Origin of the sequence: Schaedlerella arabinosiphila (genome assembly GCF_003885045.1) — a bacterium.
Classification (GTDB): Bacteria; Bacillota; Clostridia; order Lachnospirales; family Lachnospiraceae; genus Schaedlerella; species Schaedlerella arabinosiphila.
Genome location: NZ_RHJS01000002.1, coordinates 2881750 through 2939420 on the forward strand (window position 1 = coordinate 2881750; position 57671 = coordinate 2939420).

Annotated in this window: 52 protein-coding genes, 1 tRNA gene, 4 pseudogenes and 1 CRISPR repeat array (2 of these 58 only partly in view); of the genes and pseudogenes, 13 read left to right on the forward strand and 44 right to left on the reverse strand. The window is 48.5% G+C overall.

Annotated elements, in window-relative coordinates:
- The 8 genes and pseudogenes from EBB54_RS31910 to EBB54_RS31915 form a co-directional block, all read right to left on the reverse strand.
- Window positions 1-489: the 5' end (the start) of an NAD-dependent epimerase/dehydratase family protein gene (locus EBB54_RS31910; protein WP_125127857.1), read on the reverse strand. The gene continues 1686 nt to the left of window position 1, outside the view; the window shows 489 of its 2175 coding nt (coding positions 1-489); the start codon lies at window positions 487-489; the stop codon falls past the left edge of the window.
- Complete coding sequence (locus EBB54_RS13930; RefSeq protein ID WP_279229966.1) at window positions 489-1271, reverse strand: sugar transferase; 783 nt, start codon at window positions 1269-1271, stop codon at window positions 489-491. The genes EBB54_RS31910 and EBB54_RS13930 overlap by 1 nt, the downstream gene beginning before the upstream one ends.
- Before the next feature lie 48 nt (window positions 1272-1319).
- A complete protein-coding gene (locus tag EBB54_RS13935; protein ID WP_125127858.1) occupies window positions 1320-1568 on the reverse strand; it encodes a hypothetical protein in 249 nt (82 codons plus the stop codon).
- Window positions 1569-2493: 925 nt separating this feature from the next.
- Window positions 2494-2997, reverse strand: coding sequence for an antiterminator LoaP (loaP, locus tag EBB54_RS13940; protein WP_125127859.1), 504 nt, complete (start codon window positions 2995-2997; stop codon window positions 2494-2496).
- 1 nt (window position 2998) lies between these two features.
- Complete coding sequence (gene loaP / locus EBB54_RS13945) at window positions 2999-3505, reverse strand: antiterminator LoaP (RefSeq protein WP_125127860.1); 507 nt, start codon at window positions 3503-3505, stop codon at window positions 2999-3001.
- An 18-nt stretch (window positions 3506-3523) separates the two neighbouring features.
- Window positions 3524-3793 carry a hypothetical protein gene (locus tag EBB54_RS29920; protein WP_162307141.1) on the reverse strand — a complete coding sequence of 90 codons (270 nt, stop codon included), beginning with the start codon at window positions 3791-3793 and terminating at the stop codon, window positions 3524-3526.
- Window positions 3794-3944: 151 nt separating this feature from the next.
- The gene (locus EBB54_RS13950) at window positions 3945-5276 is read right to left on the reverse strand and encodes an ATP-binding protein (RefSeq protein WP_125130803.1); all 1332 of its coding nucleotides are present in this window, start codon (window positions 5274-5276) and stop codon (window positions 3945-3947) included.
- A gap of 270 nt (window positions 5277-5546) precedes the next feature.
- Window positions 5547-5903: pseudogene (locus EBB54_RS31915) on the reverse strand (IS4 family transposase); the annotation flags it as partial.
- A gap of 172 nt (window positions 5904-6075) precedes the next feature.
- On the opposite strand from EBB54_RS31915, the gene EBB54_RS13960 reads away from it, so the two are divergent.
- Genes EBB54_RS13960 through EBB54_RS13970 form a run of 3 tightly spaced genes read left to right on the forward strand, consistent with a single transcriptional unit; the run spans window position 6076 to window position 9960 of the window.
- Window positions 6076-7971, forward strand: a complete 1896-nt coding sequence (locus EBB54_RS13960; RefSeq protein WP_162307069.1) for a tyrosine-type recombinase/integrase — start codon at window positions 6076-6078, stop codon at window positions 7969-7971.
- On the forward strand, window positions 7964-8941 hold the full coding sequence (locus EBB54_RS13965) for a tyrosine-type recombinase/integrase (protein ID WP_125126327.1): 978 nt from the start codon (window positions 7964-7966) through the stop codon (window positions 8939-8941). Before EBB54_RS13960 ends, EBB54_RS13965 begins: the two co-directional genes overlap by 8 nt.
- Window positions 8938-9960, forward strand: coding sequence for a tyrosine-type recombinase/integrase (locus tag EBB54_RS13970; RefSeq protein WP_125126326.1), 1023 nt, complete (start codon window positions 8938-8940; stop codon window positions 9958-9960). Before EBB54_RS13965 ends, EBB54_RS13970 begins: the two co-directional genes overlap by 4 nt.
- Before the next feature lie 88 nt (window positions 9961-10048).
- On the opposite strand, the pseudogene EBB54_RS32235 reads toward EBB54_RS13970, so the two are convergent.
- Window positions 10049-11071: pseudogene (locus EBB54_RS32235) on the reverse strand (IS4 family transposase); the annotation flags it as partial.
- A gap of 263 nt (window positions 11072-11334) precedes the next feature.
- On the opposite strand from EBB54_RS32235, the gene EBB54_RS13980 reads away from it, so the two are divergent.
- Together EBB54_RS13980 and EBB54_RS13985 are read left to right on the forward strand one after the other, a co-directional pair.
- A complete protein-coding gene (locus EBB54_RS13980) occupies window positions 11335-12222 on the forward strand; it encodes a DUF4474 domain-containing protein (RefSeq protein WP_125127861.1) in 888 nt (295 codons plus the stop codon).
- Window positions 12222-13181: a metallophosphoesterase gene (locus tag EBB54_RS13985; protein WP_125127862.1), complete on the forward strand. Its 960-nt coding sequence runs from the start codon at window positions 12222-12224 to the stop codon at window positions 13179-13181. The genes EBB54_RS13980 and EBB54_RS13985 overlap by 1 nt, the downstream gene beginning before the upstream one ends.
- Window positions 13182-13245: 64 nt before the next feature.
- Here EBB54_RS13985 and EBB54_RS13990 read toward each other — a convergent pair whose 3' ends face one another.
- The 3 genes from EBB54_RS13990 to EBB54_RS14000 are packed head-to-tail and all read right to left on the reverse strand — an operon-like array spanning window position 13246 to window position 14681.
- Window positions 13246-13458, reverse strand: coding sequence for a hypothetical protein (locus tag EBB54_RS13990; RefSeq protein WP_125127863.1), 213 nt, complete (start codon window positions 13456-13458; stop codon window positions 13246-13248).
- Window positions 13445-13762, reverse strand: a complete 318-nt coding sequence (locus EBB54_RS13995; protein ID WP_205128755.1) for a nucleotidyltransferase domain-containing protein — start codon at window positions 13760-13762, stop codon at window positions 13445-13447. Before EBB54_RS13995 ends, EBB54_RS13990 begins: the two co-directional genes overlap by 14 nt.
- A gap of 31 nt (window positions 13763-13793) precedes the next feature.
- Window positions 13794-14681, reverse strand: coding sequence for a ribokinase (locus tag EBB54_RS14000; RefSeq protein WP_125127864.1), 888 nt, complete (start codon window positions 14679-14681; stop codon window positions 13794-13796).
- 449 nt (window positions 14682-15130) lie between these two features.
- On the opposite strand from EBB54_RS14000, the gene EBB54_RS14005 reads away from it, so the two are divergent.
- Window positions 15131-16456, forward strand: coding sequence for an IS4 family transposase (locus EBB54_RS14005; RefSeq protein WP_125127865.1), 1326 nt, complete (start codon window positions 15131-15133; stop codon window positions 16454-16456).
- A gap of 242 nt (window positions 16457-16698) precedes the next feature.
- Here the strand turns inward: EBB54_RS14005 and EBB54_RS14010 are convergent, their stop codons facing one another.
- The 3 genes from EBB54_RS14010 to argS all read right to left on the reverse strand — a co-directional run bounded on the left by EBB54_RS14010 (window position 16699) and on the right by argS (window position 20891).
- Complete coding sequence (locus EBB54_RS14010) at window positions 16699-17640, reverse strand: CPBP family intramembrane glutamic endopeptidase (RefSeq protein ID WP_125127866.1); 942 nt, start codon at window positions 17638-17640, stop codon at window positions 16699-16701.
- An 85-nt stretch (window positions 17641-17725) separates the two neighbouring features.
- On the reverse strand, window positions 17726-19114 hold the full coding sequence (locus tag EBB54_RS14015; RefSeq protein WP_125127867.1) for an alanyl-tRNA editing protein: 1389 nt from the start codon (window positions 19112-19114) through the stop codon (window positions 17726-17728).
- A gap of 10 nt (window positions 19115-19124) precedes the next feature.
- Entirely contained in the window at window positions 19125-20891 is a 1767-nt protein-coding gene (gene argS / locus EBB54_RS14020; RefSeq protein WP_125127868.1) for an arginine--tRNA ligase, read from the reverse strand.
- Window positions 20892-21178: 287 nt separating this feature from the next.
- Here argS and EBB54_RS14025 point away from each other — a divergent pair, with 287 nt between their 5' ends.
- Both EBB54_RS14025 and EBB54_RS14030 read left to right on the forward strand, forming a co-directional pair.
- Window positions 21179-22105 (forward strand): DUF5688 family protein, encoded by a 927-nt coding sequence (locus EBB54_RS14025; RefSeq protein ID WP_125127869.1) that lies wholly within the window; start codon window positions 21179-21181, stop codon window positions 22103-22105.
- 142 nt (window positions 22106-22247) lie between these two features.
- A tRNA-Arg gene (locus EBB54_RS14030) sits at window positions 22248-22319 on the forward strand.
- 214 nt (window positions 22320-22533) lie between these two features.
- Here EBB54_RS14030 and EBB54_RS14035 read toward each other — a convergent pair.
- The 14 genes from EBB54_RS14035 to EBB54_RS30180 form a co-directional block, all read right to left on the reverse strand.
- Window positions 22534-23427 carry a deoxyribonuclease IV gene (locus tag EBB54_RS14035; RefSeq protein WP_125130807.1) on the reverse strand — a complete coding sequence of 298 codons (894 nt, stop codon included), beginning with the start codon at window positions 23425-23427 and terminating at the stop codon, window positions 22534-22536.
- Between the two features lie 306 nt (window positions 23428-23733).
- Window positions 23734-24291 (reverse strand): elongation factor P, encoded by a 558-nt coding sequence (gene efp, locus EBB54_RS14040; RefSeq protein ID WP_004070349.1) that lies wholly within the window; start codon window positions 24289-24291, stop codon window positions 23734-23736.
- A 99-nt stretch (window positions 24292-24390) separates the two neighbouring features.
- Window positions 24391-24903 (reverse strand): YqeG family HAD IIIA-type phosphatase, encoded by a 513-nt coding sequence (locus tag EBB54_RS14045; RefSeq protein ID WP_125127870.1) that lies wholly within the window; start codon window positions 24901-24903, stop codon window positions 24391-24393.
- 113 nt (window positions 24904-25016) lie between these two features.
- A complete protein-coding gene (locus tag EBB54_RS14050; RefSeq protein WP_125127871.1) occupies window positions 25017-25784 on the reverse strand; it encodes a shikimate kinase in 768 nt (255 codons plus the stop codon).
- Window positions 25785-25791: 7 nt separating this feature from the next.
- Complete coding sequence (locus EBB54_RS14055; protein WP_125127872.1) at window positions 25792-26622, reverse strand: peptidoglycan recognition protein family protein; 831 nt, start codon at window positions 26620-26622, stop codon at window positions 25792-25794.
- Window positions 26623-26757: 135 nt separating this feature from the next.
- Window positions 26758-28212, reverse strand: a complete 1455-nt coding sequence (gene guaB / locus EBB54_RS14060; RefSeq protein ID WP_044989950.1) for an IMP dehydrogenase — start codon at window positions 28210-28212, stop codon at window positions 26758-26760.
- Between the two features lie 273 nt (window positions 28213-28485).
- Window positions 28486-30111 (reverse strand): chaperonin GroEL, encoded by a 1626-nt coding sequence (groL, locus tag EBB54_RS14065; RefSeq protein WP_004070354.1) that lies wholly within the window; start codon window positions 30109-30111, stop codon window positions 28486-28488.
- 26 nt (window positions 30112-30137) lie between these two features.
- The gene (locus tag EBB54_RS14070; protein WP_004070355.1) at window positions 30138-30425 is read right to left on the reverse strand and encodes a co-chaperone GroES; all 288 of its coding nucleotides are present in this window, start codon (window positions 30423-30425) and stop codon (window positions 30138-30140) included.
- Between the two features lie 118 nt (window positions 30426-30543).
- Window positions 30544-30861 (reverse strand): hypothetical protein, encoded by a 318-nt coding sequence (locus EBB54_RS14075; RefSeq protein ID WP_004070356.1) that lies wholly within the window; start codon window positions 30859-30861, stop codon window positions 30544-30546.
- A gap of 108 nt (window positions 30862-30969) precedes the next feature.
- Window positions 30970-31749, reverse strand: a complete 780-nt coding sequence (codY, locus tag EBB54_RS14080; protein WP_125127873.1) for a GTP-sensing pleiotropic transcriptional regulator CodY — start codon at window positions 31747-31749, stop codon at window positions 30970-30972.
- A gap of 291 nt (window positions 31750-32040) precedes the next feature.
- Window positions 32041-34116 (reverse strand): type I DNA topoisomerase, encoded by a 2076-nt coding sequence (topA, locus tag EBB54_RS14085; RefSeq protein ID WP_125127874.1) that lies wholly within the window; start codon window positions 34114-34116, stop codon window positions 32041-32043.
- Window positions 34117-34251: 135 nt separating this feature from the next.
- Window positions 34252-35331, reverse strand: a complete 1080-nt coding sequence (gene dprA, locus EBB54_RS14090; RefSeq protein ID WP_125127875.1) for a DNA-processing protein DprA — start codon at window positions 35329-35331, stop codon at window positions 34252-34254.
- Between the two features lies 1 nt (window position 35332).
- A complete protein-coding gene (locus EBB54_RS14095) occupies window positions 35333-36865 on the reverse strand; it encodes a YifB family Mg chelatase-like AAA ATPase (protein ID WP_125127876.1) in 1533 nt (510 codons plus the stop codon).
- Between the two features lie 60 nt (window positions 36866-36925).
- Complete coding sequence (locus EBB54_RS30180; protein ID WP_154677793.1) at window positions 36926-37099, reverse strand: hypothetical protein; 174 nt, start codon at window positions 37097-37099, stop codon at window positions 36926-36928.
- A gap of 102 nt (window positions 37100-37201) precedes the next feature.
- Here EBB54_RS30180 and sigK point away from each other — a divergent pair, with 102 nt between their 5' ends.
- Entirely contained in the window at window positions 37202-37825 is a 624-nt protein-coding gene (gene sigK / locus EBB54_RS14105) for an RNA polymerase sporulation sigma factor SigK (RefSeq protein ID WP_004070362.1), read from the forward strand.
- A 178-nt stretch (window positions 37826-38003) separates the two neighbouring features.
- On the opposite strand, the gene EBB54_RS14110 is transcribed toward sigK, so the two are convergent.
- The 4 genes from EBB54_RS14110 to EBB54_RS14125 form a co-directional block, all read right to left on the reverse strand.
- Complete coding sequence (locus EBB54_RS14110) at window positions 38004-38540, reverse strand: GNAT family N-acetyltransferase (protein WP_125127878.1); 537 nt, start codon at window positions 38538-38540, stop codon at window positions 38004-38006.
- 102 nt (window positions 38541-38642) lie between these two features.
- Window positions 38643-39551 carry an RpnC/YadD family protein gene (locus EBB54_RS14115; RefSeq protein WP_243127669.1) on the reverse strand — a complete coding sequence of 303 codons (909 nt, stop codon included), beginning with the start codon at window positions 39549-39551 and terminating at the stop codon, window positions 38643-38645.
- A 170-nt stretch (window positions 39552-39721) separates the two neighbouring features.
- Window positions 39722-40795 carry a CPBP family intramembrane glutamic endopeptidase gene (locus EBB54_RS14120; RefSeq protein ID WP_125127880.1) on the reverse strand — a complete coding sequence of 358 codons (1074 nt, stop codon included), beginning with the start codon at window positions 40793-40795 and terminating at the stop codon, window positions 39722-39724.
- Between the two features lie 184 nt (window positions 40796-40979).
- The gene (locus tag EBB54_RS14125; protein ID WP_125127881.1) at window positions 40980-42344 is read right to left on the reverse strand and encodes a sensor histidine kinase; all 1365 of its coding nucleotides are present in this window, start codon (window positions 42342-42344) and stop codon (window positions 40980-40982) included.
- Window positions 42345-42716: 372 nt separating this feature from the next.
- Between EBB54_RS14125 and EBB54_RS14130 the strand changes: the two genes are divergently transcribed.
- The gene (locus EBB54_RS14130; protein ID WP_125127882.1) at window positions 42717-44483 is read left to right on the forward strand and encodes an ABC transporter ATP-binding protein; all 1767 of its coding nucleotides are present in this window, start codon (window positions 42717-42719) and stop codon (window positions 44481-44483) included.
- Window positions 44484-44577: 94 nt separating this feature from the next.
- Here EBB54_RS14130 and EBB54_RS14135 read toward each other — a convergent pair whose 3' ends face one another.
- Window positions 44578-46593 (reverse strand): methyl-accepting chemotaxis protein, encoded by a 2016-nt coding sequence (locus EBB54_RS14135; RefSeq protein ID WP_125127883.1) that lies wholly within the window; start codon window positions 46591-46593, stop codon window positions 44578-44580.
- Window positions 46594-46977: 384 nt separating this feature from the next.
- Here EBB54_RS14135 and EBB54_RS14140 point away from each other — a divergent pair, with 384 nt between their 5' ends.
- On the forward strand, window positions 46978-48237 hold the full coding sequence (locus EBB54_RS14140; RefSeq protein ID WP_125127884.1) for a metallophosphoesterase: 1260 nt from the start codon (window positions 46978-46980) through the stop codon (window positions 48235-48237).
- 2 nt (window positions 48238-48239) lie between these two features.
- Here EBB54_RS14140 and EBB54_RS14145 read toward each other — a convergent pair whose 3' ends face one another.
- The 3 genes from EBB54_RS14145 to EBB54_RS14155 are packed head-to-tail and all read right to left on the reverse strand — an operon-like array spanning window position 48240 to window position 50473.
- A complete protein-coding gene (locus tag EBB54_RS14145) occupies window positions 48240-49259 on the reverse strand; it encodes a hypothetical protein (RefSeq protein WP_125127885.1) in 1020 nt (339 codons plus the stop codon).
- On the reverse strand, window positions 49249-49476 hold the full coding sequence (locus tag EBB54_RS14150; protein ID WP_016297193.1) for a helix-turn-helix domain-containing protein: 228 nt from the start codon (window positions 49474-49476) through the stop codon (window positions 49249-49251). The genes EBB54_RS14145 and EBB54_RS14150 overlap by 11 nt, the downstream gene beginning before the upstream one ends.
- Before the next feature lie 19 nt (window positions 49477-49495).
- A complete protein-coding gene (locus tag EBB54_RS14155) occupies window positions 49496-50473 on the reverse strand; it encodes a hypothetical protein (protein WP_125127886.1) in 978 nt (325 codons plus the stop codon).
- 166 nt (window positions 50474-50639) lie between these two features.
- Here EBB54_RS14155 and EBB54_RS14160 point away from each other — a divergent pair, with 166 nt between their 5' ends.
- Window positions 50640-51071 (forward strand): DUF4143 domain-containing protein, encoded by a 432-nt coding sequence (locus EBB54_RS14160; protein WP_243127670.1) that lies wholly within the window; start codon window positions 50640-50642, stop codon window positions 51069-51071.
- Between the two features lie 120 nt (window positions 51072-51191).
- Here EBB54_RS14160 and EBB54_RS14165 read toward each other — a convergent pair whose 3' ends face one another.
- On the reverse strand, window positions 51192-51464 hold the full coding sequence (locus EBB54_RS14165; protein WP_125127887.1) for a hypothetical protein: 273 nt from the start codon (window positions 51462-51464) through the stop codon (window positions 51192-51194).
- Between the two features lie 7 nt (window positions 51465-51471).
- On the opposite strand from EBB54_RS14165, the pseudogene EBB54_RS32625 reads away from it, so the two are divergent.
- Window positions 51472-51719 (forward strand): annotated as a pseudogene (locus EBB54_RS32625) (IS4 family transposase); the annotation flags it as partial.
- A gap of 381 nt (window positions 51720-52100) precedes the next feature.
- On the opposite strand, the pseudogene EBB54_RS32630 reads toward EBB54_RS32625, so the two are convergent.
- The 6 genes and pseudogenes from EBB54_RS32630 to cas8c form a co-directional block, all read right to left on the reverse strand.
- Window positions 52101-52340 (reverse strand): annotated as a pseudogene (locus tag EBB54_RS32630) (IS4 family transposase); the annotation flags it as partial.
- A gap of 209 nt (window positions 52341-52549) precedes the next feature.
- Window positions 52550-53974: a CRISPR direct-repeat array (repeat unit 32 nt; unit sequence ATTTCAATCCACACTCCCACGCAGGGAGTGAC).
- Between the two features lie 168 nt (window positions 53975-54142).
- On the reverse strand, window positions 54143-54433 hold the full coding sequence (cas2, locus tag EBB54_RS14180; RefSeq protein ID WP_125127888.1) for a CRISPR-associated endonuclease Cas2: 291 nt from the start codon (window positions 54431-54433) through the stop codon (window positions 54143-54145).
- A gap of 6 nt (window positions 54434-54439) precedes the next feature.
- Window positions 54440-55471, reverse strand: coding sequence for a type I-C CRISPR-associated endonuclease Cas1c (cas1c, locus tag EBB54_RS14185; protein ID WP_125127889.1), 1032 nt, complete (start codon window positions 55469-55471; stop codon window positions 54440-54442).
- Between the two features lies 1 nt (window position 55472).
- Complete coding sequence (gene cas4, locus EBB54_RS14190; protein ID WP_125127890.1) at window positions 55473-56129, reverse strand: CRISPR-associated protein Cas4; 657 nt, start codon at window positions 56127-56129, stop codon at window positions 55473-55475.
- 5 nt (window positions 56130-56134) lie between these two features.
- Window positions 56135-56986, reverse strand: coding sequence for a type I-C CRISPR-associated protein Cas7/Csd2 (gene cas7c / locus EBB54_RS14195; RefSeq protein ID WP_125127891.1), 852 nt, complete (start codon window positions 56984-56986; stop codon window positions 56135-56137).
- A protein-coding gene (gene cas8c / locus EBB54_RS14200) for a type I-C CRISPR-associated protein Cas8c/Csd1 (protein ID WP_125127892.1) crosses the window boundary here: on the reverse strand, window positions 56983-57671 show its 3' portion. It continues 1180 nt past the right edge of the window; only the last 689 of its 1869 coding nucleotides appear in the window; the start codon falls outside the window, past its right edge; the stop codon is at window positions 56983-56985. Before cas8c ends, cas7c begins: the two co-directional genes overlap by 4 nt.

Sequence of the window (57671 nt, forward strand, 5' to 3'; positions counted from 1 at the left end):
TCCTTTCCCGTAAATCATCGGAGGTCTGAGAACAGTTACAGTGAAGCTATTATCTGCCAATTCTCTGACGCCCTTATCAGCCTGCCATTTGCTGTCACCATAGAAATTCGTCGGCTTTGGTTCAGTATTAGCTGTTATTCTTTTTGTCTTTCCATAGGGGGCTGAATCACCGTATACAATTGCCGAAGACATATACACAAATTGTTTGACGCTATCAGCCTTTGCCTTCTTGGCGGTTTCAATCGCCAGGTCAGTATTGATGGCATAATATTTTGCTTTAACTTCTTCGCTTACATTTCCCACATCAGCGTGAGCAATGCCGGCAACGTGATAGACAACATCGTATGGCGAGAAATCCTTTTTTCTCCAGCTGCCATCTATCATATCTACTGTATCGATATCCAGTTCAGAGCAATAATGCTCTTTTACATAATTCTCGAATAAAACACCTATGTAACTGTTTGCTCCAGTGATGAGAACTCTCTTCACTACTTTTGCTCCTTCTTATGTATTTCACCGGTACCGCCTTCGACTATACCGTCATGCTTGATGACGGAAATAATGGTACCAATAAAGCACTTCACATCAAACAGAAAACTGATCTTCTTTACGTAGTCCCCGTCAAGTCTGGCTTTGTCCGGGATTTCCAGTTCATCTCTTCCGTTAATCTGTGCCCATCCGGTCAAACCAGGCTTTACATCGTTGGCATTGTACTTATCTCTCTCGGCAATCAGGACATCCTGATTCCATAGCGCCGGTCTTGGCCCGATAATCGACATATTTCCCACAAATATATCAAAAACCTGCGGAATCTCGTCGATGCTAGTCCTGCGCATGAAGGTTCCCACCTTGGTTATGTACTGATCCGGATTGTCCAGCATATGTGTCGGTACATCATGCGGGGTAGCCATCTTCATGGATCTGAATTTATGAAGCTTAAAGTACTTCTTATTCTTCCCTACCCGTTTCTGCGTAAATAGCACCGGTCCCGGATCATCCACTTTAATCGAAATCACAATGACTAGAAAAGCTGGCGATAACACAATAAGTCCTAATCCAGACAGGATTACATCTAATACTCGTTTTACACACTTCTCGTAAATGCCTGCTTTATACCGGCTTATCCCTACAGCTTCCAAATGCCCTCTGGCTCCATCGGCGTTCTCTTTGTCATTACTGTCCTCAATAAAGACTACCTTTTTGCCCTCCATCGGGTTTATATAATCGGATTTGATGCCGTATGCAATCTTACTCTTCTTTTCATGCGACATGTTCATAAATCTCCATTCTAATAATATATGCTCGGATATGAACGGTCTTTACACCCCATCAAACATATTCGGTTCTACTCGCTTCTCGCCTACCCAGTTTGTCTGTACATGAGTCCATTCCGAAAATATCAGAACCACGCTTCCATTCTCAATCTCCAACGAATCAATCAGGTAATGTTTGTCAAAGCTATACTTAGCAAGTTCAATACCAGAATTAAACTTCCATTCCGTCTCCCCGGATCTGCACACCAATGGTGCCATAATCTTTTCAACAAACTGCTCAACCTTATGAGTCATAATTTATGCATCCTACCTTTCTACGCTTATCGTTAACAGATATGCATAATAAATCTATATCCAAGCATCTCTTTCTTCATGAAGTCTTCGCCGGAGTCTCGGCAAAGATCCGTCCAACTGGATACTCAAAAGGAGGAATGAGCACAATCAAAGCATTTCAATCCACCCTCAGAGGCTTTTGATTCCGTTCAGACAGCCTTGCATACTTCATAAATAATTCCGCTTTGATTATCATCTTTTTAATTCATAAGTTTACACTTTTAAGAAAAACTGAATTCAGGAACCAAAAAAGCGCCTGAAAGCCTCTATTTTAAGAAGTATCAGTGCCGCTAGAGATAAGAATATGTCTATTGCACGTTTCACCAATTTCTCATAGATTGATGCTTGGCTGTATTCTATTGATGCTGCATTTTTGAAGTGTATATATTTTTTCAATACCCTATTTTTGATTTTTTCCAATTTTTACTATAACGAATTATCTAAGCAGAACAAAAATAATCTTCGTGATTTTCCAGCAGTTCATTTTTTCTTTTTCTATAGACCTTCAAAAAAAACAAAAAACCACTACCTTATGAGTGATTTTTTACTATTCTGAAATTCTCTTTCTCCTTTATTTTTTATATGTACTTAAAAATCAGCAGATATGTTTGTGATCTGTCTGAATAGTTTTTTTACAAAAAATAGGATGGCTTCGCCATCCCAGAATCATTTTTATACTCTGAATTTAAAATTTCTATGTCCATCACCTTCCTACATAGCGCGCGAAGCGTCAAATGCTTTTCGTGACTTCTTGTAAACAATTAAAGCAGGTATTTCTCCAGCAGACTTAACAAATTAACTATTAATCGTTCTCTATTTTCTGCAATATACCATCTATCTAATCCTACAATTTCAAATTGCATTGAGCCAAAAGATCTTTGTAACACTACCTTCTCTCCACAACCCCCATCCCCACCGTCACTTCCACTCTATGTCCCAACAGCGGTACTTCCAACACCACCAACCTCTTATGCCGCAAAATTTTCTTCACATTCCCCTCAAAATCCTTCAGCGGCCCGGAAGTAACTACCAGCTTATCCCCTTCGATATACCCTTCCGAATACTTCACCACATGCTCATCCCCGCCAAGCTTCCTAAGATACTCCTCCTCTTCCTTCTGGATCGGTGTCATTTCATCCCCCGTTCTCAGCACCTTAGACATAGCATATATTCTTTTTAGACGTTTATAAAAATCCTCGATCTTATCCGTCTCAATGAACACATATCCCGGAAACAGTCTGGATGTGATCAGTGTTCTCTCCCCACGGATCTTTGTCCACCGTTCCGCCAGCGGAACGAACACATCCTCGCCCTCATCCGCCACCCTGTCGCGGCACTGCTGGGCGATCTCCAGTTCCTTGCCGGTGTAGACCTGTATGACATACCACATATCAGCTCTTCTCCGTGATTTCCAGGCCCACGCCTACGAGTTTCTCTTTGTCATCCAGCCTCATACTGAGAAACCCCTTGCGCTTATGCCTGTCGATCTTCTTAATCCGGGATTCCATCCCGGTCAGAACCCCGGACCTGACTTTCAGGATTCCTTTTTCGATCACGCCGTAGGACATCCCGATCTCATCTTTCCCGTTGGTCAGCCTGTTCAGGAGCTCTTCCTCTTCCGGACGGATCGGACAGAAGCTGCTGCCGGTTCCGAGAAGCCTTGTAAATTCCGTCATCCGGTGAAGCGCTTCTGAAAGGGGTTTGGGGTTGTCTGTTACAAGAAACATATATCCCGGCAGGAGACGTTCCCGCTCCTCGTGCCACTGGCCCAGGTATTTTTTCTTTTTCACATAATACAGAATCTTACAGTCCTCGTAAGAATCATCCGGAAGCATTTTCTCCACCCGCTGACGCATGGGCTCTTCCTGGCCTGTTTTCGTCTGTATTACATACCACATTTGTACCAGCTCCTTTGTTCATAGCTGCTTTTTAGGGATTTGTGCAGCATTCACTGCCGTTTTTCCCCATTTTCTTTCACCCTTCCGGATTGCGCTCAGCGCCGGAAAAGCCATTAAATCCAGCCGTTCCGGTATTCCAGGGCTGGGGAAGAAACCATGGTTTATTCCCCAAAAGGTCTTGAAAAAATATTTTCGATGTGCTAATATAATTTTCGATGATTTGCGGAAAATCGTGTTTGATTTTTGCTGTTTTCCAGCAAATTGAAAGATTTTTTGACAAATTATCACAGATTTTTTTGATATTTAGACATGACAAATAATGGGGAAAAAACCATGGTTTTTTCCCCATTTACGATAAAAAAATGATATTCTGCGGGCTTTCCCGGCTTCTGGTAATTTTTACACCCTGATCATACATATTATTATTCGCACCGTTTCCTCACAAAAACATCGCCATATAAACCGGCATGCACACGATATCCCCATCTTTTCTCAGATCCTTCGTATACACCAGATACCTCTGCAGAATCCGATCAGAAAACTTCACGGTAAATGCATCCAGGGATGCATGTGTTTTATACCCTGACGATTTGACTTCAATCGGACAGATCTTATTCTTACGCGCCAGCAGAAAATCAATCTCATAATTATGCCTGGACTTCTCATTCAAAAAAGTATGATAAAACAGTTCATTTCCATTTGCAGCCAGCATCTGTGCCACGATATTTTCATACAGATATCCCAGATTTGACGACAGTTTATCATTCAGCAGCTTCTCATAGATCACATTTTCCGTAAAATCCTTATCCTTAAAGGCCAGCGTCGTAAACAGTCCCGTATCTGCCAGGAACAGCTTGAACTTCCTCAGATCCCGGCTGTTTGCCATCCCGGCGTTGGGGTCGCTTGTGTGATATGCGGCGAGGACTGTTTTGGAGTCTTTTAGTTTGGCAATCAGGCTCAGAATGCTGTCATCTGCCCTCTGGTGGTTCAGGACTCCGGAAATCTGGTAGCGTGAAGCATTCCGGTTCAGCTGTGCGGGAATTGCATCGAACAGCATGGAAATCTTCCCGGTAGGGTCTATTTTTCGAAAATCGTCCTCGTACAGATTTAAAATATCTCGTTTTACGGCATCTACCTTCCTCAGGTTATTTGTCCGGATATACGCATCTACGGCCTGTGGCATCCCTCCAACCAGCATATACAGGCGGAAATCCCGCATCAGCTTCCGGTTCATCTGATCCCCAATCGGCTTTTGATTTTGAAAAACAGTTTCCAAAAGCGGGATTGTCGTCTGATCCCCCAACGCCCACAGAAATTCTTCATAATCCATGGGATACATGCTCACCTTGTGCTCCTCGCTCGGGATCAGGATATCCTTTACATTCTGCCGGATGGAAATCAGCGATCCGGTTTCCACATAATCATACCTGTGATCCTTTACCAAAAATTTGATTGCCTGCCTCGCATGTGGGCAAAGCTGAACCTCGTCAAATATAATGAGGGATTTCCGTTCCTGAAGATCAACCCGGTACTGCAGCTGCAGCTGCAGAAAAATATAGTTCAAATCCGATATATCCTTAAATAAATCCTTCACGGTTTGCGAAGCAGACGCAAAATCAATCAGAATATAGCTTTCATATTCATTTTTTGCAAATTCCTCCACAACCGTGGATTTTCCAACCCGTCTGGCCCCTTCCACCAGCAATGCGGTTTGCCCGTCAGCTTCTTCCTTCCACTGCCTGATCCTCTCATAAATCTTCCTTTTGAACAACATTTTTCAATCCCACCCTTCCAGTTATTCAGGTATATTTCTTTATTCATTATTACAAAAATCGTCGTTTTTATTCTATATATTTCCACAAAAATCGTTATTTTTATTTTCCTTCTTCTCATCAAAATCGTTATTTTTATTTTCTCATTTTATCACAAAATCGTTACTTTTTGTATTATGAATTATAAACTCAAACTTCGCACATAGATTTTGCCTATGCACCTTGAAAATTCAATACCTGGCTGTTATTCAGTTGTCAAAAGTCTGCTGTTATGCTGCTTGAAGCTGCGCTTTCAGCAAAGCAGGTAATGTATTCATAAATGTATCAACGAGTTCGTCGATTTTATCGTCGGACAGCTCTGTATTGTTGTTAAGTATGGTTCGGAACATTTGAAGCAGCATTCGAAATGCCTGTATCCATGTGATGTCAGACATTTCATCAGAAAAATATAGAAAAAGTTCTCCCAGCGAACGGTTATCACGCCCTTCCCTGCTTTCCAAAGACAGCATCATATATCGTGTAAAAACAACCGCAGTGTGGGCTGTCATTGCGTCATATGATAAGGAGTTACATTCCCGGCTAAGATTCAGATAGCTTTTGCATACCTTGAAGAAAACTTCGATATCTTTTACGAACTTTCGTATAAGATATCTTATACGAACCCTGCTTTTATACGAACTTTTCAGTGGGCGGAGTCTTTTCCAGCGGTATTTGTGCATAAGAAAGTTCGTATAAAATCCAAAACTAATGTACCATGTTAGTACACATACACTTTTTATTTATAGAAAGGAGACTGACATGGTAAATTTCAAAAACAATGTAACGGTAGTGATTGCCACACTTAAGCGGTACAGATACGGTCCGAGAGCTATACAAATAAGCATGGGCTGTTACAATGCACTCAATGAAAGTATGGCGCTTAATGGGATTCAATGGTTTTCTATGGACTATGCACTGGAATGGTGTGAACACAGTGCGGCTAAATATCTAAAGCCGCAGTATCGAAACGCTATTTACAGACTTTATGATGTTTATGAGTATGGGAGAATATTAGGTTCCCATCTGGTAGTCTATGCGCATCCATCGAAGCAGTTTCAAGACAGAATTGAAGAATACCTTTCAGATATATCACTTACCGGTGGTTACACGCAGGCCCACCTAACTAACATCCGGCACAAGGTCGTTCAGTTCTGCTGTTTTATACAGTATAACGACGCTGGCTGCATTGAGGATATCGACTATTCAATGCTTGATGGTTACGACCGGTTCCTGAGGGAATCATCGAAAGCATACTACATCAACGAAGGGCTTGTCAGCGGTTTTTTGGAATATATGTCCGCCAAGGGCAGGTGCCGGAGAGGTTATTCCCTTTATCTCCATTACATTGAAGCTGACAAGTGCACATCATTGTCAGATCTGGAATCTGCCGCACAGGCGGTAATCCATGTCCGCCGCAAAGCGAGTGCCTGTTCCACCGTGGAAGAATTCTATCAGTCCATCAATGATTTTACACAACGGCTGAAATCGGCGGGATACAGCAAGACGGTAACGGATTCCTCACCATATCACCTTACCTTACTATACTTGTTTTTGGACAGGGAAAACCTTGGATATGACCGTACCATCACCCATGTGTGGTTTGAAGCAGTCGGAAAGCGTCTCTTTGGAAAAGGCTTTTGTATGGCAAGGCGTACATATGAGATGTATGACGACTATATCCGCATGGGAGACATCCTGCCTTCGCATTGGTGGAAACATACGGATACTGAATACGACAGGCTGCCGTCATGGTGCCGGGCCGGGATAGCGCCATTTATAGCCGCTAAGGAAAAGGAGGGGTGGAAAGAGAATACTATAAAAATGTACCGTACCTGTAGTACCAGATTCTGCGGCTTTCTCGTATCATCAGGCATTACTTCTTTCGCGGAATTGTCGCCTGGGATCATCAAGGAATTTAATCTTTTTGACAATGGCCACAAAACGCCGGAAGCAAAGAATGCCTATAACAGCCGTATCAGAAAGTTTCTCATTTATCTTGAAATGAAGGAAGCCATTTCGATGGGGATGCATCTTGCGCTTCCAGGCCAGGCTGCAGGCGGTGAAAAGATCGTGGAGATCCTGTCGCCAGAAGATATAGAAACAGTTGAGGTTTACTGTGCGAATGCAGCGACACCTCTCGAACTGAGGGATGCCGCAATCCTTATGGTTGCCCTGAACATGGGATTCAGGTCAAGCGACATCATCGGGATGAAAATTTCCGACATTGACTGGAAAAATCGGAGTATACGTATCTTCCAACAGAAGACCCGGGCAGAACACCTGTATCCGATGGACATTAAAACAGGCAATGCGATATACAGATATTTAAAGGATGCAAGGCGCAGGGATACTGGCAGCGGCAGGTTATTCCTTAATCTGAAAGCACCTTATAGTCCTGCCGGCCGCTCCGTATGCAGAAACGCAATGGAGCGCGCAGGGGTATCCACAGGTAAAGTCCATATGTTCAGAAGGACCTTTGGCTCTGCCACATTAAACAGCGGCGCAACATTAGCTGAGACGGCAGAAATGCTGGGGCATTCGGACACAAAGAACGTACATAAATATACGTCACTGGATACGGAAAAGATGCGGCTGTGCCCGCTTTCTCTTTCAGAGACTGGATTGTCAATGGAAGGGAGGTACGGGCATGAGTAAAGCGATCAAATATAAAAGCACTATTGCCGGGTGGATTACAGGGTTCATTGATGAGAAAAAGTCCCTTGGATACAAGTATCACAACGAATCCAAGTGGATGAAGCAGTTTGATGCATACTGGACAGACCAGGGCTATGAAGAAACAGGGCTGACTCCTGAGAATCTGTCTGGCTGGGTCAAAAAAAGGGACACTGAGGGCGAGAAATGCCTTACGGCAAGGATAAGTATTATAAGGCAGTTCTCCATGTATCTGAATAGCCTGGGAATTTCCAGTTATTGTCCTCCGATAGAAGTCCGTCCCTCAAAACCTGTCATCCATCTTCCTGTTGGTGATGAGATCGCGGAACTGTTCATAGAAATCGACCGTTATACACCGGGGAAGGGAAACGCAGATGTCAGACGCATGTCAAATGAGTATCCGGTACTGTTCAGGTTGGTCTACCTGAATGGACTCCGTGCATCGGAAGCCCGTCTTCTATCTATGGATGATGTTGATCTGTATGACGGCACGGTCATGATACTTGATGGGAAAGGAAACCGGGACCGTATTATTTATCTTTCAGATGACATGGTAAAACTTTGCAGGGAATACATTTCGTATCTTACTGGGGAACTCGCCAGGGAGCCGGCATGGCTCTTCCCGGGGATTGATCCAGATAAACCGATGAGCTATGAAAGCATCAGTTCTATGTTCCGGAGATGCTGGCGGAACACATCTTTTTCTTCTGGATGTGACAGAAATCCAACGACACACTGTCTCCGGCATGCATATGTTGTCAACAGGATAAATCTATGGCGTGAACAGGGGCTGGACTTTGAACATATGCTCCCATACCTGAGCAGGTTTCTTGGTCACAAAAGTTTTAATGATACGTATTACTATTACCATTATGTTGAAGATGCGGCGCAGACGATCAGAAAGAGAGACTCAGTCATAGACCGTGTAATCCCGGAGGTGATGCGCAGATGAACAACAACGACTTGCTGTTCTTTTGCAGAACCTATGATTTTCTGCATGTATTCATACCAAAAGAGAAAAGCGGCTCCCGTCATACAGCCGTTACTTATCGACAGGGGCTTAAGACATTTCGGAATTATGTGAACAACATCGCTGGAATACCTACAAACAGGTTCGAATTTAAGGATTGTACGTATGATTTTCTGCTGGATTACAGGAATCATCTCCACAAAGTTGATAACCTGAAAGCAAAGACGGTCAATAACAAGCTCGCAACAGTCAAGTCCTATGTGGGTTATGCTTCTGCAAGGGATGTCAGTTTACAGCAGTATGCGTTTTCCGTTGAACAGGTTCCTTATTACAGCGAGCCAAAAGAACTTCAGCCGGTCATCGAAGATGTTGATGCGCTTGCAGCCCTGCTGCATATGCCTCCAAACACCCGGAAGGGGCTAAGGGACAAGGTCATCATGTCTGTCTTATACGATAGTGGAATGCGGGTGGCTGAACTTGTTTCCATGGATGTCAGAAATGTATGCCTTGACCATAATGATGTGAAGTTACGGCTCCATGGAAAAGGCAACAAAGAGCGCTGTGTCGTAATGGATTCCAAGACAACGGCTTTGATCAGACAATATATGGGCGAGTTCCACCCGGAAAGAAACAGGGATGCTCCGTTCATCTATACAGTGATCGACGGAAAGCAGAAATATATGACTTCACGTAATGTCCAAAAACTGATAAAGAAATATTCGGACAAGGTTCGGGAAGAACATGATCTGCCAGAATCCGTCTCACCCCATACATTTAGGCGCACAAGGGGAACGATGCTATATCGTGATGGCGTGGATCTCGCTGCGATCTCGGTGCTATTAGGGCATGCGGACATGAAAACAACAAGAGACCACTATACATCACCATCGTTAGACCAGATGAGAGAAATCGCAAACAGAAGAAACAATGTGATTCCAAAAGAAGAACCATTATGGCCAGATGACGAAGACGAACTGTCTCGGATTCTTGGATTAGACTAAGGACTTTATACGAACTTTTTGTGATGGAAAATTTGATATTTATTGTATTTCCATCACAAAAGTTCATATAAAAGCAGGGTTCGTATAAGATATCCCAGCGCTTGCCATAAATACGGATGATTTCATTTTCATCCAGCGTTGTATCGGTAGAGATAAGGCATAAATATTCTTTCCTCTTATTCCGGTTACGCACATATACAACTTTAGCCGGAATGACTTTCCCATCCTTTACAACATCCACTAAAACAGAAAGCAGATACCGGGAACGGCCGCGTCTCTTTTTATTCCGGTTATAGATTGTAATCAGGGACATGTCTTCCCCTTTGTATCGGAAGAACATTTTGGGAGTCTTTTTTACCATACCAATGACATCATAACCGATGGTCTTTACTGCATGGAGGGTGCTTGGAGAAGAAAACCAGCTGTCAAAAAGGACATACTTTGCTGGAACTGCCGCTTTCTTAGCAGTTTTTAAAAGCTCAAGCATGGCCTGTGTCCCTTTTTGAATGGAAAGCAGCCTCCGTTTGTACCCGGCAGTCCGCTTATCAACCTTCACAGCTTCATTGACCCTGTTCTTTTTGTTTTCAGACGAGAGAAGAATGCTGTTCACGGGAAGAAAAGAACTTCCATCTGACCATCCAAGTGTAAGCATACGAAATCCAAAACGGTATCTGTGGTTTGCGTGGTCGTAGGCCTTTGCAAGAAGCTCTACTTTTTTAGAACGATTGCGTTCGAACATAGAATCATCAATGATGAGTACATTTGCGCGGTCTTCTGAGTCCAAGGGGACGATCGCGTCCCTGATAATCCGAGAAGCCAACAGAGTTGTAAAACGTATCCAGTTAATCTGGAGCATCTTCATGAACCGATACACCGTATCCTTAGCAAATCCGGGAGTATTTCGTCCAGTGATCAGGCTCATATACATACTCCTGTTAGAAAAGATCAGCAGAAAAAGATACTGAAAAACCTCAATAACGGGAATGCCATTTTTCTTATAGGCATTAGATGCTTTCAATGCCGAGGAGATATGGAATCTTTTAAAAAATTTTTCGATAGATTTTGAAATCTGCTTATCATTCTGGTTTGCTTGTGTTATACTTTTATTCATAGCATGAGCCTCCGGTTTTAATTGTTTTTCGACAACTCAATTATACCAAACCAGACGGTTTCATGCTATTTAATTGCCAGTTTTTATTGTATTTTCAAGATGCATAGGCACTTATTAAAGTGCGAAGTTTGAGTTATAAAAATTATCGACCTGCTCATTCAGGTGGAAAATTTTCAATTATCGAATTGGCATTACCCCCGGCACCTCCACACCACTTCCCCCTCCCCCACATATACTATAAGAAAAATGAAAGAATCACGCCTATGTATACACTTTTATCTCTTTTTATCCTGATCGCGCTCCTTTTTCTTGTGCTCAACCATTGCAGAAAGCGGAAGATCATCTGCCGTATTTCCTGCATGACGCTGACGGAAAAATGCTGCCTGCTCAATCAGCTTGCCGAGCCCTTTGGCTTCTGCTACGACCACCGGCAGGATATCTTTTCCAGCCGCACCGACGCCTGGCAGAAGGATTTTGGGTATGGGAAGCTGTATGACCTGGCGTCCCTGTCCATGAATATGGTTCTGGACACGGAGCCTGTCTATTTCAATTATGAGAATAAGACCTGGCTGATCCAGTTCTGGAAAGGGCAGTACGGAATCACCTCCGGCGCGGAGGCAGGGATTTACCATGCCGACAGAGTCGTTCCGCCCATGCTCCGCGGCCAGACGATATTTCAGGCGGCAGACGATCACGAAATGCTGCCCATGCGCATCCGGCTTCTGTCCTCCTGCAGCGGGCAGTTGTTCTGCATTTCGCATATCCACTGGTGGCTGACCGGTTTTGTCATCGGGTACTGCATCTCCCCTTCTGAGCTGACTGCGGAATATACCATCACGTTTCCGGATATGGAAATGTGCAGCGCCTTCCTGAACAGCCTGACCGAGCTTGGATATGGATGGGATGAGATCCGGCTGGAGGGAACGAACCTGCGCTTTGTTTTCACGGTTCCAAGTGTCTGTGAATCCCCCGGGTGGAGACGGAACTTCATCCTGTGGAAAAACCGGCTGTTCTGCCGGATCTATCGGAAGGTCACCTGCCCGTTTTCCACCACTGCAGACAGACTGCTGTATCTGTATTATTACCTTCCGTTTGCGTTCCGCAGAACCATCTGTCCCAGACGATTTAAAAAACACAAGAGGTACCGCTGATGGGGTGGTATCAGAGGATTACCGGGGCATTTTGCGATGCTCCGGTGATCCCGCTGGACTGCAGCTCACGTTTTGCCCTGTTCAGCGACTGTCATCGTGGAGTGGGTAATACCAATGATAATTTTCTGAAAAACCAGCACCTCTACCTTGCGGCGCTCCGGCATTATTTTCAAAACGGCTACACCTATATAGAATTGGGAGACGGCGATGAGTTATGGGAAAATCGTTCTCTCGCCAGGATCATAGACATTCATGACGACGTGTTCCGCATGCTCAAAGAATTTCACCGTCAAAACCGGCTCTGCATGATCTACGGGAACCACGACCACTGCAAAAAAAATGTGCGTTACTGCCGACGGCACTGCTCCGCCTTTTACTGCCAGCACGCAACAACAAATTTTTGTCAGACACCGCTTCAGCCTGTTTCACCGCAGTCCGAAGCGGAAACAGCCGCCTGCCTGCTGCCGGATATCTGTTTCCACTCCGGCATCATCCTGCGCGACAGCATTTCGCAGAAGGAAATCTATCTGACCCACGGTCACCAGGCGGACTTCCTGAACAGTACATTGGCGCCGCTCTCAGGCTTCCTGGTGCGGTACTTATGGAAACCCCTGGAGGCAATCGGCGTGTCCGACCCTACCAGCGCGGCCCGCAATTATACAAAGAAGAAAAAGACGGAAACGCGGCTTGCCTCCTGGGCTTCCCAGGAACAGAAGCTGCTGATCACAGGGCACACCCACCGTCCCATGATCGGCAGCCCGGATTCTCCCTATTTCAATGCCGGAAGCTGCGTCCATCCAAGCAGCATCACCTGTATCGAGATCCAGAGCCGCCGCATCACCCTGGTAAAATGGACGATGCAGACCCGTTCGGACCTGTCCCTGTATGTGGCACGTGAAGAACTGGAACCTCCGGTCTGTCTTGAGATATTCCAGAAAAAGACGCAGCCCATCATTTGACTGCGTCTTTTTTTCATACCATTTTATTCAGAGCTTCCAACAGGGCATGCTTCCGGTTCCTTCCTTACGGTTCTGTCTTTTCAGACATCCGGCCGGTTTTTGCCTCCAGCATCATCAGATCATTCTGCATATATTCTTTTAAGGTTTTCCACGACAATTCAAACAAACGGTCAAAATCCGCCGTCAGCCCTGAAATCATCGTATCTGAAAAATCATAGGGTTTCATATAGCCGGTGATTGTTCCATACAGCCGTTTTAACTGCTCAAACTTTTTCATACAGGATCACCCCGTCTCTTCGGATCTCGTCAAGAAGGTCGCTTGACACCGCGCTGCCGTTCAGATCCACGATATCAAACATCAGCAGCGTCTCCATTTCCTCTGTGTAATCCAGAATATTGTAATATTGTTTCGTATCTTTTACATACAGCGCCAGATCCATATCGCTCCGTTCCCCATTGGTACATCTTGCCCGTGAACCGAATAATATGATCCGATTGAGGTCAAATTCTTTTCCCATGGCCTGGAGCCCGGCAAGAATCGGTTCCGGAAGATCAATCCTTTTTTCCGTCAAATGGTACATCCCAGCGCACCTCCTCCGCCTTGCCTGCCCCTCACTCCGCATGAAACCGCATGACTTCCTCCCTGGTCGGTATGGATGCGGTGGCCCCGTCCCTGGACACCGCAATGGCCGCCGCCTTTGCCGCTGTCTCCAGTCCGGCCGGAGCGGGCATATGCTGAATCATAGAGGAGATAAAGTACCCGGTAAAGGTATCCCCTGCCGCCGTGGTATCCCTGGTCTCCACCGGAAAAATGCCCTGCCTGTACTGATGCTCCTGATCCTGGTACACCGATCCGTCCCCGCCCAGCGTAAGCACCGTCTTTGCCTCCGGGTACAGCTCACGCAGCTTCTCCAGTATCCTTTCCGGCTCCTTCTCCCCGGTGATCTGCCATCCCTCAATCTCATTCATCAGGAACAGAGAGATTTTGGAAAGGTTACAGGCTTCCAGATTCCGGTCAAAGGGGGAGGGGTTGAGGATGATCTCCATGCCCTTTTCATAAGCCTGATCCACCATATAATCCACCAGGTTCACTTCGTTTTGCAGCAAAAGATAATCCCCCTTTTCAAAATGGGAGAGCACCTCGTCGATAAATTCCCTGGTCATGCTGCGGTTTGCCCCGCCGTAAAGGAGGATGCAGTTCTGGCCGCTTTTATCCACCTGAATGATGGTATGGCCGCTTTTTCCCGGGATCTCACGGATAAAATCCGTATGAACCCCATTTTCCCGGCAGGCGTCCAGAAGGCTCTTCCCCTCCTCTCCGATCAGCCCCGCATGATACACCGGGACGCCGGCTTTAGCCAGCGCAATAGACTGGTTCAGCCCTTTTCCGCCGCAGAACGTATTCATTCCCCCGGCCGCAAGGGTTTCCCCCTCGGCCACCATATGGTCAACCGAATACACATAATCCAAATTTAAAGATCCAAAATTTAAAACTTTCATCGTGCACCTCATAATTCTAAAACAAGCCCGCCCCATCACTGAATTGGCCGGATGCCGTGCAGCAAGTGCACGACACCGTGTGAACCAATGTCATTTAGTTAATATATGGACGAAATCCGATGTTCCACTCACCGGTGTTCACCCGTCTTGTTGGCTTCAACCCGCGATATTACTGGGGTTATTCTATCTGAAAACCTTGCATCTGAAAATCCATTTTCATGGAAATTATTGTTTTTTTCAGCAGAAAACTCAGATGGATGGGGTAGAGCCTTTTTTAAGTGGGGGTCTAACCATTCTTTTTGATTTTTTTGCGGAATTTTATATTAGTACTTGACAAATCAAACAAAATGTGCGGCCGCGCTCGCTGCTGATCCTCTTTTTAGAGGTAGCGAGCGCGGCCCTTGGATTTAGAGCGATATATGATTCTAATCCAAGGAGGTACATTCGTTATGTTTCATGAAAAAATCAAGGCTCTTTTTTCTTCTGCTGTGGACAGCGTTGCGTCCACAATCTCAAAATACTCCGTCCACCCAGACAAGGATTTTACCCGCCAGAAAAAGCTTCCACCGGATAAGCTCATTACGTTTTTGGTTTCCCAGGGCTCTTCCTCCACTTCCGAGGAACTTTTGGAGTTTTTTGATCTGGATGCAGATGCCCCTTCCGTTTCCGCACTCAATCAGCAACGGGCAAAGTTAAAACCGGAAGCCATGGAAGCCGTTTTTCATCACTTCCATTCCTCACTCTCTTCCTTGGAAGGCGCAGACGGCTATGAATCCATTGCTGCGGATGGCTCTACCTTTTCCTTTTTCAGTAAGCCCACGTTTGCTTCCCCTGACTACTTTGTTTCCGAAGGGCATTCTGCCAAAGGATTTTACAGTTTGCATTTAAATGCCCTGTACAATCTGGACAAGCACATCTATACCGATGCACTGATCCAGCCGATTCACAATAAGGATGAATACCGGGCCTTTGCCACCCTGGTGGACCGCCATCAGACTTCCCCCTGGAAAAAGACTATTTTTATCGGTGACCGTGGTTACTGCTCCTATAATAATATGGCCCATGTGCTCAAAAAAGGGCAGTTTTTCCTCTTCCGCGCAAAGGATATCCATTCCAAAGGCCTTCTTTCCGGTTTTGATTTTCCTGACAAGGAATCCTTTGACATCCGGGTTCGGGTCACCCTGGTACGCAGCCAGTCAAAAAAGATTGCTGTAGAGGGATACCGCCGTTTTGTCGATAAGGCAACCTCCTTTGATTTTATTGAGTACGGGACACGGGATACCTACCAGCTTACGTTCCGCATTGTCAGGTTTCCCATATCAGAGTCCACTTATGAGTGCCTGGTTACCAATCTCCCGGAAGAGGAATTTCCGCCAAAGCGTCTAAAAGAGCTTTATTTTTCCAGGTGGGGCGTGGAATCCTCATTTCGGAAACTGAAATATACCATCGGATTGATCAATTTCCATTCTTATAAGCCGGACTTTGTCAAACAGGAAATATGGGCAAAACTCATCGTCTACAACTTGACAGAAAGTATCATCAACCATACTGCTGTGGTCCATCAAAAGAAGACAAAGCATGATTACAAAATACATTTTGGTACAGCAGCCCATATTTGCAGGGTGTTCCTACGTCCTTCTGTGAAAGAAGGCTCAATCAATGTAACCGCCCTGCTTCAGCGCAGGTTGATCCCGATCCGAAATGAACGGCAGTATCACAGGCTAAAGACAGCCCATTTCCGGAGGCCGCGATATCTTATATACCGGGCAGCCTGAAAGCATTTTTACCTTAAATATAGATATTTTTTAAGCAGATGCGGATCTGCTTAGTCGTCATGCCCAAAAATAATTTTCACCTCTTTCATTATGATCCGAACAGTCTCTCAGACACAAGCAAAAACATATGTTCTGGCTTGTGCTGTGAAAACAAGTCCACTTTATATCTAATAATTTATAGAACACCGGTCTGGCTTTGTTTAACTAAATGACATTGCCGTGTGAACAGTAACCACCCGTTTTCAGCGGAACATATCTTTCGTCAAAGGGATATTTCCGGAGTCATCCGTCCGGTCTGTTCCCTCCGGCTTTTCATCAATTCTCTGGATCAGCACAAACATGGCCGCGCCGAAAAATGCACAGGCCACGACCGTCACCGCCAGCCGGATAAACGCACCGCAGATCCAGTCCAGAAAGCCGGTCTCGGTCATGATCAGAGAAGTAAGATTGGCCGTCACATGGAGCAGGATTGCCGCTTTCAGCGATCCATATTTTTCACACACATAGGCAAGCAGCATTCCCAGGCCCATGGCATAGAGAAACTGAACCAGGTTGCCGTGGCTGAACCCGAACAGGATGGAAATACTGAGTGCTGCCGGGAAAAATCCCATCAGCGCGCGGCACCGTCTGAACAAGAGCCCCCGGAACAGCAGTTCCTCGGAAACGGGAATGATCAGCCCCAGGCAGACCACCTGAACTGCAAAGGCCGGAGCATAAAAGACCGCCGATGTATTTTGATAGCTCTCACTTACAAATGCCAGATTGGTCATCACGATCAACACATTTCCGCCGATACACACCATGGCTCCAAGAATGGCCGTCCAAATGTACTGATACGCGGGCGCTTTTTTATTGACCGGGAGTCCTTGCATCTGCTCCTGCAGCCGGTCCCTTCGGTACAGCAGCGCAAGTACCGGAATGGTCAACAGCGCCGCTGCCGCAAGCATCTGAACCTGGTAACGGGCCGCCATGTCCAGCAGCATCGTCTGCATCTGGGCCGCCGCCTCCATAAACTCTTCATTGGTCATGGAATCCTTCCATGCCACGGACTGAATCACCTCGGGCACGGATACGATGACCATAACCAGCGACGCAATCATGGCCCCCACAAATTCAATCCCCCAATAAATCAGAAACGGCCCGAACAGATACCAGAATCTGTTTTTTCCCGGAGCTTTGTTCATCTTTTCATCTCCTCACTTTCTCCAGCAGCAGTGCGCAATGTATCCCGCGCCGACTGCAATCCCGCGGCATACCGCCTGTGCGGCTCTAAAAACCGTATTCCTGCATCCACGCCCTCAGTTCCGTCTTTGTACCTTTCAAAGAGCCCTGCACCATTTCCGGCTTTCCGCCGCCTCTCCCTGAAAAGGCAGCGTTCAGTTCCTTCACCATTTTTCTCAGATCCACGCTTCTGCTTCCGATCACATAGCGGTAGCCGTCGCGGTCATCTCCGCAGAATACGGCACATAATTCGTGCCCTCTCTCCAGCACCAGGTTCATCAGCAGCCTGGGGCCGTCTCCTTCCAGCCCGGACTCGAACAGGCACACAGCCGCTCCCTGCCCGTCGCTTTCCCTGGCCTTAAACCGCAGCATTTCCCTCTGCTGCTCTGCCAGCCTTGCTTTGAGCTGCGCGCATTCTTCCTTCAAATGCTCCACCGCCTCGGCCACCTCGTCTTCCTTTGCGCAGAGCGCCCCGGAAATGCGCCTCACAGATGCGGATTTTCTGTCATAATCAGCCAAAGCCCGGAATCCGCAGAGCATAGTGACCCGGACGCCGCCTTTGTACCGCTGTACATTGGTCAGCTTGATCACTCCGATCTCCCCGGTTTTTTCCACATGGGGAGCGCAGCAGGCGCACACATCGAATCCTGGGATCGTTACGATCCGAACCTGCCCCTCGATCTCGATCTTGCTGCGGTACTCCAATCCCGCAAGCTCTTCTTTGGATGGATAGGAAACCAGGATATCCAGGTTTTCCGCCACAGCCTCATTTGCCCGGAGCTCAATCTCATGCAGCTCCTCCCGGGTGATCTCCCCGTTAAAATCCATGGTGCAGTCCGCGCTGCCCAGATGAAAGCCCACATTGTCATATCCGAACCGGGCGTGAACCAGCCCTGAGACAATGTGCTCCCCGGTGTGCTGCTGCATCTTCATAAATCGCTCCGTCCAGTCGATCTCCCCGGACACGATGCTGCCCGCAGGCAGGGGCCGATCCGTCATGTGAAATATCTTCCCGTCACGTTCCTTTACATCCAGAACCCGGATTCTGGTTTCCCGGCCTTCGGAGAGTTCCGACGCGGATTCTGAGATCCTTACAGATTGTTCTCCGGACGCGCATTCTAAGAGCTGACCGCTTCGCTGCCCGTACAGATTCTTTTCCGGTGCCATAGTATCAGACATTATCTGTATCCAACCGGTATCCGCATACTGTCCTCCCCCTTCCGGGAAAAATGCGGTCCGATCCAGCACGATCTGATACCGCTCCGCTCTGGAAACACCCGGGGCGCTGCCGGATTCCGCCGGACACCCTTCTTCCTTCGTAACTGCACTCATACAGCCGGATTCCTCCGGATGCACCGTCTCCATCCAAACGCACTCCAGCACAGCCGCCGTAAACCTCAGCATATGGCTGTCTTTATAAAATAACTTTTCTGTCATTTTCCGTGATCTACATCCTTTCCGGCGCTTCAAATCCCAGAAGATCTATACAGGTCTCCAGCACCTCTTTTGTCAGCTTCAAAAGCGCAATATAGCCAGCCTTCTTCTCGGCATCCTCCTCCGCCAGAATCCTGGTTTCATGGTAAAATTTATTAAACGCATTTGCCGCGTCATAGATATATGCGCAGATCTTATGAGGCGCGATCTCCTCATAAACCGTATCAATCATCTCGTTAAACTTCGCCGTCTCCAGCATCAGCGCCTTCTCGCACTCGCTCCCCGGCTCCCGAATCCGCAGGCCGTCTATAGAACCGCCGCCCTCCTGGTACTTATGCAGGATGGATTTGATCCGGACGATGGTATACAGGATATAAGGCCCCGTATTTCCCTCAAAAGAGGTAAACCGATCCACGTCAAAGATGTAGTCCTTGGACGCCTGGTTGGACAGGTCCCCGTACTTCACGGCCGCCAGCCCGACGGTCTGTGCCGTGGCCTCCGCCTCCTCCTCGGTGACGGTCCGGTTGTCCATGATCTTTTTCATCATCTCCTCGGTGATCTCCCGGAGCAGGTTTTCCAGGCGCATCACGCCGCCCTCCCGGGTCTTAAACGGCTTTCCGTCCTTTCCGTTCATCGTGCCGAAGCCCAGATACTTCAAGTCCACCTCCGGGCGCACGATCCCCGTCTTTTTCGCGCAGCGGAATACCTGTACAAAATGAAGCTCCTGCCGTTTGTCCACTACATAAATGATCTGGTCGGGCTGATACAGGCTTTCCCGCTCCACCAGAGTCGCAAGATCCGTCGTATCATACAGCGCGGCGCCGTCCGATTTGAGAATCATGCAGGGCGGCACGGCCTTGTTGTCATCCTCCTCTGCCACATCCACCACCAGGGCGCCGTCGTCGTAGTGCGCAAATCCCTTTTCTTTCAGCATTTGGACCATATCCGGTATATACTTCTGCACATCCGCCTCGCCCTTCCAGAGGTCAAAGTCCACATTCAGTACCTGATAATTCCTTTTCAAATCCGCCACAGACACATCCATGATGTGCCGCCAGATCGCCCGGTAACCCCGGCGGCCGTTCTGCAGAAGGAACGTCGCCTGCAGTGCCTTTTCCCGGTATTCCTCATTTTCCTTGGCATAGGCGCTTGCCGTGGGATAGATCTCCTCCAGTTCCCCGATGGTAAACGGCGCTTCCGACGGATACTCGCCCTCATAGTCCTCCTGGAAATAAGGCAGATCCGGCCGGCGCTTTTCCAGCTCCGTGATGATCAGCCCCATCTGATATCCCCAGTCTCCCAGATGGATATCCCCGATCACCCGGTTGCCTTTGAAACGGGCGATCCGCTTCACGCTTTCGCCGATGATCGCAGAGCGAAGATGTCCGACGTGGAGGGGCTTCGCCACATTCGGCCCGCCGTAGTCCACCATGACGGTCCTTGGGTTTTGTTCCTTCTCCACGCCCAGGTTCTCCGCCGCTGCCATTTCATTCAGAAAATCCGCCGCAAACGCAGGTTTTACTTTCAGGTTGATAAAGCCCGGGTTCACCGCCTCCGCATAGGAAAAAACCGCGCTCTCTTTCAGATGCGCCGTCACGTCCCCTGCGATCATTATAGGTGCCTTTTTGTAGGCTTTTGCCGCCGCCAGCGCTCCGTTGCACTGATATTCGCACAAATCCGGACGGTTCGACAGGCTTACCTTCGCATAAGTTTCGTCATATCCCGCTGCCCGGAATGCCTCTTCCATCTCCATTGTAATAAGTTTCAGCAATGTTTTCACTTTATTCACTCTCCGTATGTTTATTTGCAATGCTTTACTGAAATATCCTTGTTCTTTTGACATTTTATCATCTATCCCGGATTCTAGCAAGTGTTCATTACAATATTCATGGCCGCGGACTCGAACAAATTTTCTCTTTTTTATTTTTTGAAAAAATGGTTGCTTTTTCCTTCCCTGTCCGCTATAATCTACCTACATACTATTTTTCAAATCAATTTTCTGGGCACGATTTCGGTGCCGGCTTTCTCATTTTAATTTCAGGTGGACGCGCAGAAGAAAGGAGAAAAATGACATATCAGGAATTTATTTGCGCTATTGAGACGAAAATGAATCAGAAACTGGAGGGAGGGGTTAAGGCCGCGCAATATACGGCGATCAAAAATAACGGAAAAGTAAAAAAGGGACTGCTCATAGAAACCCCGGGTGTGAATATTTCCCCCACGATCTATCTGGAGGAGTTTTATCAGCGTTTTACGGATGGGGAATCCATGGAAGGGCTTGTGCAGGAGATCCTGGATTTTTACCGCATTGTAAAATGCGACCAGTCCATGGATGCCAATGGGATCAATCATTATGACGCCGTACAGGATAAGATCGTATTTAAGCTGATCCACACCGAGAAAAATCAGGAACTGCTCAAAGGGGTGCCCCACTTTCGGCTTCTGGACTTAAGTATCGTATTTTATGTACTGCTGGATGTAAACAGCCGGGGAACCGCCACCATGACGGTGAACAACGACCACCTGCAGTATTGGGACGTGACGGCGGAGGATTTATTCGCGCTGGCCCGCAGCAATGTAAAACGCCTGCTTCCGGCAGAATTGTTTACCATGCAGCAGGCAGTAGATGAGATTCTTTGCTCTGTTCCTGGCAAAAAGAAAAACCTTCTGCAGGAATCTGCCCCGGAGGGAGCTGACTTTATGTACGTGCTTTCCAATCCTGTCCGCAGCTTCGGCGCGGCGTGCATCGTCTACCCGGAAGTGCTGGACATGGCCGGACAGGTCCTGGGAGAAGACTATTACGTGCTCCCCAGCAGTGTCCATGAGGTGGTGCTTGTTCCTGTCTCAAAGAGCATGGAGCCGGGGGAAATGGATGCCATGGTCATGGAGATCAACCAGACCCAGGTCGCAGAAGAAGAGATTTTGAGCGATCACGCTTACCTCTATCAAAGAGACGCCAGAAGTCTGGTCATGCAGCATTCGTTTCATCTGTAAAAATCGTTACTGTGAATAGTAACTAAAAATCTTTTCAAAATCTTTTATTCGGAAAATTTGTTCTTTACTTTTTCCAAAATATGTGTTAACATAATGAGTGCATTCCAGAGAGATGCTTCCTTTTCTGGAATGCACATAATACACGTCTGTAGCTCAGTGGATAGAGCACTGCCCTCCGGAGGCAGGTGCGGCGGTTCGATCCCGCCCAGACGTGCTTTTTTTATGCCTGTACGGTTGCAATCCGAAGCCGCATTTTTATGCAATTTATTGCAATAAAAATGCGGCTTCGGATTAGCAACCTACCTCATTAATGAATAAAATGTGACTGCGTTAGCAGGCACAAAAGTGCGAAGCACGGATTTTATGAATGAGGTGGGTTGGATGCTCAAAGAGCATCCAACCGTACAGGTGGAAAATTTCCCGCCGGATTACGGCCGGATCTTCTCCTCCAGCTCTGGATCAAATTCCCCTTTCCGCAGCATTTCAATCTCGTATTTATAAGGCGCATAAGATTTCTTCTTATTTTCCGGATCTGGAATATAAGGCGTCTCCAGGATTTTCGGAACCGCTTCAAAATCCGGATGGTGCACGATGCGATTGAGCGCTTCAAATCCGATCTCCCCGAATCCGATATTTGCATGACGGTCTTTTGCGGCGCCGGGTACATTTTTGCTGTCATTGATATGAAATACGGCAATCTGGTCTTTTCCAAGTATCCGGTCAAATTCGCGGATTACATCGTCAAAGTGATGGATGATATCATATCCGCTGTCGCTGGTGTGGCAGGTGTCAAAGCAGACCCGCAGCTTCTCATTGTATACCACCCCGTCATAGATACGAGCCAGCTCCTCAAATGTGCGCCCCACCTCGGAGCCCTTTCCGGCCATAGTCTCCAGCGCAATGCAGCAGTCAACATCCCTGGTTAGCACCTCGTTCAGCCCTTTCACGATCTGGGCGATCCCTTTATCCGCGCCTTCTCCCACATGAGCCCCGGGATGCAGGATCAGCACATGGCTTCTGCAGGCGATTGTCCGCTGGATTTCCTTTTCCAGAAATTCCACACCCAGTTGAAAGGTCTCCGGCTTTACGGAGTTGCCCAGATTGATGATATAGGGGGCATGGACAATGATCTCTTCAATCCCGCGTTCCCGCATGTACTCCCAGGCCGGTTCAATATTCAGCTCTTCCAGCCCCTTTCTGCGGGTATTCTGGGGCGCGCCGGTGTAAAACATAAATGTATTCGCCTGATAAGATACCGCTTCCTTCGCAGAGCCAAGCAGCATCTCCCTGCCGCTCATTCCTACATGTGAACCTATTTTCAGCATAGTTTCAATTCCTTTCTCTCCCTTAAATTCTTTCAAATTCTCCCCACATGTACAGCATCCCTCAAGAGCAGAGAATCATATCTGATCCCTCTGATCTTCTGGTGTTAACACGTGCGTCATGAAAATAAAAACAATAAAAGCAGGACACCCCATCCTTACCAATGAAATATCCTGCTTCTTTATAACTGTTCCTATGCACAGTCCTTTCACTCACATGCGTAAAAAACAGCCAGCAAAGCTGTCTTGCCAATGCTGCGCATCTTGACTTTTTGCTTATGCGGGTGAAGTGATTGATTTCTGCCCTTATACTCTCGACAGATACTCCCCTGTACGCGTATCGATCTTCAATACATCTCCGGTCTCTACAAACAGCGGCACCATAACCGTCGCCCCCGTCTCTACCGTAGCCGGCTTTGTCGCGCCCTGTGCGGTATCGCCCTTGAAGCCCGGCTCTGTTTCTGTGATCGCCAGTTCTACAAAAAGAGGCGGCTCTACAGAAAATACATTTCCGTTGTGGGAGCAGATCTTCACGCTCTCGTTCTCTTTTACGAACTTCAGAGCATCCCCTACCACCTCGGAATTCAAAGCGATCTGGTCATATGTCTCAACATCCATGAAGTTGTATAAGTCCCCATCCTGATACAGGTACTGCATCTCTTTCCTGTCGATATGAGCTTTCGGGAACTTCTCGGTGGGACGGAAGGTCTTCTCTACCACACCGCCGCTGATGATATTTTTCAGCTTTGTTCTGACAAACGCTGCACCTTTACCCGGCTTTACATGCTGAAATTCCAAAATCTGGTAAATATTTCCGTCAATCTCGACGGTAACGCCATTCTTAAATTCTCCTGCTGCGATCATATATAATCCTCCTTGCATCTACTCAGTTTCATTCATCGCAATTCAAAATCCTCGCTGGGTTACATTTTATAATAATTTCCAGCTTTTTTCAACCTTTTTTTATCTTCCCCGGGTCTTTCTTTGCTTTCTTTTGTAAAAATACAGCACGATCCGTTCCAGATAACGCTTCAGAACGATCTGGATCTCCTCCTTGGGATACATGGGCCTGACCAGAATATTGCGGATTCCGGTCCGTTTTGCCCCCCACACGTCGGTAAACAGCTGATCCCCCACAAAGACCGTATTGCTCCGGTCCGTTTCCATCAGCTCCATGGCGCGGATGTAACTCGTCCGGGCCGGCTTATGGGCGTTGAAAATGTAATTCGTCCCGATCTCTTCGTTGAACATCCTGACCCTGGGCTCCTGGTTGTTGGAGATCAGGCAGGATGCGAAGCCGATCGTTGTCAGCCTGGCAAACAGCTCCTTCGCCCGTGTATCCGCGGGCGCGCCGTGGGGAACCAGGGTATTGTCGATATCAAAGATCACCCCCCGGTATCCCTCTTCATATAATTTTTCAAAAGGAATGATATAAGTGGAAGCCACATATTCATCCGGAAAGAACATATCAAACATGTCCCTGTCTCCTTTCCTGCACAGCTCACGCCCGGCGGCTGAAATCTCTTTCTCCGGCAGCGGCAAAAATCAGCCCGGCGGACAAACGTTCTCCCCTGGCCGCATCCCGGCCTCTACAGCTTCGCGATCAGTTCCTCGCAGATCTGGAGCACGGTCTTGCCGTCCGTGTAGATCACGATATCCGCCGCCTTTTCGTATTTTTCCCGGCGCTTTTCCATCAGCTCCGTAATAAATTCTATATTGTTATTTCCATTCAGGATCGGCCGGTCGGTGCTGTCCTTCACACGCTCATAGATGGTCTGCGGACTCGCGGTCAGAAGCACCACGCGCCCGTTCTTCTTCATCTCCGCCACGTTCTCCTCCCGGAGCGCGGCGCCGCCTCCGCAGGAGATCACCGCCTGCTTCCGAAGCTGCATCTCTTTGAGAAGATTGGTTTCCCTGTTGCGGAAATACTCTTCTCCGTAGGTCGCAAAGATATCCGGGATGCTCATGCCTTCCCGCTCTGCGATCACCTGATCCATCTCCACCACATCCATGGCGAACACGGTGCTCAGATATTCGGAAACCGTAGATTTTCCCGCCCCCATAAAGCCGATCAGAACGATATTATAGTCAAACAGATGCCTTGCCTGAATCCGTTTGCTGTTCCTGACAATCTCTGAAAAGACATTCTCGATCTCCTGCTCATACCGATAGCCTTTGAGCTTATCCTGCCTTCTCCTCTCCTGCTTCTCTTCCTGGACAGGCTGCAGGAGCGGCATGCCGTACTCCTGCTTATAGGCCATGATCTTTTCTATGATAGAATTGCGCTCCTCCAGAATATCAATGATCCGGTCATCGCACATAGCAAGCTGTTCCCGGTACATCTCCAAATCATTCATGCTGCTTCTACTCTCCCTTGTCTGCTTTGTTTTTCAATGCCGCATCCACATCCGCCTTAAAAAGCTTCCATGCGTCTTCATTTTCCACGAAATATTTCGGACAGTTCTTTTCCGTCACGTCATAATGCCGGATGACCGCATCCGCATCCAGATTATATTTTGCACACAGAAACGCCGTCAGCCGAACCATGGAAATATACGTCTCCTGGTTGAACTTCCCGGTGCTGTCTGGATGGCAGCATTCAATGGAAACCGTATCGTGGTTCCGCTCATTGGATGCGTATGCCACCTCCTGCGTGGGAATGCACTGTACAATCTCACCGTCTAATCCTACGATAAAATGGCTGCTCACAGACGCTCCGTGCCCGTCCTGCAGGCTGTTGAAGTAATCCCGGTTCTGCTGCGCCGTACTCCCCGGATTGGCCGTATAATGGATCACCACCCCGGAAACCGAATCCACTTCTATCCCCGGCCTGGAATAATCATTCACGTCCAGAAGCTGGACACTGATCTCCGGCTCTGACGCATCCAGCTCCAGGCCGCTGGTCTCCACCTCCTCGGCAGAACAGCGGGTGAGCAAAAACATCACCAGCATCGTCAGCAGCACTCCGACGGCCATTCCGGTCAGAAAGCTTTTCGGCTCCAGCTTTACGCTGATCTCCAGCCTGCGTGCCGTCTTCTTCCTCCGCTTTGTTTTCTTCCGTTTTCCGCTGCGCCTCACCGTCTTTTGCGCGCTCTTCGGCAGCGCACTGCCTGATCCTGTCTGTTTCAGGTCCGTACTTCTCAGGTCTATGCTTTTCTGCTCAATTCCTTTCTGTTCCGTACTCTCCTGTTCCATGTTTTCTGCTCCGTGTATTTTTCACCTGCAGGGCTGCAATCCGGCCGGATGTCTGCATGCGGTTCGCTGCAGAGCAAACGGGCGGACGGTTTTAAAATCCCCCGGCCGTACAGGCTGCATCTTTTCGATGGTTTTTTATTCGTCCACGCTGTAGTTGGGCGCTTCCTTCGTAATATGGATGTCATGTGGGTGGCTCTCCTTGAGAGATGCCGCAGAGATCTTCACAAACTGTCCGTTCTGCTTAAGCTCTTCAATGGTCGCCGTGCCGCAGTATCCCATACCGGACCGCAGTCCGCCCATGAGCTGGAATACCGTGTCCTCCACGGTTCCTTTATATGCCACGCGTCCTTCCACACCTTCCGGAACCAGCTTCTTCGCGTTCTCCTGGAAATAACGGTCCTTGCTGCCATTCTCCATAGCCGCGATAGAGCCCATCCCGCGGTATACTTTATACTTTCTTCCCTGATACAGTTCAAATGTTCCCGGGCTTTCGTCACATCCCGCAAAAATACTTCCCATCATACATACATTGGCCCCGGCTGCAATGGCTTTTGTCATGTCTCCGGAGTACTTAATGCCGCCGTCCGCAATGATCGGGATTCCGTATTCCTTTGCCGCCTCATAGCAGTCCATCACTGCCGTAATCTGCGGAACGCCGATTCCCGCCACCACACGCGTGGTACAGATGGAACCAGGCCCGATGCCAACCTTGACCGCGTCCACGCCGGCCTCAATCAATGCCTTTGCCGCCGCCCCTGTGGCAACATTTCCCGCAATAACCTGGAGCTCCGGAAAATGCTCCTTCACCATGCGGACCGTCTGCAGCACATTGCCGGAATGTCCGTGTGCGGAATCCAGAACAATGACATCCACCTTAGCCTCCACAAGGGCTTCCACACGTTCCAGACAATTGGCCGTGATGCCGATCGCCGCGCCGCAGAGCAGACGCCCCTGGGCATCCTTCGCGGAAGACGGATACTTGATCTGCTTCTCAATATCCTTGATGGTGATCAGCCCCTTCAGATTGCCGTACTCGTCCACAATGGGGAGCTTTTCCTTCCTCGCCCTTGCAAGGATCTGCTTCGCCTCTTCCAGTGTGATCCCCTCCCGGGCTGTGATAAGTCCCTCGGAGGTCATGCTTTCTTTGATTTTCTTGGAGAAATCTGTTTCGAATTTTAAATCGCGGTTTGTGATGATCCCGACCAGCTTCCTGCCTTCTGTTACCGGGACGCCGGATATACGGAACTTTGCCATCAGATCATTGGCATCCTTCAATGTATGCTCCGGTGAGAGATAAAACGGATCTGTGATGACCCCGTTTTCAGACCTTTTTACCTTGTCCACTTCCTCTGCCTGCTGCTCTATAGACATGTTCTTGTGTATGATACCGATTCCGCCCTGACGTGCCATCGCGATGGCCATCCGGTATTCGGTTACCGTGTCCATCCCTGCACTCATCATCGGAATATTCAGCTTAATGTTCTTTGTCAGATGTGTAGACAAATTTACCTGGTTCGGAATGACTTCCGAATATGCGGGTACCAACAGCACATCATCAAATGTAATACCTTCTCCAATAATTCTGCCCATGACTTTACCTTCCTCTCCTTTTGTATTGGGGAACTCCCGAAACATTTGAAACTTTTCCTATGAAACTTTTCCTATGTAGGATTCTCCTGCCGAAAACTCCCGGCAATGAAAGCGGATTTTCGGCACTCGAATCATAGGTATTTTATCTGATATGGTACAAAAATTCCGGTGGCTTGTCAAGTGCTTTTAGAAAGAAAAAAAGAGTTCCGCAGCAGACTGCGAAACTCCTTTGATTTCTGTTCCAAACAGATACTTCTATTTTCTTAAGGCAGATTACATCATGCCCATTCCGCCTGCGCCGCCTGCCGGCATTGCCGGGGTGTCTTCCTTGATCGTAGCGACAACGGATTCTGTTGTCAGCAGTGTGGAAGCAACGCTGGTTGCGTTCTGCAGAGCGCTTCTGGTCACCTTTGCAGGGTCTAAGATGCCTTCTTTTACCATGTCCACATACTCTTCCTTGTATGCATCGAAGCCGACGCCGACCTCGGACTCTCTTACCTTGTTCACGATGACAGAGCCTTCCAGTCCTGCATTGGATACGATGTGGTACAGCGGGGATTCCAGAGCCTTCAGGATGATCTTCGCTCCGGTCTTCTCGTCTCCGTCCATCTCCTCTGCAAGCTTCTCAACCTGCTTTGCAGCATGGATATATGCGGAACCGCCGCCTGCGATGATCCCTTCTTCTACGGCTGCCCTTGTGGCGTTCAGCGCGTCTTCCATACGAAGCTTTGCTTCCTTCATCTCGGTCTCGGTTGCAGCGCCTACACGGATCACTGCCACGCCGCCTGCCAGCTTCGCAAGTCTCTCCTGCAGCTTCTCTTTATCAAAATCAGAAGTGGTCTCTTCGATACCCTTCTTGATCTGAGCCACTCTGTCGGCAATCGCCTGCTTGTCGCCAGAGCCATCTACGATTACGGTATTTTCCTTCTGTACCTTGACGGACTTCGCACGTCCGAGCTGATCCATGGTGGTATCCTTCAGATCCAGGCCAAGCTCTTCGGAGATCACCTGTCCGCCTGTCAGGATCGCGATATCCTGCAGCATCTCTTTTCTTCTGTCGCCGTATCCCGGAGCCTTTACGGCTACTACATTGAAGGTTCCGCGCAGCTTGTTCACGATCAGAGTGGTCAGCGCCTCTCCCTCGATATCCTCTGCGATGATCAGAAGTCTTGCGCCAGACTGTACCACCTGCTCCAGAAGCGGAAGGATATCCTGGATATTGGAAATCTTCTTATCTGTGATGAGGATGTACGGATCTTCCAGAACCGCTTCCATCTTCTCCATATCTGTCGCCATATATGCGGAGATGTAGCCTCTGTCAAACTGCATACCTTCTACCAGATCCAGCTCTGTCAGCATGGTCTTGGATTCTTCGATGGTGATAACGCCGTCGTTGGAAACCTTCTCCATAGCGTCCGCTACCATGGTTCCCACTTCCTCGTCTCCTGAGGAAACTGCGGCAACTCTCGCGATCTGCTCTTTTCCGGTTACCTTGCTGCTCATCTCTGCGATTGCTTCCACAGCCTTGTCTGTAGCTTTCTTCATACCCTTACGGAGCACGATCGGGTTCGCGCCTGCCGCCAGATTCTTCATGCCTTCATTTACCATCGCCTGTGCAAGTACGGTTGCGGTTGTGGTTCCGTCGCCGGCTACGTCGTTGGTCTTAGAAGCCACTTCACGGATGAGCTGTGCTCCCATGTTCTCAAATCCGTCTTCCAGTTCGATCTCTTTTGCGATGGTCACGCCGTCGTTTGTGATCAGCGGAGCGCCGAAAGACTTATCCAGTACTACGTTCCTTCCCTTCGGTCCCAATGTCACGCTTACGGTATCCGCAAGCTGGTTCACACCTTTTTCCAATGCCGCTCTTGCTTCTGCGCCAAATTTGATTTCCTTTGCCATTTTTTATTCACCTCATCTATTATTTTTTACGCTTCCACGATTGCCAGAATGTCATTCTGCTTCACGATAATGAACTTCTCGTCATCCAGCTCTACGTCTGTTCCCGCATACTTGGAGTAGATTACCCTGTCTCCTGCCTTAACCTGCATCGTCACTTCTTTTCCATCTATGATTCCGCCTGGTCCGACTGCAATGACTTCTGCTTCCTGGGGCTTCTCCTTTGCCTGTCCCGGAAGAACGATACCGGACTTTGTTGTCTCTTCTGCTTCTAACTGTTTTAATACAATTTTGTCACCTAATGGCACTAACTTCATTGTAATTCCTCCTTCAAACATTTTCTTTGTTAGCACTCATTACTTTCGAGTGCTAACCCATGAATATAAAATAGCACTACGCCGACGATTTGTCAACAATGTTTCCAAATTTTTATAATTAGTTTATAAACCTTTTTTCCGAAACACTGTAAAATCCGTTTTCAATCCGGAACGTGATCATGTTTCCGGATTCTGAACGATAGCGCTCCTTCACCACCCCGGTGCAGTACAGAAGCTCCTTTTTGGTGGAAATATAGCACTGGTACTTGGCATCCAGGGAAATGGCCGTCAGGTCCTCCTCCGTTAACTCTAAGTATATGTAATCTTCCTCCATGTCATACCTGTAAACCTTACACTTGTGCGTCGTATCATCCAGTACCACGTCTGCGGATATGGTCTTTGCCATCCGCAAATCTACTGAATTGCCCTCGAACATTTTTCTTCCTCCTTTCTGATATGCCTGCCCGTGAAAAAAAAGGATATCAGTATTCTGACATCCCCTCTTCCTCTCAGGAACTGTCTTAACATAACCTGCGGCAGCTCCTTACATCCGCTCCTTCTTGATCTTTTCCAGTTCCGTAAATACATATTCGTTGAGAACCTTGATGTATGTACCCTTCATCCCCGAAGAGCGGGATTCGATCACCCCCGCGCTTTCGAACTTCCGCAGGGCGTTGACTATGACGGAACGGGTGATGCCCACCCTGTCCGCGATCTTGCTGGCCACCAGGATTCCTTCAGTATCCCCCAGCTCGTCAAAAATGTGGAGGATCGCCTCCAGTTCCGAGAAGGACAGTGTGCCGATGGCGGACTGGACAATGTGCTCCTTCCTGGATTCCTCCGCGCTTTCCTCGTTCACGGAACGGAGCATCTCAAGCCCCACCACGGCCGTTCCATATTCGCTCAAAATAATATCGTCAATCTCATAGAGGGCGTCCTGCTTATATACAAACAGCGTGCCCAGACGCTCCCCAGCGATATCGATGGGGGTAATGATGGCCTGGTAGCCCTTGACGGTCTCCGGGGAAAAGCCGAGCGTCTCCAGGTTGACATTCTCCTTTGTGGAGAGGATGCTTAAGAGACGCTCGTTGAGCATCTCGTCAATATGCGCCCCCACGGACTCTGCGATCAGCTCCTCAATGCCCTTGATCCTGGTGGATCTGCTGACTCCGAGAATCTTGCCCTTTTTGCTGACCACCAGGACATTGGAATCCAGGATCTCCGTCATCACAGCGCAGATATCGTTAAACACGACCTTGCTGGAATTGTTATTATGAAGCAGTTTGTTGATTTTTCTTGTTTTATCCAATAATTGTACACTCATCAGCTTCCTCCACCTTTTGTCAAAGACCGTATTCTGCCGTCCGCAAAAAAACGTGATACGCTGCGGTCCGAACAGCAGCTTATAACGAAAATCTCTTTTGCGGCGGATAATTGTATACACAACTCACTACATTTACCAGATAAAACCATGTTATCATACAATTTTCGAAATATCAATTAAAATGTTAATATATTTCACAGAAAATCTCAAATATTGTTACTGTTCGCACGATGCCGTGCAGCAAGTACACGACACCGTGTGAACAACATTCCTGATTTTTCCAAAAGCAACCTAATCTTCCTGCTTTTTATTTCTCACATAGCCGCACTTCTCGTCCGCGCAGACCAGCTTGTTTCCTTTTTCTACCATATATCCGCCGCAGTCCGGACATTTTTCTGCAGAGGGCTTCTGCCAGGACATAAAGTCGCATTCCGGATTGTCCTCGCAGCCGTAATATTTTCTGCCTTTTTTCGTCTTGCGGATGACGATCTCTTTTCCGCAGACCGGACAGGGCACCCCAATCTTCTCCAGATAGGGCTTGGTATTGCGGCATTCCGGGAAGCCCGGGCAGGCAAGGAACCTGCCGTGGGGGCCGTATTTGATCACCATGTTGCGGCCGCATTCCTCACAGACTACATCTGTCACTTCGTCCTCAATGGTCACGCTCTCCTGTTCCTTCTCCGCAACCTGGACGGCTTCATCCAGATCCGGATAAAAGTTGCGGATGACTTCCTTCCAGGGCACCCGGCCTTCTTCCACCATATCCAGAAGTCCTTCCATGTTGGCTGTAAAATGAATATCCACAATGCTCGGGAAGGACTGCTTCATAATATTGTTGACCACCTCCCCGATCTCGGTCAGGTAGAGGTTCTTTCCTTCTTTGGTGATGTACCGCCTTCCCAGGATCGTGCTGATGGTGGGTGCATAGGTACTTGGCCGGCCGATCCCCTGCTCCTCCAGCGCCTTCACCAGCGTGGCCTCCGTATAGTGGGCCGGCGGCTGTGTGAAATGCTGCTTGGTCTCAAAATCCTGCCTGGTCAGCACGGAATCCTTCTGAAGGCTGCCTACCAGCACGTTGCTTTCTTCCTTCTCCTCGTCCGCTTCCATATATACGGAGCGGAAGCCTTCGAAGGCCACCCTGGACGCGGAGATCGTAAAAACATATTGTCCCGCCCCGATCCGAACCGAGGTAGTCTCGAACCTTGCCGGCTGCATCCGGCTTGCCGTAAAACGCTTCCAGATGAGCTGATACAGGCGGAACTGGTCTCTGGAAAGAGAATCCTTCAAGGCTGCCGGCGTCCGGGTGATATCGGAGGGACGGATGGCCTCATGCGCATCCTGGATCTTCTTCTCCGTCTGCTTGGCCGCAGTGCCGGATGCGGCATATTCTTCCCCGTAAGTCCCGGCGATGTACTCCCTTGCAGCCGCGTCCGCCTCCTCGGAAATCCGGGTGGAATCGGTACGCAGGTAGGTGATAACGCCGACGGTGCCGTTTCCTTTGATATCGACGCCTTCATAAAGCTGCTGGGCGATCCGCATGGTCTTCTGGGTACCGAAATTCAGCGCCTTCGCCGCTTCCTGCTGGAGGGTGCTGGTGGTGAAGGGCAGAGGGCTCTTCCGAATCCGCTCCCCTTTTTTGATATCCATGATATGGTACTGCTCCTGATCTACTTCCCTTAAGATCTGATCCAGCTCTTCTTTGGAATGGATCTCCATTTTCTGCTTCTGGGTCCCGTAAAACTTTGCCGTCAGCGGACGCTTTTCTCCCTTTACATGGAGGATGGCGTCTAAAGACCAGTATTCCTTTGGGATAAACGCGTCAATCTCTGCCTCCCGGTCCGCGATGATCCTCAGGGCCACGGACTGCACCCTTCCGGCGCTTAAGCCCCGCTTTACCTTTGCCCAGAGAAGGGGGCTGATCCGGTAGCCCACCATCCGGTCCAGAACCCGGCGCGCCTGCTGGGCGTCCACCAGATCCATGTTGATGTCCCTGGGCGCCTTGAGCGCAGACTTCACGGCATTTTTCGTAATCTCGTTAAATGTGATCCGACGCATCTTTTTCTCATCCAGCTTCAAGGCTGCGGACAGATGCCAGGAAATCGCTTCCCCCTCCCGGTCCGGGTCAGTTGCCAGATAGACCTTATCCGCCTTCTTGACTTCCTTGCGCAGGCCGGCAAGGATGTCCCCCTTTCCGCGGATGGTGATGTACTTCGGATCGTAGTCATGCTCCACGTCGATTCCCATCTGGCTCTTCGGAAGGTCACGGACATGTCCGTTGGAGGCCGCGACCGTATAATGATTGCCTAAAAATTTTTTGATTGTCTTCACCTTGGCAGGCGACTCCACAATCACAAGATAATGTGCCATGTAATCCTTACCTCTTTCCGATCCCCATCCGTGGCTGACGCCGCAGACGAGGGCTAGTAGTGTACCAGTACAGCAGATAATCAATAACCAGCCATATCACTTGTCTGAGGTTCCAGCCGCTTATTATTCGTTGTACTAGACTCTGATATAATAATTTTTTGAAATTTCTTTGATGTATCCTTTGATCTCCAGGGAAACCAGCGTTTCCAGTACTTCCTGAGCCGAAAGTCCGGACTCGTCCATGATCTGTCCGATATTTCTGGGATAAAGAACAACTGAACTATACACCATATTTTCCAGACTTTCAAGCATTTTTTTTGCTTCTGTCTTTTTTTCCTGTAAATTCCCGCCGGAAATCCCCAGCTCCTCTAAAAGCATCTCCGGAGAGATCAGGATACCCGCCCCCTGCCGGATGAGCTGATGGCATCCCATGCTCAGGCTGCTGTCCACAGGCCCCGGCAGTGCGTAGACGTCCCTTCCCTGATCCAGCGCCAGGTCCGCCGTGATCAGGGAGCCGCTTTTTTCCCGGGCTTCCATCACAAGCACCAGGTCCGACAGGCCGCTGATGATCCGGTTTCTCTTTGGAAAATGATACGGGCGGGGTTGGGTTCCCGGAGGAAGCTCCGAAATGATTCCTCCGCCCATCTCCAGGATATCGCCGTACAGGCCGATGTTTTCCCGCGGATAGCAGACATCCGCCCCGCTGCCCAGCACGGCAAAGGTCTTCCCCCGCCCCATAAGCGCCCCCCGCTGGCTGACGCCGTCGATGCCTCTGGCCAGGCCGCTGATGATCTGCACCCCGTGTCCGGAAAGAAATTCCGCAAATTCATAGGCATGTTTTTCTCCATAACGGCTGCAGCTTCTCGCCCCCACAACCGCAACACTCATGAGCCGCTCGTCGGGCAGATTTCCTTTGACATAAAGGGCATAAGGTTTGTCCGGGATGTCCGCCAGCTTTTTCGGATATTCCGGATCAAAGCAGGTGTAAAGGCGGATCTGTTTTTTCACAAGGCCGTCGTATTCCCCCTGCAGGTCCCATATTTTTTTCGCCTGACTCATTGTATTACGGTCTGTTTCATTTAAGAACTGAAACCTGTGCAAACTTGTTTCTTCTATATAATAAGCACCCTTTGCGGATTTCATGTACGCGTGCAGCATCATTTTTTTGCGGTCCGAAATGGAAAGCGCGGACAGCCAGTATTCATATTGATCCATGCTATCTCCCCCAATACTTTTTGTCCAGCGCGCGGTATCCCACCGCCTCTTTTAAATGCTTCTCCAGGATCTGCGCCTCACCTTCCAGATCTGCAATGGTACGGGCCACCTTCAGGATCTTGTGGTATGTCCTGGCAGTCAGTCCCAGCCTGGAAAATGCCTGTCTCATCAGTCCTTCCCCGGCCTCCCCCAGCTTACACCATTGTTCCATCTCCCGGACGCCCAGCATGGCGTTGGTCAGGATGTTCGTGCCCCGGTACCGATGGTTTTGAATCTCCCGGGCACGGCACACCCGCTCCCGGATCGCGGCAGAGGATTCTTCCTGCCTCCCTTTTTTCAGAGCTTCATATTCTACCCGGGGCGCTTCCACGCAGATGTCCATCCGGTCCAGGAAGGGCTGGCTTAATTTTCCCAGATAATGCTGGATCTGTCCGGGCGTGCAGGTGCATCGGTTCATATCCGGATAGCAGCCGCAGGGACAGGGATTCATGGCGGCCACAAGGGTAAAATTCGCCGGAAACAGGTAATTGCCCTGACTTCTGGTGATCCGCACCTGGTGGTCCTCCAGCGGCTGCCGCAGCACCTCCAGCACATTTTTCTGAAACTCCGGAAGCTCATCGAGAAACAGGACGCCTTCGTGTGCCAGGCTGATCTCCCCCGGAACCGGCACTTTTCCGCCTCCTGCAAGGGCGGCCTTGGTGGATGTGTGATGGACGCTCCGAAAAGGGCGCTCCCGGATCAGCGGCCGTTCGCTGTCCAGCAGTCCCAGGATGCTGTAGACCTTCGTGACTTCCATGCTTTCCTCCAGGGTCATGGGCGGAAATATGGTAGGAATCCGTTGAGCGGTCATGGATTTTCCGCTTCCGGGAGGGCCCACCAGGAGCAGATTGTGCCCTCCTGCAACCGCCACCTCCGCCGCCCGCTTCACCGCTCCCTGCCCGCAGATGTCCGCGTAGTCCAGGCCATGGGAGGGCTGCTCTGCGCGCTCCTGCACGGGATAGGGGGCCGGCGTGATGCACAGCGTTCCGCTCAGATATCCGCAGGCTTCCTCCAGGCTTTCCACGCCGATCACGTCAATCCCTTCGATCAGCGCCCCTTCCGCCGCATTTACACGGGGCACCATACAGGTACGTATCCCTGCTGCCCTTGCCTCTGCCAGGATCGGCAGGATGCCGGGTACTTTGCGGACCTTGCCGTCCAGGCTCAGTTCGCCTACGATCAGCATGGAACAAACCTTTGCAGAATCCAGCTTTCCAAGGGATAATAAAATCCCCACCGCAATGGGCAGGTCAAAAGCCGCTCCCCTTTTTTTCATAGTCGCCGGCGCTAAGTTGATGACCGTCTTTTTTGCCGGAAAATCCAGACCGGAATTTCTAATCGCCGTGCGCACCCGCTCGGCCGCTTCTTTCACCTCCGACGACAGATATCCCACCATCTGAAACCCCGGAAGGCCGTTGCTTACATCCGCCTCCACATGGACAAATTCCACTTTCATTCCATACATGGACGCAGACAATACTGTGCTGAAGCTCATTCACACACTTCCTTTCTTTTTTCATACCTATGAAAGCCCCTGCGACCAGGCATCTGCGGTTTACGGTTCTTTGCCTTTAAATACCGCCGGTTTGCGGGCCGAAATTCCCTTTAAGACGGAATGTCCCCACTGCTGATCGCTGTTTTCAGTTACCACAAGTTGATGAATCTTGACCGAAACGGCCGGATTGCTCAGCGCAGAAAGCGCTGCTTGATGTGTGTTATCATATCCCATCTGATGGTCGGTTGTCAACCTTTTTGTCCTTATTTTCGATGGAAAAGCACAAATTTCCACTTTTCCACATAAACTATATCAAATGTGCCAAGAGGTGTCGTCTTGAAATCATTTCCCAATCCCCTCACTCCTTCGGAAGAGAAATATTACATCCAGAAATATACGGAAGGAGACCTTCAGGCAAAACATATCTTGATCGAAAGGAATCTACGGCTCGTCGCACATGTGATCAAAAAATACCAGTACCTGGAAGAGGATCAGGAGGACCTGATCTCCATCGGAACCATCGGGCTGATCAAGGCCGTGGCCACCTTTAACGCGGAAAAAGGAAACCGCCTGGCGGCATATGCCTCCAAATGCATTGACAATGAGATCCTCATGTACCTCCGCTCCCGGAAAAAAACAAGCAGGGAGATCTCTCTGTATGAGCCCATCGGCACCGACCGGGAAGGGAACGAGATCAAGCTGTATGATATCATCGAAACGGAGGAGGAGGATGTGCCGGAACGGCTGTATTTGAAAGAGAATATTCAGAAGCTGTACGAGAAGGTGGAAAATGAACTCTCCCAGCGAGAAAAGCTGGTGTTGAAAATGCGGTACGGCCTGTACAACGGGGAAGAATATACCCAGAGGGAAATCGCCCGGCAGCTCGGGATCTCAAGGTCTTATGTGTCCAGGATTGAAAAAAGCGCAGTGGAAAAGCTGCGGATTTTTTTTCATACCTGAAAAATGACAGAAAAAAGAACCTGCCAGAAAACAGAGGGCATTTTTTTCACGCCCGCAGGCTGGCAGGAGGCATACACACAGCAAAAGAAGGCTGTATGGTATATGGAGCATATTATACAGTCCTCTCTCTTACATATTACATCCTTTAGCCGGCTGCTCCAGGCAATACGTGAAAGTCTCATCCGGCATCACATTCCCCGTCCTCTGACGGTTTCAGAGTCTTTTTGTAGGTCTCCAGTACATATAAGTTCCCATTTTGCTCATCTGTTTTCTGCTCTGAATGCCAGTAAACAAACCCGCAGGATAATGCCAGCGCCTTTGAAGGCAGATTTTTTGCGTATGCAGAATAATAAAATTCCTCCCCGCCCAGAGATGCGCAGTATTCCAGTAAAAGCTGCAGGATCTGTTTCCCATACCCTTTGCCGACATACTCCGGCCCCAGGGCAATGCCGGCCTCCTCATAGATATGCGGCCTCACTTCCTTTACGCCGGCAAAGCCGACAGCCTGCCCGCTGCTTTTCTCATAGACCAGCCAGGAATCCCGGGACTCCTGCCAGGTGATCGTCCTCTTGATCCGCTCTCTGGCCGCGTCCTCGTCAGGCGTCACCTTCCACTTCATATATTCCGCCGTCTCCGGCCTGGACCAGACATTGCGGTACATCGCCTTCCAGTCCTCATATTTTGCTTTCCCCAGTATAAGGTCTTTTGTCTCCATGTTAGTTATCCTGTCTCCTGATTCTTTTGTCCTGCAGGCACATAGGAAGCTCTGTTGACAGCGGATTTTTCAGGTTTCCCTTATTCAAAATCCGCTGTATGCCTACACAAGCTGTTTTCCATACCGCTCTAAATAGGCGGCCGCCGTTTCCAGGGACAAGCCGATCTTTTCCTGGAGCCGTCTCAAAATGTCGTCATCGTCCAGACCAAACTCCTGTCCCATTTCAATGATTTGCTCGGCTTTTCCTTCGACTTTTCCCTCGGTTTTTCCTTTACGGATCAGCTTTTCAGATTCCGTCTCAATAACTGTTCCGCCCATAATGTTCACCAGCCTTTCTTCGTTGTCATTGCCGTTTGTAATGTGGGTAATAATGGTATTCACAAATCCCATGAGATCTACGATCTCAGCATCTGATAATTCGCCGTTTTTATGCAGCCGGACCATCTCATTCCTGAAATATTCCAGATCTTCCGCTGCATTGTCTATATTTTTTTCAGAAGCAATCTCCTTCTCATACCTTGCAATGTAAAAGGGAATATAGGGAAACAGCCTCTTTTCCACAATATCCTCTTTTGTAAATTCCTCCAGAATCACATTGGCAGACTCATAGTCCACTTCCTGCCCGTCTGGAAACGTAAAGGTAATCGTGGTGGCTTTCGGTGTTTTTTCCGTCCTCTTAATATAGATTACGGAAAATCTCGGCATAGGTATGGTCGCATGGCCAATGTCCCATACCGCAAATTGTCTGGCAACGATAAATGCATATTCTGCAATCCGAATTGCCATAGAACCGTCATGATAGCTCTGGCATTCCAAAAGATAGATTTCATTTTCAATCTTTATTACAAAATCCGAAATCTGCTCCTCAATCTCCTTGCTTCCGTCTGTCGTCTCACTTTCGGTCAGATACCCTTCCGAGGGTAAAGTCTCCACTTTGACATCCATGGAATATTTCTTCCCGAATGTGTCGTTGATTACAGAAATGAAAAGCCGTTTGTGTTTGCTCTTCATAGTCTTAAAAACATTATCGTAATCAGGTGTTTTTTTCTGCATATTGTTTTGTCCTTTCGCCAATATCTTCCTGTTTATTTTCAAGGCAAGATATTGTTCCATTTTTATTATATCTTCAAATTCGTTTTCTGACAACAGGAAAGGAACAATCTATTTTTTTCTAAACCGTTCTACACAGCCATTCCCTTCGACTGCCCTGCATCAAGGCTGACACTCTCCTCTTTCTTCTCCCGGAACGGCTTCGCCAGTATAAACACCCCGTAGAGCACGCCGTTCAGCAAGAGGGCTGCCGGAATAGCCGCCCAGGAAACGCTCTGGTTCTGCAGTACATCCGCGCTGAACTGTCCGGATGTGACCAGGATCAGGTTATTATTCAGGAAATGCAGGATCACCGGCACCCAGATATTCTCTGTCTTCATATATGCATAGGCAAAGAAAATTCCCAGGCCCACACAGTTGATGATCTGGTTTGTGGTCATAATGAGTCCTTTATCCGGCGTCACGTAGAAAAAGAAATCCAGCGGCAGATGCCACAGTCCCCATACAACGCCCAGGATCAGGACTCCTTTTTTCAGCCCGAATTTTTTCTGGAGGATTGGCTGCAGGTAGTACCTCCATCCGTATTCCTCCCCGAAAAATGCGATGTATCCGAGCAGGAAATTCAGCGGCAGGATTCCCAGGAGCACCCATGCGTCCGCAGTTTTGAAAATGTCAAAGAAATAGGAAAGCCCGCCTATAGCCGCATAGGCAATCGCTGTCCGTAAAAAATACAGGCCCAGAAACAGAAAGATACAGGCAGCGGAAAGCTTCCAGTTTTTCCACCCCAGCCCATAAGCCGCCCGTTTCTTTTTCCCGGATATAAGCAAGAAAATCAGTCCCAGGATACATCCGGCTATCTGAATATAATTCACGGCTATCAGCCACGCTGACACGGTGCCTCCCGGCATTTCTGCCATCCGATCCGGCATCAGGACGGAAAGCACGGTACATACGATCATCAGGATGGTGACTGCGGTAAAGCTTCTGAAAAATGCCTTCGGCATCTCCGTGTCCTCCCTGCGGGTCAGGAGAAATGCAAGCATCACCCCCATCGCCGGATACATCATCTGCGCATTGGCAAACAGCGCCAAATCCACCTGTTTCATACTCCCATACCACATCAGGATTCCCAGCAGATAGGTAATCCCATAGGCGATTGCAACGAAAATCATAAGCTGTCGTTTTTCTGTTTTAGAAAACATCATCTAGCCCTCCCTTTTATATGTTCCTCTGATCTGTTTCTAATCGACATGCTTATTTTATCAGCCTGTATTCTGTTTCTGTAAAAAAATGCCTGAATGGGGCAAGGGAATGCCTGAATTGCACAAATACCGGAACGCTTCGGATTTTCCCCGCAGATAAAAGAGAGAAAGCCGGTTCAATCCCCCTTTACGACTCCTGCACCTTCAGCTCCTGGATAAAGAATCCGTCCTGGATGGTGGTCAGCGGCAGAATCCGGTCGTACCGTTCCAGGATTTTTTTATAATTGGCCAGGCCGATCCCCCGGTTCTCCCCCTTCGTGGAATATCCAAGTGTCCCTATCTTGTGGAAATCCACACTGGAATGCATTGTATTTTTCACACGGAACGTCGTACAGCCGCTCTGGCTGCTGATCATCACATGGATCTTACCGTCCTTTTTTCCGCGCACCTCTTCCATGGCGTTGTCCAGCAGAATCCCCAGGCAGCGGCACAGATCCGTGCTGCGCAGCCCGGTCTTTTCAAAGGGCTTTAAAACCTCCAGCTCGCAGTGGATTTCCTCCTCCTGCATGACCTTGAGCTTCTCCAGAAAGAGGCCCTTCACCTCGGCCACGCGGATATTGGCAAGCTGGTTCATGATGCGGATCTGGCTGCCCACCTGCATGTCAAAATCCGACGTCATTTCCTGTATGTAGGACTGGATGGCCTCCAGATCCCCTTCCTTTGCCTGCATGTACATGCCGGACATCATATTTTTAAAATCATGCCGAAACCGGCACACCTCCCTCTGAAGCCCTTCCAGATTCTCGATGTAAGCCTCCTGCTGCCGCAGGCTGACATTCTGCTCTTCGATCCGTTTTTTCTGCTGCTCCCTGAGCCCGTCATATACGAAGATCAGGTAAAGGATCAGAATGAAGAGCATCGTTGACATGGGGTTGTAGTCCTGGAACCTTTCACTTTTTTCGATCAGTCCCTGCAGCAGCCGGGACGCAATCGGGGAAAATGCCATAAAAACCAGAACCCCGCCCCGAAGCTTTTGGCTCTCCCACTGCCTGTATATTTTCCCGGCCTTTGTTTTATTCAGAAGAAGGACTACCAGAATAAAAGCCAGAGGCGTCGCAATCCATTCGTAAAACAGATATTCCCTCCGCTCCGCAGGATTTCCCAGGTCGTAGATCCTGTTCGGAGCGAAAAAGTCCTGGAAGTTCCAGGCCAACAGATACAAAAGATTGTGAAAAGCTGCCGTTGCCATGCAGATTCCATACGGTTTTCTGTACATCACACGCAGCACCAGCATATATCCGATGATCTGGATATATTCAATCATTACTCTCCCGATGTGAGGTTCCCAGTAAAATGCCCCTGTTTTATAGAGAACCGTTGAAAGGAACGAAACCCAGAAAATAAACAGAAACAGGGAAGAGAATATGGTATATTTCTGCTTTTTGGTTTTGTTGGGGATCTCCCCCAGAAGCTGAAATGATACGCAGACAAAAAAGAGTGCGGTCTCACTCAAGCTGAGCAGATTGCCGCACATCACCTGAAAAAATGTCATTTTTCTTTACCTCCGGCATATGGATTTATCTGTCCATGTTTGTATTATACTAATTTTTCTGCCGTTTATCAACCCGGTCTGAATGCCGAAGGGGCTGCCGGGAAACAGCCGGTCGCACTTACTGTTCACACGGTGTCGTGCACCTGCTGCACGGCATCCGGCCAATAAAGTATCAATGAGAGCTATCACGTAAACGGTATTCAATCCTCAAAGATATTTTCTGTTGCTTTTAGCGCATATATCGTATACACTGGTATCAGCCATAGGGATCTGCCCGCGGAAACGGCGCATTGCTGTCTATGGCTTAACAAAGCTCAGCCCTTTGCGGAAACAATTCCCGGGGCATCGTAAACTATACATATGGAGGATGTTATGTCAGCGGATCAAAAAGAATATACGACCAAAGAATTGATGCAGCGGTTTTATCCCTATTATAAAAACCACACCCGGGTGCTTGCGGCGGACCTGTTCTGTGCATTTCTTACCACGCTCTGCGAGATGGTGCTTCCCATGATCATCCGGTTTATCACCAATACCGGTATGCAGGATCTGGCGATGCTGAGTGTGGACGTGGTAGGGAAGATGGCCCTGCTCTATCTGGTGCTGCGGGTCATCGACTGCATGGCCAATTATTATATGGCGGATATGGGGCACGTCATGGGCGCCGCCATCGAGACAGATATGAGAAGGGATGCCTATTCCCATCTGCAGAAGCTGTCCAATACCTATTACAACAATACGAAGGTGGGGCAGATCATGGGGCGGATCACCAACGACCTGTTTGATGTGACGGAGTTTTCCCACCACTGCCCGGAGGAATTTTTCATTGCGGCGGTCAAGGCGGTGATCTCCTTTGTGATCCTCTCCTCCGTGAACCTGCCTCTGACCCTTGCGATCTTTATCATCGTTCCGGTCATGGCCTATGTGTGCATCAAACTGAACCAGCGCAGCAGAAGGGCCTTCGCCAAACAGCGGGTCCAGATCGGGGAGCTGAACGCTTCCATTGAGGACAGCCTTCTGGGACAGAAGGTGGTGAAGGCATTTACCAATGAGCCTGTGGAGATTGACAAATTTGAAAAGGGAAATGTAAAATTCTACGATATCAAGAAGGAAACTTACAAATACATGGCCGCATTCCAGGCTTCCACCCGCGCCTTTGACGGGCTGATGAACCTGATCGTGGTCCTGATGGGCGGCATTTTCCTCGTCAAGGGATATATCACCGCCGGGGATCTGGTAGCCTATGTGATGTACGTGTCCACGCTGATCGCCACCATCCGCAGGATCATCGAATTTGCGGAGCAGTTCCAGAGAGGGCTCACCGGCATTGAGCGGTTTCTTCAGATCATGGACGCGGACGTGGAGATCTTTGACGAGCCCGGGGCAAAAGAGATGGGGGTGCCGAAGGGGGATATTTCTTTTGAGGATGTCTCTTTCGAATATCCGGACGACCACAACACCGTATTCCGGCATCTGAACCTGACCGTGCACGCGGGGGAAAAGCTGGCCATCGTGGGGCCCTCCGGCGGCGGAAAGACCACCCTCTGCAACCTGCTCCCCCGGTTCTACGACATCACGGATGGGGTGATCCGGATCGACGGGGAGGATATCAAGGCATTTACGTTAAAGAGCCTGCGGAAAAATATCGGCATCGTTCAGCAGGATGTGTACCTGTTTTCCGGCACGGTGATGGAAAATATTTTATACGGGAATCCGGACGCCTCCAGGGAGGATGCGGTGGAAGCCGCAGAAAAAGCGGGCGCGGATGCATTTATCCGGGAATTGAAGGACGGATATGATACCTATGTGGGCGAGCGGGGCGTGAAGCTCTCCGGCGGCCAGAAGCAGCGCATCAGCATTGCCCGGGTCTTTTTGAAGAATCCGCCCATCATGATCCTGGATGAGGCCACCTCGGCGCTGGACAATGAGAGCGAATTTGCGGTGGCGCAGTCGCTGCACCACCTGTCCGAGGGCCGGACGACGATCACCATTGCCCACCGGCTTTCCAGCATCAAGAACTCGGACCGGATTCTGGTGCTCACCGACCAGGGGATCACGGAGGAAGGGAACCATGAAAGCCTGATGGCGCAGAGAGGGACCTATTATCAGTTCTATACGATGGCGGAACGGCTGAAGTGACAGGGGACGAACGGGGCAGGCAAAATGCCTGCCCTATCTTTGCACCCGCCATACGCCGCGTGCCAGCCCTTTTTCAGGAATCGCCCGCCGTATCCTACCGTGCTTTCAGCCGGAACTTAGACACCAGCTCCCGCAGCATATTTGCCTGGCCGGACAGCTCTTCGCTGGCCGAGGCGCTCTTCTCCGCCGTCGCCAGGTTGGACTGTACCACACCGGAGATCTGGTCGATCCCGCGGATCACCTCCTCCGTAGCTTCCGCCTGCTTTGCAGAGTACTCCGCGATTCCTTCGATCAGCTTGTTGACCTCGTCCGCCTGAGCCACCACGGCCATCATGGATGCCGCCGTATCCTCCGCCGCGCTGCTCCCCTCTTCCACGGCTTCCACAGTTTCTTCAATCAGAACCGTCGTATTCTTGGCCGCCTCAGAGGATTTTCCTGCCAGGTTGCGCACCTCGTCCGCCACCACTGCAAAGCCTTTTCCCGCCGCGCCGGCACGGGCCGCCTCCACGGCTGCATTTAAGGCCAGGATATTGGTCTGGAACGCGATGTCCTCAATGGTCTTGATGATATTGCGGATCTGGGCCGACTTACCGCTGATCCTCTGGATCGCATCATTCATGTGCTGCATCTTCTCATTACTTTCTAAAATCCTGCTGCCTACATCCTGTGAGATCTGGCTGGCTTTTCTTGCCCCCTGGGCCGTCTTCTGGATTCCGTCGGACACCTGGCTGATGTGGGCTGCAAGCTGTTCCACCGAATCATTCTGCTGGACGGAGCCCATGGAAAGGGTCTGCGCCCCTTCGGAAACGTATCCCGAGCCCTCCGCCACCTGCCCGGAGGCCACATGGATCTGCCCAATGGTCTGGTTCAGGAACCGGGTAATGCTTTCCAGAGATTCCTTGATTTTCGAAAATTCTCCCACATACTCATGGGACAGGGTGATATCCAGATTCCCCCGTGAAATCTCCTGCAGCTTCTCCGAAATCTCGTTGATATAATCGATATATTCCCGCAGCCGCAGCACGGTTTTTTCGAAATTATCCGCCAGCTCTCCCAGCTCGTCGTTGGATGTATGGTGGATCGTCTGTTCCAGCTCCCCGGCCGCGATCCTGGCCGCCACTTTATTGAGCTCTGCCACCGGCCTGCCGATGATCCTTCTCACGAGAATGATCACCAGGATGCTGGTAATCAGGACGGCAAGGACCGATACGGTTGACATAATACCGGTCAGCACATTCAGATCCGCAAGCACCTCCGCCTTCGGAACATATACGACTGCAGCCCAGTCGCTGTTCGGCACTTTCACAGCCTGAATATAGGTACCGCCGTCGAAAAGGGACAGTCCATAATCTCCGTCTTTGATCTGTTTTGCGGCATATGCATACATATCTCCGTTAAATTCGCTTAAGAGCCGTCCCGTGATCTCCTTGTCCCGATGGCCGATGATGGTATCCGTGCGGGTGTCTACGAGAAATACCCCGCCGGTCTCCTCCAACTGGATCTCTGCCACAATGTCCGAGATCGCGTCCAGATACACATCCGCCGCCGCAACACCGCGGGCCTCTCCGTCCTTTCCTTTGAGCATTCCCGAAGCCCCTACCACATAGGACTGGCTGTCTTCGTCAAAATATACGTCTCCCAGTATAAAATCTTCCGACTGGATGCCGTCCTGATACCAGGATTTTTCCAACGAGTTAAAATCCGGTCCGGGCACAAACGTCGCGTGATACAGGGAACCGTCCGTCAGCGCCACATACAGCCCGGCCGGATATGCGCTGTTCTGGCCCACGGTATGCCGGATATACTCCTCCATCTCCGGGATATCCATCTCTTCGTATTCTATGGTGTCTCTCTGCATGTCCAGCATGGTCAGCGTCTTGTTCATCCACGCCGTGGTCTCCTGGGTCACTTTGCCGGTCGTCTCCTGGATCAGTTTTTCACTTTTATCCAGCAGTGTATCGGAAACCCTGCGGTATACCAGTGTCAGCAGCACCGCGACCATAATCATGATGGTCGCTACGATTGCCCCGACCAGCTTTGCTGCAATTCTCCCGCTGTGCCTCCTGACTGCTGCCGGCCGACTGTTCTCCGCTTTTGTTTTTCTCTTCATAGTCTTTTCTCCTCATAAACACTCACTCTAGCTGATGCCCACGAATACATGAATGATATCTGATGCGTTTCCCGTGAACACAATCCTTAGGTAATTATATCTGGTTTAAATTATAACTGATTCCATCGAAAAACACAATGCAGGAGTGGAAAATACACTGCTCTTAAACCAACTCGTTGACTTTCCGCAGATACATCTCTATAATGGAATCACCCGGCAAATCACAGATCTGTTTCCAAGTTCCGCTTACCATTTGTGAGCAGGATCTTTCGGGAGACATTTCCGGCCGGCGCATCGTCAGAAAATACACGATACGAAAGAAACTGCCAGGGCAGCCCCGGCAGACAGATTCAAAAAATAAATAAAAAGCGAGGAAAGAAAAACATGGATGAAACGAAAATAAAAAAGGTTCCAAAGCGGATTCTCCGGCTTGAGAATGTGCATTCCATCGGCGTGATCGGAGATCCGGGATGTGAAGGGCTTGGAACTTACAATATGAAGGTATATGCGGGTTCCCTGGAAGAAAGCGCCAAGGATGATATTACGCTGATAGTGGGCGACCTGGTTCCTGCCGGGACGGATCACTATTACCAGGTAATCCGGGACATGACGGAAACCCTTGCCGAAAACCCGGTCTACTGTCTCCGCGGGAATCACGACACGGGAGAATATACGAACTATTTCGGGGAGAAAAATTACGCGCTGCTGGCGGAGCATTTCGCCGTGGTTGTGCTGGACAACGCCCTGCGCACCTTTGAGGAGGACGGGCTTACCCTCCTCTCAGAGGTTCTTGCAAGGGAAGACGTGGAGCAGGTCATCATCGCGTTTCACATCCCGGTTCCCAACCATTTTATACAGAACTGTGTCTCTGAGGAGGAATTTTCCCGTCTGCGCAGAGCTTATGAGCCATGGAAGGAAAAAGTCAAATACCTGCTCTGCGGGCATGTACACTCCCGCTTCATCGACGTTGTGGACAGCATCCCGCTGATCTGCACCGGAGGCGGCGGAGCCATGATCGAGGATGTGTCCAAAGACATCAAAGCCTGTGACGTAGAACACCACATCATTCATTTTTATGAAAAGGACGGGGGTCTGGACTATCGGATCGCCGACCTTTCCGAGGACTGCTATGGACGGGAGAGCGAAAACGGCGTGTTGAACCAGAATCTGAATGAAACGGTGTCAGGAGAATTAAAGGCGCATTTCCAATACCTGATGTTTGCGGACCGGGCGGACCGCAGGGGTTATCCCCGGATCGCCAATCTGTTCCGCGCCCTGGCGGCCTCCGAATACCATCACGCCCGGAATTTTTATTCCATCCTGGAACGTCCCGCCGCTTTTATGGAATCCGTCGGAACCTTTCTGCCGGGAGAAGAATTTGAATATAAGCATCTGTATCAAATGGTGGCCGCTTATGCGGCGGAGCACCGCAGCCCTCTCACCGAACAGGCTTACAAAGGCGCGGCGGCCGCGGAAAAGGTGCATGCGGCCCTGTTAGAGCAGGCCAGGGATGTACCGGGCTTCGGAGAAAAGACCGTCTATGTCTGTCCGATCTGCGGGTATGTCATGACGGAAACGTCTGTTTCGGAGCGCTGCCCGGTATGCGGCGGGCCGAAAAAACAATTTGAGGTATTCGAAAGCTGACCTCAAAGAATGTTCGTTTCCTGCTTCACCACGATCCCATCCTCCCGGGCGCGGTACGATGTCAGATAAAGTTCCCCCTCCGCGGGTAAACTGAATGCCTCCCGGGAGACCGTTTTTTCTCCCGAGGGGCCTTCCTTTTCCGTCTCCACCAGAATATACTCGGCGTCCTCTTCCGCAGCCAGCTCCTGTGGCATGTCCTCCGGCCGGTAGTCCTCCTCTTTCAGGACGCGGTGCCTGGAGTCCATCTGGCAGACCTTGATCCGTACTGGTCGATCCATAAATGTGTAGCGCACGTTCAGACTGCTTGTTTCAGTCTTCGTTTTCCCGTTTTCCGTGACCGTCGTCTCTTCGCTGAGGGCGCTGGAAAATTCCAGCCCCTCCGGAGAATCCCCGCTGGCGGAAACCCCGCGTCCCTGGGACACGTAGAGATTTCCGTCTGCCGTCTGATACACCGGATTGGCATAAAAGGCTGTCGGTTTGTTCCCGTTTCCGGAAACAATATAAATTGTCCCGCTGATACTGCGCTCCTCCCCGTCGTCCAGCACATTGTAGCGGATATCCAGGTCGGAAATGCCTTCCGTACAGACGTTTCCCCAATAGCTTTCGCCGTTTTCCATCGTCCACAGCGGGGTCAGCATCTGGATGCCGTCCAGATCCCCGAAGGAAATCTCCCAGAAAGCGGGATCCTCCCCTTTGCTTTTATCAATCTCTGCGTAAAGTTTTCCACCATGGACGGATCGGATTCCCCGATCTGTGTCCGGCGGGAACCCTTCCGTTCCTTGCGCCGAAAGCAAATCCAGAAATTCCCTGGTGATCAGAACCCCGATCATCCGGTCTTCTCTGCTTTCCTCCCCCGCATCCAAAACCGCCAGAGAGCAGCCGCAGAGGGAGAAAATCAGAAACAGACACAGGATACACGCAAAAAACCTGCTGCCGACAGATTTTCCGCCTGCTGTAATCTTCCTGATCTCCATAAATCCCGAAGCTTCACCGGCCCGTAAAATGTACTTTTTACTGTTCATCTTCCTCCTCCAGCTTTCCGTCAAATTTTAAAATATCGCCTACGTCGCACCGGAGAAAATAGCAGATCCGGTTGATGGTGTGAAAGCGGACGCCTTTCGCTTTCCCGCTGCGCAAAACTGACAGATTGGCTTCTGTGATATTGACCAGTCTGCACAGTTCCTTTGACGTCATTCCCCGGTCTTTTAAAACCTCTTCCAGACAAACCTTGATTCCCATAATCTCCGTCCTTCAAATTTTATATAATCAGGTCGTGCTCCTTTTTCAGCTTCTGAGCCTCCCGTATGTACCGCGCTGACAGCAGCGCCGCCAGTACAAACAGGATGGACAAAACCGGCACATGGATCACCAGATCCATCCGGTAAAGTCCGGCGCCGAATAAAACCTGCAGCACATTGAACATCACGTCCGCCCCCGCCGTAATCCCCAACGCCTTCGCGCAGAACCCGGCCAGACGGTCCGCCAGCTCCGCCGCCGCATCCCCCCAGCGGTCTGCTTTCAAAGCGGCCAGCAGCCTGCCTGCCCAAAAGACGATGCCCAGGTCAAACACATAGGGCAGAACATCGACCAGATAACCGAGTCCGAAAAACAGGCAGGTCAACCCCACGCTTTGCGCCCCCTGAGCCGCCCCGTCCGCATACAGGCCGCCGCTGACGTTTCCCATATCCCGCAGGGAGTTCAGAAGGCGGTCCAGGTTCTGTCCGAATATGAGATACACAAAGACCATTTTCAGAAACCCTAAAAGCCCCTGCAGAACCGATTCCAGCGTTTCCGGCCTGGCCCTCCGGCAGACCGCCAGTACCCGGATCACCAGATAGCCGGACAAGGCGGAATAAAAGGTACAGCCCAGCAGCCATTTTCCCGTTCCCGGAACAGCAGATACAATGAGGCCGGGATTGACCATATAATAAATCACGGCCAGCAGCAGGACCGAAAGCGCCGGCAGCAGATGATCAACAGCCAGCAGTCTGCCCTGTTTTTTCAGGAGCAGCCAGGCAAGGCACGGGAGAAGGCCCAGTGTGAGATACAGTACAATTGCCGCCGCATTTCCGGCTGTCCCGGACAGGGACATCTGCCGGAGCACATAGCCGGCCTGCTCAAACGGAAAGGCTGCAAGGCTGGTGAAGCCTCCGAAAAAGCTTGTCCGCAGGAAGCAGAACACCACGCAGGCGGCAGCTTCTACAGCCAGGATCAGGGTCATTCCTCTTCTTTTCATAGGCCCTCCTTAATTATTGTTTTACGATAATTTCTTATATTCATCATAGCATAAAATTATCGTTTGTCAATAATTTTTTATGGACTTTCTGCGCTGTTGTTGATAATTCGAGAAATTAGTGGTAGACTATACAAAAAAGTATCGACGGAAACGTCGCAAGTACGAGGTGAAAGGAAAGACCTACTTTAAATATCCTAACAAATACTATTACACGGATATTGGCCTTCGTAATGCCAGATTGGATTATCGTCAATATGATCCTGGACATATTATGGAAAACATCATCTATAACGAACTTTTACGTCGAGGATATTCCGTTGATGTTGGTGTTGTGGCCGACCGTAACGGCGGTGCAAATGTGCAAAAGGAAATTGACTTCGTCGTAAATGATGCAGATAAAAAAATCTACATCCAGTCAGCTTTCCAGAGAGATACAGCAAAAAAAGAATCCTCTGGACTTGCATCATTGATGCTGACAAAAGACTTTTTCAAAAAAATCATTGTCCGAATGGATATTCCTCATAACTTCTATGATGAAAACGGAATTTTCCATTGCAGCCTGATAGACCTGCTGCTTGGTCGTGTGGAATTGTTTTGATCAATAAGCCAAGCAGATAACAGAATTACTTTTTAGGAGTGGCCCTTCTGAGTTACTCCTATTTTTATTGCCTGGGGAAGTATTGTATTCTGCTCTGATCGCTGTCAAATCACAATAATTTTAATCCCAATTTCTGTTTGAAACGATCAGGCTATATTTTCCCGTACCGCCAATCTTTTTTCCAATCCCCATATCTACACCATTTTTACAGACTATGCCCCCTTCCATCGTCTCCCCCGTGGCCCCCGCAAAGAGCTTCGCATTGCAGGCTCTGTATACCATCATGTAAAACGTTGGATTCAGATAGACCAGGTCATTGGGAATGTATATATACCCTACCAGCGCCATCAGAAACACCAGTACAAAAACATCGACAATATTGCTCAAAGGCAATCCAATAATCTCCTCAGCATTGAAAGCATCTAATGCCTATAAGAAAAAAGCATTACCGTTATTAAGGTTTTTCAGTATCTTTTTCTGCTAATTTTTTCTAACAGAAGTATGTATATGAGCCTGATCACTGGACAAAATATTCCCGGATTTGCTAAGGATACTGTGTATCGGTTCATGAAGATGCCCCAGATTAACTGGATACGTTTTACAACTATGCTGGCTTCCCGGATTATCAGATATACTATACTGCACTTATTTTAAGCCACAAAGCCGCTTGAGTGTTTCTTCATCACCAGCATATTAGAATGCGATATCATCTTTAAAAACAGATTTATCGCTTTCGCTGAGCTTGTGCAGGGCATCACGTTTCATCTCCTCTATTATCTTTGCATAAAAATTCTTGCCAGTCTTTCACAGTCCGCTAGTATCCGGCTGACATTGTCACTGGACATTTTTTTCGGCCCCTATTACGGCAGGTATAAAATTTCCTTTCTCCCAAAAATGGATGTCAACCTCTCCCTTTCCGGTATATTCCAAGTCTTTCCGTTTTAATAACAGAATCTCATTAATACGTGAGCTGCTTTCATACATTACAGAAAGAAGAAAACGTCCCCTTACGGAATCCCTGTTCCCGCTCACTTGTTCAAGTACTGCTCCGGGAGTATTTCGTCCAGTGGTCAGGTTCATATGCATACTTCTGGTAGAAAAAATCAGCAGAAAAAGATACTGAAAAACCTCAATAACGGGAATGACTTTTTTCTTATAGGCATTAGATGCTTTCAATGCCAATGAGTCATGGAATCTTTTTAAAAATTTTCCGATAGATTTTGAAATCTGCTTATCATTCTGGTTTGCTTGTGTTATACTTTTATTCATAGCATGAGTCTCCGGTTTTAATTGTTTTTCGGCAACTCAATTATACCAAACCAGACGGTTTCATGCTATTTTATTGCCAGTTTTTATTGAATTTTCATGGTACAGGCACTTATTAAAGTGCGAAGTTTGAGTTTAGTATATATTGTGCAAGATATACTCCCACACAGGGAGTGACGATGCCCTTCCCATGTTTGATCGCATAATAAGTAATTTCAATCCACACTCCCACGCAGGGAGTGACGCAGCAGGCGTAACAGCTTCCAGGGTGACACTCGATTTCAATCCACACTCCCATGCAGGGAGTGACTCATCTGCTTCTTTACTGTCCTGCAGTGCCGTCTTATTTCAATCCACACTCCCACGCAGGGAGTGACTTGATTCGGATGATCTGTCTGAGAAGATATACCAATTTCAATCCACACTCCCACGCAGGGAGTGACGATCAGAGTTTCCAGGTTTTCGGTCATGTTATAGATTTCAATCCACACTCCCACGCAGGGAGTGACGCTACATCAGATTTTAGTGATGCCGTACTGTGTAATTTCAATCCACACTCCCACGCAGGGAGTGACGATTGCCATTGTTTTGTTTTCCTCCGATAATCTCATTTCAATCCACACTCCCACGCAGGGAGTGACGATTATGCAATATATTTTATACCGATTCTTACCATTTCAATCCACACTCCCACGCAGGGAGTGACCTTCCTGCGTCCATGCACGCATTTTGGGTTTGATATTTCAATCCACACTCCCACGCAGGGAGTGACGACGCCCCTGACGTTTCTCCATCTGCATGACTTCCAATTTCAATCCACACTCCCACGCAGGGAGTGACAATGATGGGAGCGGATACAGCAGCAACAAAGAGGGATTTCAATCCACACTCCCACGCAGGGAGTGACGCAGGTGCTTTTTGTTTACCTAAAAATACAAAAATTTCAATCCACACTCCCACGCAGGGAGTGACCAGCGATACAAGCCGGGACTGTTACTGCCGGAATATTTCAATCCACACTCCCACGCAGGGAGTGACTTCCAGCCGCTCCATTAAAATGCACGCCAGCACCATTTCAATCCACACTCCCACGCAGGGAGTGACGAAACATGCATGCATATGGAGCCTTTGCAATTGTGATTTCAATCCACACTCCCACGCAGGGAGTGACCTATGCAACGATGGAAGCGCATGCCAAACAGATGATTTCAATCCACACTCCCACGCAGGGAGTGACAGAGACGTACTGATATTCATTCAAAGTTATTTTTCATTTCAATCCACACTCCCACGCAGGGAGTGACTTTATGCAGTGTTGGAACATATGCCATTAAGGCAATTTCAATCCACACTCCCACGCAGGGAGTGACGGGATATGAAGTAAGCTTTGAGCAGACTTCTTTAATTTCAATCCACACTCCCACGCAGGGAGTGACATGCTGTAGAGCGCTGATCCAAATGTATTCTGTAATATTTCAATCCACACTCCCACGCAGGGAGTGACGCAAAGCATTGATCGTAAAAGTGCCGATCCCACGATTTCAATCCACACTCCCACGCAGGGAGTGACCAGGGATTGCCCGGTCGGGAAAACGTAGGAAGCCGATTTCAATCCACACTCCCACGCAGGGAGTGACAGCAAATATGCACAATAATACCAATTTCTCTTGCACACATTTGTCAAAACTTAACAATTTTTATACCTGCTTCACAAAATCCATTTCTTAATATCCCAATTTTCTATCATTCTTTCTTCTTTTTCCAGTGCGAACCTCCCGCCTATCTATGTAAACTAATAGTTCGCACTACAAAATAAGCACCCCTTCCTGATTAATACTGGCTTTTATTCCATAGTGTTCAATTTTACTCTTATAATTGTTTCCTAAATAGTAAAATCTCAAACTATCTTTCTCCAAATCCACAATCTCCAGTAATTGTGCTTTCAGTAATTTACATTGGCCCGGGTCTAAAATACATTCAAATACCGAATTTTGTACCCGCTGCCCATGATTTACACATTGTTTTGCTACTTTGCGCAAACGTGCCCTTCCTTTTGCGCTTTCCGTATTTACATCATATGTAATTAGTACAAGCATAATCCCTCATTTCCACAAAAACGGTGGATAACCGTCTATATCGCCCCGCAGGTATCTTGCAAGCAACAGTGCCTGCACATGCGGAACCAGACCCCAACATATTTTTTCCTGTAGATAAGGGTGGGTAATCTGCCCCCGCTTGTGCTCCTGCCAGGCAGTAATAAACTTCTTTCTTCCGTCGTCTGTAAACTCTACCGCACCGCTTTCTGATCTCCGGAAGTGTTCTTTTCGAATCTGCCGGTTATTAATAAGCGTTAATACAAACCGATCCACCAGCACAGCACGCATTTCTTCCATCAGATCCAATGCCAGTGATTTTCTTCCTGGCCTGTCTCTATGCAAAAAACCAACATAAGAATCCAGCCCGACTCCTTCTAATGCCCCTGCACAGTCATTTGCAAGCAGCGTATAGCCAAAAGACAACATTGAGTTGACGTTGTCTAATGGCGGGCGCTTATTTCTTCCCCGAAAATAAAATTCCTCTTTTTGATTCAATATGAGTTCGTCAAATACATCAAAATAAACTGAAGCGCATTCTCCCTCCATCCCACGGAGGGAATCCAGGTCTTCCGCCTGTTTTATTTTCGTCATTTCATTTGTTAAATACTGAGCCGCTTTCCTGCATCGTTCTTCATCTACCCTGAGCACATGATCCCGCAAAGTCCGATCTATACTCCATCTACAATTGAATACTTTTCCCAGAATCAGATTTCTGGCAATCAGACAACTATCTGTTTTATGATCCGATATCCGATATTGTTGTTTTCTCAATAGCACGTTTCCCTGATTCTCACCGACAACTCTACAGAGAAATTTTCCAAAAGGACTGAAAAATGCAAGATGGATTCCTCTTTTCGCACATGCTCCCATGAAAACCGGGGTTGCCCCATTGTAAGTAAAGCATACAATGCTCTCCAATGTGTGTAGTGGAAACTGCCCGACCTTTTGCTTGTTTATCTCAACACATACCGTTTCGCCATCTAATGACAAAAAGGCATTTTCAGTTGTAATAAACAGTGTATTCAACAGTTTTCGCATTTTATTCCCTCAATAAACTTTTCTCAATATAATCTTCTATTGTTTTTACCCTTCCTAACTTCGGTATGCAGATTTCTTTCAACGAACAGGCATTACATCCCTTCTGCGGTTTTACCTTTGGCGTATATCCTTTGTTCCACAGATCATGCATTTCTTTTGCCATATCATAGACCCGCTCCCTGAGCTGCTCCGTAAATTCCACATTTTGTCTCCGACGACTTTCTCCATAAAATAAACTGCCAGACGGTATTTGGCATAAAAGCATCTCTTCAAGGCAGATTGCCTGACCGCATAACTGCAATTCATCGGCATCGTTTGTTTTTGGTTTTCCTTTCTTATACTCTACCGGGTATGGCTTCCAATAGCCCTCATAAGAAGATAATGAAATTCCATTGTCTGACTTATGGAACTCTACTACATCACAGATCCCCGACATCCCTAACTGTGCCGATTTGATATGGAGCCCTCTTGTTATAAGCAGATCTCCTCTTTTTTCAATACGGTCATTATCATGTGCCACCGCATGAAATAGATTTCCATCCACTGTCCGTTCATTCTCTGCCCATTGCTGTTCAATATGAATCAGAGCCCACTGTCTTCTGCAATATGCAAAATGCTGCAGTCCAGATAGCATTAAATACTCATCTTCCTTATACATTTTCTTTACATACCCTCAATAATCTCTGGTTCCAGTTCCGGAAGATTTTCTAATTGAATGTCGTAATCCTCTACTGAAGAAGGAATCAATACATCTTCCTTCAAGGTGATTTTCAAAGAATCATGTACCTTTGCCGCAGAATATTGTCCGATCTTATTATTATGTTTCCACCAGTATACAGAAACCACTTCCATACTTCCATCTGGTCTTGCCGAAGACGCATCATTGATGAAAAGTGTACAAAGCGCCTCTTTCAGCATATTTGCATCCTCCTCAGAGAATCCTGTTTTCTCCGCCAGCTGAACATTGACCGAGCCTTTTATCCGATATAACCCAAATTCCACAAAATGCTTCGTCCCCATTGTATCTGAGCTTTTTCCTTCCGCTGGTTCGCTATTGACACTTTTTGTAATCTGCATACTGTTAATATCTACCGGGGAACAGCTGATTGCCTGATGGATTGATACTGGTCCCCTGACTCCCACGGAAACACTATCTTTTTTATCCTTGCTCTTCTTAAACGCAAACACCTGCCCAAACATACGCACATCAATCCATTTTTCGCAGGCTTTCTTCGCATATTCATCATTTGATTTATATTCTGTAATATTTCCAGAGGCTCTTTCGCTCAATGAAGTATATTCGTCATCGCTGCGTTCAGCTGACTGTACAAAAACAGATTCACCCATGTCCTGCAGACGGTTTCTAATCTTTCTTTTGATGCAGACATCAGAAATTTCCCCCTGTCCGGTGTAAGTTGTTCTGGGACGGTTTCCATTTAACGGATCTCCATTTGGATTTGCGTTGGCTACTTTTACTAATACCGTAAAATCAATCTTATTCTGTAAACTGCTCATTCTTCTGTACCTCCAATTTCTTCTTTTTTCTTATTCAGTTCTGCTCTTTGTAAATAATACCCCAATAAATAGTCTTCTTTTAGTCCCTGATTCAGTATTCCCGCGTCTTCTTCTCTAAATGAGCTGACAATTCCGCTGATCAACCCTCTATAATATTCTCTTGATCCAGGTCGTAACTTCTGAAAATATGGATTTAACAACCCCTCCAATATCTTCCATGTCTGCATCGGATGATTCACATAAGCTGACTGTAAACGGATTGCATTGGGATCACGGGTCTCTCCTCTGTCATAGGTTCTTCTCTCTACCATTTCACATATGGCCAGCAGCCTTCCAAACAAATAGCTTCGATCCTTGTTTTCTAAATCCAACTTCATCTTTTCCTTTTCTTCCTGCCTTTCTCCCGTTTTTTCATAATGAAATTTACTGATCATTGCACAAGCCGTAGACAACACCCGTTCTCTGTTCCCTCGCGTATATGCCAATGGAGACGATGCACGGAGCATTAAAGCATGTATGATGTCAAATGGAACCTGCTTTCTTTCCAACATACATTTTACAAGACGCTGTGTCTGCTCTTTCAGAACTTTATCATCTACTTTTATAAAATTCTCTCGCTCTCGTCCAAACGCACATTCTACGATTCTCCGAAAGATTGGTGTATGAATTGTGTAATATGGTTGCT

Bases quoted from the DNA above. Each gene is read 5' to 3' on its own strand.
- EBB54_RS14050 (WP_125127871.1), bottom strand. From the start codon at position 25,784: ATGAATGATTTGGAGATGTACCGGGAACAGCTTGCTATGTGCGATGAC.
- EBB54_RS13965 (WP_125126327.1), top strand. From the start codon at position 7,964: ATGAGTAAAGCGATCAAATATAAAAGCACTATTGCCGGGTGGATTACA.
- cas1c (WP_125127889.1), bottom strand. From the start codon at position 55,471: ATGCGAAAACTGTTGAATACACTGTTTATTACAACTGAAAATGCCTTT.
- EBB54_RS14075 (WP_004070356.1), bottom strand. From the start codon at position 30,861: ATGTTCGAGGGCAATTCAGTAGATTTGCGGATGGCAAAGACCATATCC.
- EBB54_RS13990 (WP_125127863.1), bottom strand. From the start codon at position 13,458: ATGAAAAAGTTTGAGCAGTTAAAACGGCTGTATGGAACAATCACCGGC.
- EBB54_RS14150 (WP_016297193.1), bottom strand. From the start codon at position 49,476: ATGGGAATCAAGGTTTGTCTGGAAGAGGTTTTAAAAGACCGGGGAATG.
- EBB54_RS14145 (WP_125127885.1), bottom strand. From the start codon at position 49,259: ATGAACAGTAAAAAGTACATTTTACGGGCCGGTGAAGCTTCGGGATTT.
- EBB54_RS14115 (WP_243127669.1), bottom strand. From the start codon at position 39,551: ATGAAGAGCAAACACAAACGGCTTTTCATTTCTGTAATCAACGACACA.
- cas7c (WP_125127891.1), bottom strand. From the start codon at position 56,986: ATGAGCAGTTTACAGAATAAGATTGATTTTACGGTATTAGTAAAAGTA.
- EBB54_RS14155 (WP_125127886.1), bottom strand. From the start codon at position 50,473: ATGAAAAGAAGAGGAATGACCCTGATCCTGGCTGTAGAAGCTGCCGCC.
- efp (WP_004070349.1), bottom strand. From the start codon at position 24,291: ATGATCGCAGCAGGAGAATTTAAGAATGGCGTTACCGTCGAGATTGAC.
- cas4 (WP_125127890.1), bottom strand. From the start codon at position 56,129: ATGTATAAGGAAGATGAGTATTTAATGCTATCTGGACTGCAGCATTTT.
- EBB54_RS14005 (WP_125127865.1), top strand. From the start codon at position 15,131: ATGTTTCATGAAAAAATCAAGGCTCTTTTTTCTTCTGCTGTGGACAGC.
- EBB54_RS14130 (WP_125127882.1), top strand. From the start codon at position 42,717: ATGTCAGCGGATCAAAAAGAATATACGACCAAAGAATTGATGCAGCGG.
- EBB54_RS14070 (WP_004070355.1), bottom strand. From the start codon at position 30,425: ATGAAGTTAGTGCCATTAGGTGACAAAATTGTATTAAAACAGTTAGAA.
- EBB54_RS13930 (WP_279229966.1), bottom strand. From the start codon at position 1,271: ATGTCGCATGAAAAGAAGAGTAAGATTGCATACGGCATCAAATCCGAT.
- EBB54_RS14015 (WP_125127867.1), bottom strand. From the start codon at position 19,114: ATGACAGAAAAGTTATTTTATAAAGACAGCCATATGCTGAGGTTTACG.
- EBB54_RS30180 (WP_154677793.1), bottom strand. From the start codon at position 37,099: ATGGGATATGATAACACACATCAAGCAGCGCTTTCTGCGCTGAGCAAT.
- EBB54_RS14095 (WP_125127876.1), bottom strand. From the start codon at position 36,865: ATGAGCTTCAGCACAGTATTGTCTGCGTCCATGTATGGAATGAAAGTG.
- codY (WP_125127873.1), bottom strand. From the start codon at position 31,749: ATGAGTGTACAATTATTGGATAAAACAAGAAAAATCAACAAACTGCTT.
- EBB54_RS13980 (WP_125127861.1), top strand. From the start codon at position 11,335: ATGTATACACTTTTATCTCTTTTTATCCTGATCGCGCTCCTTTTTCTT.
- EBB54_RS14140 (WP_125127884.1), top strand. From the start codon at position 46,978: ATGGATGAAACGAAAATAAAAAAGGTTCCAAAGCGGATTCTCCGGCTT.
- groL (WP_004070354.1), bottom strand. From the start codon at position 30,111: ATGGCAAAGGAAATCAAATTTGGCGCAGAAGCAAGAGCGGCATTGGAA.
- EBB54_RS14125 (WP_125127881.1), bottom strand. From the start codon at position 42,344: ATGACATTTTTTCAGGTGATGTGCGGCAATCTGCTCAGCTTGAGTGAG.
- EBB54_RS14110 (WP_125127878.1), bottom strand. From the start codon at position 38,540: ATGGAGACAAAAGACCTTATACTGGGGAAAGCAAAATATGAGGACTGG.
- EBB54_RS14055 (WP_125127872.1), bottom strand. From the start codon at position 26,622: ATGGAACAGGAGAGTACGGAACAGAAAGGAATTGAGCAGAAAAGCATA.
- EBB54_RS14045 (WP_125127870.1), bottom strand. From the start codon at position 24,903: ATGTTTGATATGTTCTTTCCGGATGAATATGTGGCTTCCACTTATATC.
- loaP (WP_125127860.1), bottom strand. From the start codon at position 3,505: ATGTGGTATGTAATACAGACGAAAACAGGCCAGGAAGAGCCCATGCGT.
- EBB54_RS13935 (WP_125127858.1), bottom strand. From the start codon at position 1,568: ATGACTCATAAGGTTGAGCAGTTTGTTGAAAAGATTATGGCACCATTG.
- cas2 (WP_125127888.1), bottom strand. From the start codon at position 54,433: ATGCTTGTACTAATTACATATGATGTAAATACGGAAAGCGCAAAAGGA.
- loaP (WP_125127859.1), bottom strand. From the start codon at position 2,997: ATGTGGTATGTCATACAGGTCTACACCGGCAAGGAACTGGAGATCGCC.
- EBB54_RS14010 (WP_125127866.1), bottom strand. From the start codon at position 17,640: ATGAACAAAGCTCCGGGAAAAAACAGATTCTGGTATCTGTTCGGGCCG.
- EBB54_RS13995 (WP_205128755.1), bottom strand. From the start codon at position 13,762: ATGTACCATTTGACGGAAAAAAGGATTGATCTTCCGGAACCGATTCTT.
- EBB54_RS13960 (WP_162307069.1), top strand. From the start codon at position 6,076: ATGGTAAATTTCAAAAACAATGTAACGGTAGTGATTGCCACACTTAAG.
- EBB54_RS14000 (WP_125127864.1), bottom strand. From the start codon at position 14,681: ATGAAAGTTTTAAATTTTGGATCTTTAAATTTGGATTATGTGTATTCG.
- EBB54_RS13985 (WP_125127862.1), top strand. From the start codon at position 12,222: ATGGGGTGGTATCAGAGGATTACCGGGGCATTTTGCGATGCTCCGGTG.
- dprA (WP_125127875.1), bottom strand. From the start codon at position 35,331: ATGGATCAATATGAATACTGGCTGTCCGCGCTTTCCATTTCGGACCGC.
- guaB (WP_044989950.1), bottom strand. From the start codon at position 28,212: ATGGGCAGAATTATTGGAGAAGGTATTACATTTGATGATGTGCTGTTG.
- EBB54_RS14120 (WP_125127880.1), bottom strand. From the start codon at position 40,795: ATGATGTTTTCTAAAACAGAAAAACGACAGCTTATGATTTTCGTTGCA.
- EBB54_RS14025 (WP_125127869.1), top strand. From the start codon at position 21,179: ATGACATATCAGGAATTTATTTGCGCTATTGAGACGAAAATGAATCAG.
- EBB54_RS14135 (WP_125127883.1), bottom strand. From the start codon at position 46,593: ATGAAGAGAAAAACAAAAGCGGAGAACAGTCGGCCGGCAGCAGTCAGG.
- topA (WP_125127874.1), bottom strand. From the start codon at position 34,116: ATGGCACATTATCTTGTGATTGTGGAGTCGCCTGCCAAGGTGAAGACA.
- EBB54_RS13970 (WP_125126326.1), top strand. From the start codon at position 8,938: ATGAACAACAACGACTTGCTGTTCTTTTGCAGAACCTATGATTTTCTG.